The sequence below is a fragment of the Rhodococcus sp. IEGM1339 genome (genome assembly GCF_050321925.1).
GTDB lineage: Bacteria > Actinomycetota > Actinomycetes > Mycobacteriales > Mycobacteriaceae > Rhodococcus > Rhodococcus pyridinivorans.
In genome coordinates this window covers 113,689-164,335 of sequence record NZ_JBNQFT010000006.1, presented here as the reverse complement: position 1 = coordinate 164,335, position 50,647 = coordinate 113,689, and the positions used below count along the sequence as shown (strand labels likewise).

At 67.0% G+C, this 50,647-nt stretch carries 44 protein-coding genes, 3 tRNA genes, 1 rRNA gene and 2 pseudogenes (1 of these 50 cut by a window edge); 27 read left to right on the top strand and 23 right to left on the bottom strand.

The features are described 5' to 3' along the window. Positions 1–77: ribosomal RNA gene (locus tag ACQR3U_RS09680) — 16S ribosomal RNA — on the bottom strand; the annotation flags it as partial. Positions 78–711: 634 nt separating this feature from the next. Here ACQR3U_RS09680 and ACQR3U_RS09675 point away from each other — a divergent pair. Further along, positions 712–1,857, top strand: coding sequence for a DNA cytosine methyltransferase (locus ACQR3U_RS09675; protein ID WP_006553523.1), 1,146 nt, complete (start codon positions 712–714; stop codon positions 1,855–1,857). 11 nt (positions 1,858–1,868) lie between these two features. Beyond that, positions 1,869–2,318 carry a very short patch repair endonuclease gene (locus tag ACQR3U_RS09670; protein ID WP_064062009.1) on the top strand — a complete coding sequence of 150 codons (450 nt, stop codon included), beginning with the start codon at positions 1,869–1,871 and terminating at the stop codon, positions 2,316–2,318. A gap of 30 nt (positions 2,319–2,348) precedes the next feature. Here the strand turns inward: ACQR3U_RS09670 and ACQR3U_RS09665 are convergent, their stop codons facing one another. Continuing rightward, a complete protein-coding gene (locus ACQR3U_RS09665; protein ID WP_064062008.1) occupies positions 2,349–3,497 on the bottom strand; it encodes an acyl-CoA dehydrogenase family protein in 1,149 nt (382 codons plus the stop codon). Further along, on the bottom strand, positions 3,497–4,729 hold the full coding sequence (locus ACQR3U_RS09660; RefSeq protein WP_230810419.1) for an acyl-CoA dehydrogenase family protein: 1,233 nt from the start codon (positions 4,727–4,729) through the stop codon (positions 3,497–3,499). Before ACQR3U_RS09660 ends, ACQR3U_RS09665 begins: the two co-directional genes overlap by 1 nt. 379 nt (positions 4,730–5,108) lie before the next feature. On the opposite strand from ACQR3U_RS09660, the pseudogene ACQR3U_RS09655 reads away from it, so the two are divergent. After that, positions 5,109–5,746 (top strand): annotated as a pseudogene (locus ACQR3U_RS09655) (LLM class flavin-dependent oxidoreductase). A 321-nt stretch (positions 5,747–6,067) separates the two neighbouring features. On the opposite strand, the gene ACQR3U_RS09650 reads toward ACQR3U_RS09655, so the two are convergent. From ACQR3U_RS09650 to ACQR3U_RS09640, 3 genes are all read right to left on the bottom strand, one after another. Then, a complete protein-coding gene (locus tag ACQR3U_RS09650) occupies positions 6,068–6,856 on the bottom strand; it encodes a RelA/SpoT domain-containing protein (RefSeq protein ID WP_230810418.1) in 789 nt (262 codons plus the stop codon). 198 nt (positions 6,857–7,054) lie between these two features. Continuing rightward, positions 7,055–7,127, bottom strand: a tRNA-Arg gene (locus ACQR3U_RS09645). A 37-nt stretch (positions 7,128–7,164) separates the two neighbouring features. Beyond that, positions 7,165–7,256 (bottom strand) — tRNA-Ser (locus ACQR3U_RS09640). Positions 7,257–7,404: 148 nt separating this feature from the next. Between ACQR3U_RS09640 and hisC the strand changes: the two genes are divergently transcribed. Together hisC and ACQR3U_RS09630 are read left to right on the top strand one after the other, a co-directional pair. Beyond that, positions 7,405–8,484 (top strand): histidinol-phosphate transaminase, encoded by a 1,080-nt coding sequence (gene hisC / locus ACQR3U_RS09635; protein WP_230810417.1) that lies wholly within the window; start codon positions 7,405–7,407, stop codon positions 8,482–8,484. A 100-nt stretch (positions 8,485–8,584) separates the two neighbouring features. Next, positions 8,585–10,282, top strand: coding sequence for a bifunctional metallophosphatase/5'-nucleotidase (locus ACQR3U_RS09630; RefSeq protein WP_230810416.1), 1,698 nt, complete (start codon positions 8,585–8,587; stop codon positions 10,280–10,282). A gap of 21 nt (positions 10,283–10,303) precedes the next feature. On the opposite strand, the gene ACQR3U_RS09625 is transcribed toward ACQR3U_RS09630, so the two are convergent. Together ACQR3U_RS09625 and ACQR3U_RS09620 are read right to left on the bottom strand one after the other, a co-directional pair. Further along, positions 10,304–11,302 (bottom strand): alpha/beta hydrolase, encoded by a 999-nt coding sequence (locus ACQR3U_RS09625; protein ID WP_039584726.1) that lies wholly within the window; start codon positions 11,300–11,302, stop codon positions 10,304–10,306. Positions 11,303–11,477: 175 nt separating this feature from the next. Then, positions 11,478–13,319, bottom strand: a complete 1,842-nt coding sequence (locus tag ACQR3U_RS09620) for an NAD(P)/FAD-dependent oxidoreductase (RefSeq protein WP_230810415.1) — start codon at positions 13,317–13,319, stop codon at positions 11,478–11,480. A gap of 147 nt (positions 13,320–13,466) precedes the next feature. Here ACQR3U_RS09620 and ACQR3U_RS09615 point away from each other — a divergent pair, with 147 nt between their 5' ends. The 3 genes from ACQR3U_RS09615 to ACQR3U_RS09605 all read left to right on the top strand — a co-directional run bounded on the left by ACQR3U_RS09615 (position 13,467) and on the right by ACQR3U_RS09605 (position 15,984). Next, positions 13,467–14,729 (top strand): helix-turn-helix domain-containing protein, encoded by a 1,263-nt coding sequence (locus ACQR3U_RS09615; RefSeq protein ID WP_230810414.1) that lies wholly within the window; start codon positions 13,467–13,469, stop codon positions 14,727–14,729. Positions 14,730–14,810: 81 nt separating this feature from the next. Beyond that, positions 14,811–15,209 (top strand): flavodoxin domain-containing protein, encoded by a 399-nt coding sequence (locus ACQR3U_RS09610; RefSeq protein WP_006553498.1) that lies wholly within the window; start codon positions 14,811–14,813, stop codon positions 15,207–15,209. 31 nt (positions 15,210–15,240) lie between these two features. Beyond that, positions 15,241–15,984, top strand: a complete 744-nt coding sequence (locus tag ACQR3U_RS09605) for an MBL fold metallo-hydrolase (RefSeq protein ID WP_039584724.1) — start codon at positions 15,241–15,243, stop codon at positions 15,982–15,984. A 245-nt stretch (positions 15,985–16,229) separates the two neighbouring features. Here ACQR3U_RS09605 and ACQR3U_RS09600 read toward each other — a convergent pair. Both ACQR3U_RS09600 and ACQR3U_RS09595 read right to left on the bottom strand, forming a co-directional pair. Continuing rightward, positions 16,230–16,317, bottom strand: a tRNA-Ser gene (locus ACQR3U_RS09600). Between the two features lie 51 nt (positions 16,318–16,368). Further along, complete coding sequence (locus ACQR3U_RS09595; protein WP_006553483.1) at positions 16,369–16,839, bottom strand: MarR family winged helix-turn-helix transcriptional regulator; 471 nt, start codon at positions 16,837–16,839, stop codon at positions 16,369–16,371. Positions 16,840–16,958: 119 nt separating this feature from the next. On the opposite strand from ACQR3U_RS09595, the gene ACQR3U_RS09590 reads away from it, so the two are divergent. After that, a complete protein-coding gene (locus ACQR3U_RS09590) occupies positions 16,959–17,945 on the top strand; it encodes an NAD(P)H-quinone oxidoreductase (RefSeq protein WP_230810413.1) in 987 nt (328 codons plus the stop codon). On the opposite strand, the gene ACQR3U_RS09585 is transcribed toward ACQR3U_RS09590, so the two are convergent. Beyond that, positions 17,942–19,141 carry a cysteine desulfurase-like protein gene (locus tag ACQR3U_RS09585; protein ID WP_230810412.1) on the bottom strand — a complete coding sequence of 400 codons (1,200 nt, stop codon included), beginning with the start codon at positions 19,139–19,141 and terminating at the stop codon, positions 17,942–17,944. The two genes, ACQR3U_RS09590 and ACQR3U_RS09585, sit on opposite strands and share 4 nt — an antisense overlap. Positions 19,142–19,287: 146 nt before the next feature. Between ACQR3U_RS09585 and ACQR3U_RS09580 the strand changes: the two genes are divergently transcribed. The 3 genes from ACQR3U_RS09580 (at position 19,288) to glfT1 (ending at position 21,684) form a co-directional block, all read left to right on the top strand. After that, positions 19,288–19,872 carry a bacterial proteasome activator family protein gene (locus tag ACQR3U_RS09580; RefSeq protein ID WP_230810411.1) on the top strand — a complete coding sequence of 195 codons (585 nt, stop codon included), beginning with the start codon at positions 19,288–19,290 and terminating at the stop codon, positions 19,870–19,872. 77 nt (positions 19,873–19,949) lie between these two features. Next, positions 19,950–20,801, top strand: coding sequence for a galactan export ABC transporter ATP-binding subunit Wzt/RfbE (wzt, locus tag ACQR3U_RS09575; protein WP_085989319.1), 852 nt, complete (start codon positions 19,950–19,952; stop codon positions 20,799–20,801). Then, positions 20,794–21,684 carry a galactofuranosyltransferase GlfT1 gene (gene glfT1 / locus ACQR3U_RS09570; RefSeq protein ID WP_016692663.1) on the top strand — a complete coding sequence of 297 codons (891 nt, stop codon included), beginning with the start codon at positions 20,794–20,796 and terminating at the stop codon, positions 21,682–21,684. Before wzt ends, glfT1 begins: the two co-directional genes overlap by 8 nt. Before the next feature lie 12 nt (positions 21,685–21,696). Here glfT1 and ACQR3U_RS09565 read toward each other — a convergent pair whose 3' ends face one another. Both ACQR3U_RS09565 and ACQR3U_RS09560 read right to left on the bottom strand, forming a co-directional pair. Next, a complete protein-coding gene (locus ACQR3U_RS09565; RefSeq protein WP_006553477.1) occupies positions 21,697–22,185 on the bottom strand; it encodes a hypothetical protein in 489 nt (162 codons plus the stop codon). Further along, positions 22,182–24,641, bottom strand: a complete 2,460-nt coding sequence (locus tag ACQR3U_RS09560) for a molybdopterin oxidoreductase family protein (protein WP_230810410.1) — start codon at positions 24,639–24,641, stop codon at positions 22,182–22,184. Before ACQR3U_RS09560 ends, ACQR3U_RS09565 begins: the two co-directional genes overlap by 4 nt. A 143-nt stretch (positions 24,642–24,784) precedes the next feature. On the opposite strand from ACQR3U_RS09560, the pseudogene ACQR3U_RS09555 reads away from it, so the two are divergent. Beyond that, positions 24,785–26,566: pseudogene (locus ACQR3U_RS09555) on the top strand (AMP-dependent synthetase/ligase). Between the two features lie 43 nt (positions 26,567–26,609). On the opposite strand, the gene ACQR3U_RS09550 reads toward ACQR3U_RS09555, so the two are convergent. Continuing rightward, positions 26,610–29,102: a response regulator gene (locus ACQR3U_RS09550; protein ID WP_230810409.1), complete on the bottom strand. Its 2,493-nt coding sequence runs from the start codon at positions 29,100–29,102 to the stop codon at positions 26,610–26,612. A gap of 384 nt (positions 29,103–29,486) precedes the next feature. Next, a complete protein-coding gene (locus ACQR3U_RS09545) occupies positions 29,487–29,654 on the bottom strand; it encodes a hypothetical protein (RefSeq protein ID WP_157126942.1) in 168 nt (55 codons plus the stop codon). Between the two features lie 174 nt (positions 29,655–29,828). On the opposite strand from ACQR3U_RS09545, the gene ACQR3U_RS09540 reads away from it, so the two are divergent. Beyond that, on the top strand, positions 29,829–30,242 hold the full coding sequence (locus ACQR3U_RS09540; RefSeq protein ID WP_033097827.1) for a DUF2628 domain-containing protein: 414 nt from the start codon (positions 29,829–29,831) through the stop codon (positions 30,240–30,242). A gap of 129 nt (positions 30,243–30,371) precedes the next feature. Beyond that, a complete protein-coding gene (wzm, locus tag ACQR3U_RS09535) occupies positions 30,372–31,220 on the top strand; it encodes a galactan export ABC transporter permease subunit Wzm/RfbD (RefSeq protein ID WP_006553471.1) in 849 nt (282 codons plus the stop codon). On the opposite strand, the gene ACQR3U_RS09530 is transcribed toward wzm, so the two are convergent. From ACQR3U_RS09530 to rfbB, 3 genes are all read right to left on the bottom strand, one after another. Beyond that, entirely contained in the window at positions 31,208–32,713 is a 1,506-nt protein-coding gene (locus tag ACQR3U_RS09530) for a glycosyltransferase family 39 protein (RefSeq protein WP_230810408.1), read from the bottom strand. The genes wzm and ACQR3U_RS09530 overlap by 13 nt on opposite strands. A 3-nt stretch (positions 32,714–32,716) precedes the next feature. Next, positions 32,717–34,621 carry a glycosyltransferase gene (locus ACQR3U_RS09525; protein ID WP_006553469.1) on the bottom strand — a complete coding sequence of 635 codons (1,905 nt, stop codon included), beginning with the start codon at positions 34,619–34,621 and terminating at the stop codon, positions 32,717–32,719. Positions 34,622–34,764: 143 nt separating this feature from the next. Continuing rightward, entirely contained in the window at positions 34,765–35,772 is a 1,008-nt protein-coding gene (gene rfbB, locus ACQR3U_RS09520) for a dTDP-glucose 4,6-dehydratase (protein ID WP_019290333.1), read from the bottom strand. Positions 35,773–35,805: 33 nt separating this feature from the next. On the opposite strand from rfbB, the gene rfbA reads away from it, so the two are divergent. The 3 genes from rfbA (at position 35,806) to ACQR3U_RS09505 (ending at position 37,799) form a co-directional block, all read left to right on the top strand. Continuing rightward, positions 35,806–36,681, top strand: coding sequence for a glucose-1-phosphate thymidylyltransferase RfbA (rfbA, locus tag ACQR3U_RS09515; RefSeq protein WP_230810407.1), 876 nt, complete (start codon positions 35,806–35,808; stop codon positions 36,679–36,681). Next, entirely contained in the window at positions 36,682–37,284 is a 603-nt protein-coding gene (rfbC, locus tag ACQR3U_RS09510) for a dTDP-4-dehydrorhamnose 3,5-epimerase (protein WP_064853093.1), read from the top strand. A 71-nt stretch (positions 37,285–37,355) separates the two neighbouring features. Beyond that, positions 37,356–37,799, top strand: a complete 444-nt coding sequence (locus ACQR3U_RS09505) for a hypothetical protein (protein ID WP_006553465.1) — start codon at positions 37,356–37,358, stop codon at positions 37,797–37,799. Positions 37,800–37,848: 49 nt separating this feature from the next. On the opposite strand, the gene ACQR3U_RS09500 is transcribed toward ACQR3U_RS09505, so the two are convergent. After that, a complete protein-coding gene (locus ACQR3U_RS09500; RefSeq protein ID WP_230810406.1) occupies positions 37,849–38,718 on the bottom strand; it encodes a DUF559 domain-containing protein in 870 nt (289 codons plus the stop codon). A gap of 90 nt (positions 38,719–38,808) precedes the next feature. Beyond that, entirely contained in the window at positions 38,809–39,342 is a 534-nt protein-coding gene (locus ACQR3U_RS09495) for a GtrA family protein (protein ID WP_006553463.1), read from the bottom strand. A gap of 19 nt (positions 39,343–39,361) precedes the next feature. Between ACQR3U_RS09495 and ACQR3U_RS09490 the strand changes: the two genes are divergently transcribed. Both ACQR3U_RS09490 and ACQR3U_RS09485 read left to right on the top strand, forming a co-directional pair. Further along, positions 39,362–40,786: an FAD-binding oxidoreductase gene (locus tag ACQR3U_RS09490; protein WP_019290337.1), complete on the top strand. Its 1,425-nt coding sequence runs from the start codon at positions 39,362–39,364 to the stop codon at positions 40,784–40,786. Beyond that, positions 40,786–41,547 (top strand): decaprenylphospho-beta-D-erythro-pentofuranosid-2-ulose 2-reductase, encoded by a 762-nt coding sequence (locus ACQR3U_RS09485; protein WP_006553461.1) that lies wholly within the window; start codon positions 40,786–40,788, stop codon positions 41,545–41,547. The genes ACQR3U_RS09490 and ACQR3U_RS09485 overlap by 1 nt, the downstream gene beginning before the upstream one ends. 60 nt (positions 41,548–41,607) lie before the next feature. On the opposite strand, the gene ACQR3U_RS09480 is transcribed toward ACQR3U_RS09485, so the two are convergent. Continuing rightward, entirely contained in the window at positions 41,608–41,928 is a 321-nt protein-coding gene (locus tag ACQR3U_RS09480) for a hypothetical protein (protein WP_024102694.1), read from the bottom strand. Between the two features lie 155 nt (positions 41,929–42,083). Between ACQR3U_RS09480 and ACQR3U_RS09475 the strand changes: the two genes are divergently transcribed. After that, positions 42,084–44,012, top strand: coding sequence for an arabinofuranosyltransferase (locus tag ACQR3U_RS09475; protein WP_230810405.1), 1,929 nt, complete (start codon positions 42,084–42,086; stop codon positions 44,010–44,012). Here the strand turns inward: ACQR3U_RS09475 and ACQR3U_RS09470 are convergent. Then, positions 43,987–44,427: a DoxX family protein gene (locus ACQR3U_RS09470; RefSeq protein ID WP_006553458.1), complete on the bottom strand. Its 441-nt coding sequence runs from the start codon at positions 44,425–44,427 to the stop codon at positions 43,987–43,989. The genes ACQR3U_RS09475 and ACQR3U_RS09470 overlap by 26 nt on opposite strands. 128 nt (positions 44,428–44,555) lie before the next feature. On the opposite strand from ACQR3U_RS09470, the gene ACQR3U_RS09465 reads away from it, so the two are divergent. From ACQR3U_RS09465 to ACQR3U_RS09445, 5 genes are read left to right on the top strand one after another with little or no spacing between them, the layout of a single operon-like run. Beyond that, complete coding sequence (locus ACQR3U_RS09465; RefSeq protein WP_006553457.1) at positions 44,556–44,858, top strand: SAV_915 family protein; 303 nt, start codon at positions 44,556–44,558, stop codon at positions 44,856–44,858. Further along, complete coding sequence (locus ACQR3U_RS09460; protein WP_230810404.1) at positions 44,855–45,130, top strand: hypothetical protein; 276 nt, start codon at positions 44,855–44,857, stop codon at positions 45,128–45,130. Before ACQR3U_RS09465 ends, ACQR3U_RS09460 begins: the two co-directional genes overlap by 4 nt. Continuing rightward, positions 45,127–46,287 carry a hypothetical protein gene (locus tag ACQR3U_RS09455; RefSeq protein ID WP_230810403.1) on the top strand — a complete coding sequence of 387 codons (1,161 nt, stop codon included), beginning with the start codon at positions 45,127–45,129 and terminating at the stop codon, positions 46,285–46,287. Before ACQR3U_RS09460 ends, ACQR3U_RS09455 begins: the two co-directional genes overlap by 4 nt. An 8-nt stretch (positions 46,288–46,295) precedes the next feature. Then, positions 46,296–46,955 carry a hypothetical protein gene (locus ACQR3U_RS09450; protein WP_230810402.1) on the top strand — a complete coding sequence of 220 codons (660 nt, stop codon included), beginning with the start codon at positions 46,296–46,298 and terminating at the stop codon, positions 46,953–46,955. A gap of 19 nt (positions 46,956–46,974) precedes the next feature. Beyond that, a complete protein-coding gene (locus tag ACQR3U_RS09445; RefSeq protein WP_230810401.1) occupies positions 46,975–47,610 on the top strand; it encodes a hypothetical protein in 636 nt (211 codons plus the stop codon). 14 nt (positions 47,611–47,624) lie between these two features. Here ACQR3U_RS09445 and ACQR3U_RS09440 read toward each other — a convergent pair whose 3' ends face one another. Continuing rightward, on the bottom strand, positions 47,625–50,402 hold the full coding sequence (locus ACQR3U_RS09440; protein ID WP_230810400.1) for an FAD-binding and (Fe-S)-binding domain-containing protein: 2,778 nt from the start codon (positions 50,400–50,402) through the stop codon (positions 47,625–47,627). Between the two features lie 130 nt (positions 50,403–50,532). Between ACQR3U_RS09440 and ACQR3U_RS09435 the strand changes: the two genes are divergently transcribed. After that, positions 50,533–50,647, top strand: the beginning of a protein-coding gene (locus ACQR3U_RS09435; RefSeq protein WP_230810399.1) for an arabinosyltransferase domain-containing protein. The gene runs 3,182 nt beyond the window's last position; only the first 115 of its 3,297 coding nucleotides appear in the window; it begins with the start codon at positions 50,533–50,535; the stop codon falls past the right edge of the window.

Below are 50,647 nucleotides of genomic sequence, written 5' to 3'. Positions count from 1 at the left end.
GGGCTTCATCGTTCGACTTGCATGTGTTAAGCACGCCGCCAGCGTTCGTCCTGAGCCAGGATCAAACTCTCCGTTGAAGACTCACAATCACCCCCAAAAGGGGCAATCAGTCAAAGACAAAAGAGTCAAATCACTAGCAAAAAAACTCAAACTAGCTCAAACACTGGACCACCGCAGACGGAAGAATGCGATGTCCAGCAACAACCACCCACAAAAGTGAAGTGGCCGCACCAAATATTATTTGGCACTGACATTCATCGGCACACTGTTGAGTTCTCAAAGAACACGCACACACCATCACGCCCCGGACTGACGTCCGACCCGCTCTGAGGCAACTGTTCCAGTCTACTTCCTCATCCTCACGAACGCAAGTCCGTGTGGTTTTCGGAACCAGGGGCGGCTCGAAACCTTACCAGAAGGTTCGTAGCCATCACATTCGCAGGCGCCTTCGTCCAACCTCGTTGTCCCGTTCCTCTCGGCCCGGGTCGGTGTCCGTGTCGCTCTGACCTGGAATAAGCTACGCGAACATCTCCCAGAACACCAAATCGCCAGTTCAATGGCTGTTTCGATGGCCCGTAGCCCTTCACCGGAGGGGTAGGACGACCCCTCCATCGTGGTGCTCGTCGCGTCCGCTCACGGATCGTCCTACTTCTCGAGTAACGTTCACCGTTGAGCTGAGCGAGGAAGGGTGCCGTGACGTCGACGGGGAACATGGTGGGGTTGTTCGCCGGTATCGGCGGTCTGGAGCTCGGACTCGGGCGACACGGGTGGAACACCGAACTCCTCTGCGAGATCGAGCCGGGTGCTCAGGCAGTACTACGTACGCGCTTCCCCGGCGTTCCGCTTCATCCGGACGTCACGCGTCTCCGCTCTCTCCCCCGCGATACGGAACTGGTCGCCGCAGGCTTCCCGTGCCAGGACCTCTCCCAGGCCGGACGCACGGCCGGCATCACGGGATCGAAGTCCGGGCTCGTCGACGAAGTGTTCCGTCTCGTGAAGCGTAAGAACGGCCCGCGCTGGCTCGTCGTCGAGAACGTTCCCTTCATGCTGCAGCTCGGTCGCGGTGCGGCGATGCGTCACATCACCGACGCTCTCGAGGAGCTCGGCTACATGTGGGCCTACCGCGTCGTCGATGCCCGCGCCTTCGGTCTCCCCCAGCGTCGGCACCGCGTCCTGATGGTTGCCTCTCGTACGGACGATCCCCGCACGGTGTTGTTCGGCCAGGACGCCGGCATGCCCATGGAGGGCAATCCCGATCTGTTCCCCTGCGGCTTCTACTGGACCGAGGGGGTGCGCGGTCTCGGATGGGCAGTCAACGCCGTGCCCACGCTCAAGGGCGGTTCGACGCTCGGTATCGCCAGCCCTCCGGCCGTGCGACTGCCGTCCGGTGAGATCGTCACCCCCGGCCTGACCGATGCGGAGAGACTCCAGGGCTTCGACGCCGATTGGACGGCTCCTGCCGTCGAGGCGCCCGGCGTCCGTGCCGGACACCGGTGGCGTCTGGTCGGCAATGCCGTCAGCGTGCGGATGGCGTCGTGGGTGGGCCACCGTCTGAACAACCCGATCGCGTACAGCTCCGACCACGAGACCCCGCTGCTTCCGGGCGACACGTGGCCGACCGCCGCGTGGGGCGCCCGCGGACAGGCGTTCCGCGTGCACGAGTCGCAGTGGCCCGTCCAGGCTCCCTACGAGGACCTCGGCGGTTTTCTCCTCGACGCCCGTCTGCTGTCGGCGCGGGCGACGGCAGGATTCCTCCGACGCGCACGCTCCGGCAACCTGCGCTTCCTGCCCGGATTCCTCGAGGACGTCGAGAACCACCTCGAACGCATGGGTGGCTTCCCGCGAGTGGCGGCCTGAAAGACACCGTGATGGCGGCGTCGGATCGGCCCGGGACGGATCCGCGTACGAGTGCGCGGATGAGCCGGCAACGCCGACGCGACACCGTTCCCGAAGTGGCGTTGCGCAAGGAACTGCATCGCCGGGGGCGGCGGTTCTTCGTCGACCGCGCTCCTCTGCCGGGGATGCGACGCCGGGCCGACCTCGTCTTCCCTCGTCGTCGGGTCGCGGTCTACGTGGACGGCTGCTTCTGGCACAGCTGCCCGCAGCATGCGACGTTCCCGAAGAACAACGCCGAGTGGTGGGTGGCCAAGCTCGCTGCCAACGTGCAGCGCGATCGGGACACCGATGCGCGCTTGCAGGCCGCGGGCTGGGCGGTGGTGCGGGTGTGGGAGCACGAGGATCCCGTCGTCGCCGCGACGCGCGTGGAGGATGCTCTGTCGGCTCCGCCGGAAACGGATACAGGGCCGGCGCAGGGGTGATCCTCCGCACCGGCCCCTGGACCGATCCGATCAGCCCTTCGTGAGCTGTGCGTACCGGGCGACGTGCTGTTCGGCGGTGCCGAACTCGTACTCGATCGCGGTCAGTCGCTTGAAGTAGTGCCCGACGGCGAGTTCCTCCGTCATGCCCATGCCGCCGTGGAGCTGGACGGCGTTCTGGCCGACGAAGCGTGCCGCACGGCTGATCGTCGCCTTCGCGGCCGAGACCGCGCGTGCCCGCGTGGCGTCGTCGCTGTCGAGATGAAGAACGGCCAGGTAGACGGCGGACACCGCCTGCTCGACCTCCATGTACATGTCGACCATGCGGTGCTGGAGTGCCTGGAAGCTGCCGATGGGCTGACCGAACTGCTGACGCTGCTTGGCGTACTCGACGGTGTCGGTGAGCACCTTGCGCATCAGACCCACGGCTTCGGAGGACACGGCGGCGGTCGCCTCGTCGATGCCGCGCGAGACGGACGGCCATGCGCTGCCCTCCTCGCCGAGCAACGAGTCGGCGGGCAGTCGCAGACCCGAGAAGACGATGTCGGAGGCGCGTCGGTCGTCGATCGTGCGGTAGGAGTGGATCTCCACACCGGTCGGCGGGTTCGTGGGGTCGAAGTCGACGAGGAACAGCGAGATGCCGTCGGTGTCGGTGCGCTCGCCCGACGTGCGGGCGGTGACGAGCAGGTGCGTTGCGAGCGGAGCGCTGGTGATGACGGTCTTCTCACCGTCGACGACCCACTCGTCGCCCTCGCGACGCGCGGTGGTGGACACGTCGTGGAAGACGTATCCGGAGGTGGGCTCGGTCGCGGCGAACGCCGTGACGGCTTCACCGGCAGCGATCGCCTCGAGGACGGACCGGGCTCGATCGACCCCTGCACGACCGAGCAGCCCGCCCCCGAGGACGACCGTGTCGACGTACGGTTCGATGACGAGTGCGTGCCCGAGCGCCTCGGACACCACCATCAACTCGACCGGTCCGCCGCCCATCCCCCCTACCTCTTCCGGGAGCGTGGCCCCGAGGATTCCGAGATCCTCGGCGAATGCCCGCCACACCTCCGGTTGCCAACCTTCGCCGGTGGTCGCGACCTTCCGGCTTTGCGCCAGGTCGTAGCGACCGGCGAGGAACTTGGTGACCGAATCACGAAGGAGCTCCTGCTCCTTGCTCAAACCGAAATCCATCAGAGCCCCAATGCTGCTTTGGCGAGAATGTTTCGCTGGATCTCGTTGCTGCCGGCGTAGATCGACCCGGCGCGGTCGTTGAAGTAACGCAGCGGCGCGACGGCCTGCCATTCCTCACCGCTGACGTAACCGTCGGCGGGCGGCACGTAGTCGGCCACCGGACCGCCGGGCGCGGTGATGTGCGGCTGGTAGACCCGGCCGCGCGGACCGGCCGCCTCGAGGGTCAGCTGGGTGATCGTCTGACTGAGTTCGGTGCCCAGGATCTTGAGCATCGACGACGCGGGGCCGGGGTTCTTGCCCGCGGATAACGCTGCAAGAGTGCGGTATTCGAGGATCTCGAGTACGTCGGTGCGGATACGTGCCTCGGCGAGCTTGGCGGAGAACGCCGGATCGTCGATGAGCCTGCCACCCGACGGACCGGGCTGTTCGGCGGCTTCCTCGGCGATTCGTTCGGCCATGACCTGCAGGGCCGGCGCTGCCGCCGCTCCCCCGCGTTCGAAGACGAGCAGGTATTTCGCGACGGTCCAGCCGTCGTCGATTCTCCCGAGCACGTTCTTCTTCGGGACGCGCACACCGTCGAAGAAGACCTGGTTCTGCACTTCCTCACCGGACGTCATGACCAGAGGGCGGATCTCGATGCCGGGCGAGGTCATGTCGATGAGCAGGAAGGTGATGCCCTGCTGCTTGCGACCGGTCTTCGACGTGCGCACGAGCGCGAACATCCAGTTCGCCTCGGTGGCGTGCGTGGTCCAGATCTTGCTGCCGGTGACGATCAGGTCGTCGCCGTCGTCGACCGCCGCCATGCTGAGCGAGGCGAGGTCGGAGCCGGCCTCGGGCTCGGAGTAGCCCTGACAGAAGAAGACCTCACCTGTGAGGATCCGGGGCAGGAAGTAGCTCTTCTGTTCTTCGGTGCCGTAGGCGACGATCGCGTGCGCGACCATGCGGATGCCCATCGGCGACAGGTTCGGGGCGCCCGCGAGGATCGACTCGCGGCTGAAGATGTAGTGCTGCGTCTGCGTCCAGTCGCATCCGCCGTACTCGACCGGCCAGGCCGGCGCCGCCCAACCACGCTCATGGAGGATGCGCTGCCACTCCATGCTCGCTTCGTGGTCGGAGTACACGCTCGTCGCGAGTCGGCCGGCCCGCCGCAGTTCGGGCGTCAGCTTCTCCTCGAGAAACGATCGCACCTCGTCTCTGAAGGCGGCGTCGGCTTCTGACCACGCAAGTTCCATGTCTTCTCCCCGCAGAGCGCGACCGCCGTTGCCGGACCGTCGTGCGAATTGTCGTTAACTTTTCGAGAGTGGTACGAAATCTACTTCCGCCCCAGCGGGCTCGTCAATAGACGGATTTCACCCGCGGTACCGGCAAGATCTCCGACCGGGGACGCGAACGATCGAGTCCCCGACTCCGGGTGGAGCGTCCACTCGCAACGAAGACGGAACGTTCACTCGTAGCGCAGGAACCGGAGACGGTGGCGTTTCACCTCATGATTGCGGTCACACATTCTGATAGAACCTTGTTCTTGAGAATGTAAACGTCACTCTTTCACCGTCGGCGGGCATCGAGAATTCGGAGGGCATTCGAGTGAAGTTCTGGAGCGGGACCGCATTCATGAAGACCGCGGAGATGCCGACCGTCGCCCGCATGCTCGACGACGCCGGGTTCCACGGCCTGCTCGTCTCGGACCACCTGATCTACCCGAAGGAGTTGAAGACGGTCCATCCCGGGCACGAGAGCGGCAAGCCGTTCTGGTCGCCGGAGACCGAGTGGCCCGACGCCTGGGTGCTCATCGGAGCGATGGCCGCCGTGACGAAGAACCTGCACTTCGGCAATAACGTCTACATCGCGCCGTCCCGGCCGATCCTCGAGGTCGCCAAGCAGGTGGGCACCGCCGCCACGATCGCCGGGGCTCGGGTCTCCATCGGACTGTCCGCGGGATGGATGCGCGAGGAGTTCGAACTGCTCGGCCAGGACTTCGACAATCGCGAGCCCCGGCTGAACGAGATGATCCGGGCGCTGCGCGAACTGTGGAAGGGAGGATGGGTCTCGTTCGGGGCGAGTACTACGACATCCCCGAGATGACCATCGAACCCCACCCGCCGAGCCCGGTACCGATCCTGTGCGGTGGTGAATCCGGACCGGCGCTCCGACGTGCCGCGCGCTACTGCGACGGCTGGGTCGACACCGCCGAGCAGTACCGCGCGCCGATCGAGGACTTCGCCGAGCGGATCATCACACAGCTCACGTGAGCGCACCCGGAAAAGCAACCCTCGAACGAGAAAACCCTCACCGGCAGGCCCGGTGAGGGTTCGGTCTGTGTGCCCGAGGGGATCGAACCCTGGCCTGTCAGGCGTTCGCAGCCAGTTCCCGACCCTGAAAGTACCTGGAGTGCGTGCGACGAAGCGTCTCGAGGGAGTCACTCACCAGCGAAACGATCTCCACATCCTTGTCCGTTCGAGACTTCTCGAGCTCGAGACGCCGACGCATAGCAGCACGTCGTCCCTCGACGCCGGGGAATGACGTAACCGTCCGGTCGGCAGTCTTCCGGTTGTACTCGATCACGAAAGCCGTCACTGCTCCATCCCCTTCCGCTGTGCGTCTCGAAGCAGCTTCTCTACATCGTCGAGCATAGTAGAGAGTTCGGCTTCGTCTTCCAGCACCTTGTACCCGATCTCGCGAACCTCTTCGGGCAGATCGTCAAGACTGTTCCATACATAGCCGGAATCAGGAGACATCTCAGCAATCTTGTCCTTCGCCTCTTCGATCAGCCGGATCTGATTCAAGGAGATCTGCTGAAGCTTCGAGGCAATCCCACTCCAACCACCAGACCCCATGACTTGCTCGTACCTGATACTTCGGCCGGCCAAGTCGCCCAACCGTTCGTAAGTGTTCGCCCACTTGCTCTGCAGTTGTGTACGAACTTGAACCTCGGCCATCGCACGCCGAAGCTTCAGATGGACGTGAACGGCACGGTAACCGTTGTGGTGATCGACACGTAGATCTTTCACTGCCTTTACGGGGTCCATCCCGAAGGCCCGAGCGATGGCATCAGCGACTCTGTCCTGCTCATGCAGCGTCATCTCGGCGTCCACTCGGACGCCGGCAATATCAACGATATTGCTCAGAGGTCCAGAGGACAGGCGGACCAGCTTGTCACGGAGCGTGTCGATCGTCTTCGCTCGATAAGTGATGTCCACCTCGGAGTATGAATAAGGCAAGATCGTCTTCCACGGCAGAGCATGGACGATGCTGTGGACCTCTGCCGCCAGCTCGTCGTACCAAATCATGACGTCGTCGTAGTCGGGAGCGCCCTCCGGTGTCGCGACATTGTCACGAAGGCACTGGGCAAGAATCTCCATCTGCCTGTTGGACCATGGCCGATCTTGCACACACCCTCCTGTAGTCCGAGGAGTCACGCGCCGTCCCTCACGGAGTGAAGATAGCCACAAAGATGTCGATGAACTCGGTCAGCGAGCCGTGTCGATTCTGTGTCGTGGCGACTCCGTAACCAGATACGAGAAAACCCTCACCGGAGTACCGGCGAGGGTTTTCGTGTGTGCGCCCGAAGGGATTCGAACCCCTAACCTTCTGATCCGTAGTCAGATGCTCTATCCGTTGAGCTACGGGCGCATGTGTATTCAATTGTCGTTGGTGAGGCTACACCAACTGGCGGAGGCGAGAGGATTTGAACCTCCGGTCCCCGGTAAGGGGGACAACTCATTAGCAGTGAGTCCCATTCGGCCGCTCTGGCACGCCTCCTCGGGGATTCGATGCTCTCGAACCGCCGGATCGAAACATTACACATGCCCCGCGGGGAAACGCAAAACGCCTGGTCAGAGAGGCGCAGACCGGCGTTACTCGCCATCCTGCCGACACGGCGCCGAACGTCGGGGCGCATAATCACCACGTGACTCCACGGACCCGCCCCGACCTCGAATCGATCCCCGCCTACGTTCCGGGCCGCTCGTTCCCCGGTGCGGTGAAGCTCGCCAGCAACGAGACGACCATCGGTCCGCTCCCCAGCGTCCGGGAGGCGATCGCCGACGCTGCCGCCGGCCTCAACCGCTACCCCGACAACAGCGCGACGGAGCTCATCGCGGCACTGTCGGAACGACTCGGCGTCCCGACCGAGCAGATCGCCGTGGGCTGCGGATCGGTGAGCCTGTGCCAGGAGCTCGTGCAGATCACGTGCGATGCGGGCGACGAGGTGATCTTCGCGTGGCGGTCGTTCGAGGCGTACCCGATCATCGCGGCCGTCGCCGGCGCGACCGCCGTGCGCGTCCCGAACACCGCGGACCACGGTCACGACCTGAAGGCCATGCTCGCCGCGATCACCGACCGCACGCGGCTGATCTTCGTGTGCAATCCCAACAATCCCACCGGGTCGCTGCTGGGCAAGGAGGAGCTCGCGCAGTTCCTCGACGCCGTCCCCGAGCACATCGTCGTCGCCCTCGACGAGGCGTACTTCGAGTACGTCCGCCCCGAGCCCGGTGAGGATCTGGCCGACGGTCTCGAGCTCGCGGAGGGTCGCCGCAACGTCGTCGTGCTCCGCACCTTCTCCAAGGCCTACGGTCTCGCCGGTATCCGTGTCGGATACGCGGTCGCCGACCCGTCCGTCGTGACGGCGCTGAGCAAGGTCCACACCCCATTCTCCGTGAACTCGCTCGCCCAGACGGCTGCCGTGGCCTCGCTCGCCGCCGCGACCGAGTTGCTCGCGCGCACCGAGGGCGTCGTCGCCGAGCGGGAACGGGTCCACGCGGCACTCGTCGAGGCCGGCTACGCGGTGCCCACGAGTGCCGCGAACTTCCTCTGGCTGCCGCTGGGTGAACGCTCCGCCGCGTTCTTCGAAGCCGCAGCGGAGGCCGGCGTGGTGCTCCGCAACTTCACGGGCGAGGGCACCCGGGTGACGATCGGCGACCCGCATGAGAACGACCTCTTCCTCGACTTCGCAACCGGGCAGGGACGGGCACTCGCCGGCATCGGCTGATCCTGTGACGAGACCCAACCGTTATAGCTGGGTATCGGTGGCGTGATCCGGCCCTGACAGACTCGGGCGGTCGGATCGGGTCGGGTGGCGGAGGAACTGCATGGGGGCAGGCAAGGTGCGGCGCGCCCTGTCGGCCTGCGCAGTCGTCGGCTCACTGGTCGCCTTCGGTGGTGCGGCACCTGCCGGAGCCGCGCCGACGAGCACAATCCCCTCGAACGCCGTCCCGCTCCGGGTGATCGCATTCGGCGACCTGCACGGAAATCTGCTGCCCCCGCAGGGACTGCACGGCGAGGTCGTCCGGTCGGACGGCGTCTCGGTCCTCGCGGGGGGTGCGGCCTATCTCGCCGCCTACGTCCGGCAGCTCAGGGAACAGGCCGACAACTCCGTGCTCTACGCCGTGGGCGACACGTGGGGTTCGTCGCCGCTCGAGTCGGGCCTGTTCCACGACGAGCCGACCATCGCCCTGCTCGACGAACTCGATCTCACCGCCGCGACCCTCGGCAACCACGAACTCGACCGCGGCTACGCCGAACTCGAGCGACTGCGGGACGGCGGTTGCCACCCGAAGGAAGGGTGCCTCTACACCGAACCGTTCGAGGGCGCGAACTTCCCGATCCTCGGCGCCAACCTCACCACGACGGACGGCACACCGGCCGCACTCCCCTACAGCATCGACTACGTCGACGGACTGCCCGTGGGCGTCATCGGTGTCGTGCCGAGCAACACCCCCGACATCATCCGGCCCGACGCGATCGCGGGACTGCAGTTCGAGGACGAGATCGCCGCTGTCAACCGCACCGCCGACAGCCTCGGTGCGCTCGGCGTCCGTTCGATCGTGGTGCTCTACAAGGGCGACATCGGGGCCATCGACGGCGACGATCCGTGTCCGAGCGGGGACGACGGAGCGGCGGCGATCGCGACGTCCGTCTCCCCTGACGTGGACCTCATCGTCACCTCCGACGGCGACCGGCACTTCAACTGCACCTACACCGACCCGGCGGGCAGGCCGCGCACCGTCGTGCAGGGTGCTTCGCACGGGCGCATCCTGTCGGTCGCCGACCTCGTCATCGACCGGCAGAGCCGGGAGGTGCTGCGCGACCGAACCGTCGTGTTCACGCAGGTCGTCACGCACGACATCGATCCGGATCCGACCACTCTCGAGTTCGTCGACCGGGCAGTCGAGAAGTCGGCGGAGGTCGCGAACCGGTCCATCGCGCGCATCGGCGCCGACGTCACGCGCAGCGAGAGCCCGAGCGGAGAGTCGGCGCTGGGCAATCTGGTGGCCGACGCACAACTCGCGGCGACGCGGCATCTCGGCGCGCAGATCGCGCTGATGAACCCCGGCGGACTCCGCGGCGACCTCCTCGCCGGCGACGGCACCGTCTCGTACCGGGAGACCTACGCCGTGCAGCCCTTCGGGAGCATGCTGCAGGTGCTCGACCTCACCGGAGCCCAACTCGACGTGCTGCTCGAGCAGCAGTTTCAGGACAGCCCGGTCGGCTCGGAGGTCGAACGCATCCTGGCGCCCTCGCACAATCTGACCTACACGCTCGACCGCCTGGCGCCGCGCGGCGAACGGATCCGTTCGATCACGATCGACGGCGAGGCCGTCGACCCCGAGCGTGTGTACAAGGTCGTGATGAACAACTTCCTGGCCGGCGGCGGAGACGGTTTCACCGTGTGTACGGAAGCGCACGGACTGGTCGGCGCGGGCAAGGATCTCGACGCCCTCAACAACTATCTGGCGACCCGCTCACGCGTGGAGCCGCCGGCTGTCGACCGCATCCGCCTCCACTGAGACGGTGCCGTCGACGCGCGATCAGCGGAGTCGGAGTGCGTCGGCGAGGGTCGGCCACGCGGCCTTGATGTCGTCCTGCCAGTAGCCCCACGAATGCGTGCCCCACGGGCGGTAGACGACCTGCGCGGGGATACCGAGTTCGCGGAGGCGACGGTCGTAGGTGACGGTGCACACGAAGGTGCCGATCTCGAGCGGCGCGCCGACGGTGAGCACGTCCTGACCGGCGCCGAGATCGTGCGGGCCGAGCAGGCCGTTGCCGGTGCTGAGGAAGACCTCCTTGCCGCGCAGCTTCTCGGCGTGCAGGTAGGAGTCGTGCTCCTCCCATCGGGCGTCGTCGGGCGGTCCCCACATGTTGTCGGGGTTGCCGCCCTTGTACGCGACGGTTCCGCGGACGGTGTCGCGGGAGCGGTCGCTGGAGGTGTCGTAGCAACCGCTGAGCGCCGCGACTCCCTGGTAGAGGTCGGGATTGCGGGTGATCAGGGACATCGCCCCGGTGGCGCCCATCGACAGGCCCGCGACGGCGTTGGTGCCGTTGCCGTCGAACTCGGCGTCGATCAGCGGGGGTAGTTCCTCAGTCAGGAAGGTCTCCCACTTGTTGATCCCGAGCACGGGGTCGGGGTTGTTCCAGTCGGTGTAGTAGCTCGCGGTGCCACCCACGGGAAGGACGACGTTGGTGTTCTTGTCGGCGAAGAACTCCGCGATGTCGGTGCGTTGGGTCCACGTGCTCTCGCGGAATTCGGACTCCTCGCCGGCGCTGACGCCGTCGAGCAGGTAGAGGGTGGGGCGCGGCCCCGCCGAGGCCGGGTGCAGCACCTGCACCGGCACGACCCGGTTCATCGCGGCCGAGTGGACGAACAGCTTCGTCTGCCTGTCGCCGACCCGCTCGACATGGTCGATCCTGGCCGACACCGGCTGCACGTGCGCCGGTTGTGCATGGATCGGTTGGGCATGGGCGATCGTCGTGCCGGAGACCGGCACCATCAGGGCCACCGCTACAGCCGCCGCGCGTCGCTTCACCATCGAACTCCCCGTCCCCCGACGACCTGCAGTGATCTCACAGTCACTACCTGTACCTGGTCAAGCGGACCTGCACGCGACCCTAATATTCACGCTCCTATTCGTGACGAATCGGAGGATCCACGGCCGCGTCGCCCCCGCCGGGCGGCGGGAGCGACGCGTGGGAGAGCTGTGTCGGTCAGCGGAGGTGGTGCACCTCCTGCAACCCGTAGACCGGGGTCGGGAGGCCCTCGTAACGCGCCTTGAGTTGCAGCGCCAAGTAGAGCGAGTAGTGCCGCGACTGGTGCAGGTTGCCGCCGTGGAACCACAGGCCCTCCTGCTGCGTGGGCTTCCACATGTTGCGCTGCTCACCCTCCCAGGGGCCGGGGTCCTTGGTGGTGTCGGAGCCCAGGCCCCAGCACTTGCCCACCTTGTCGGCGACCTCCTGCGAGATCAGGTCGGCGACCCAGCCGTTCATCGAGCCGTAGCCGGTCGCGTAGACGACGAGATCGGCCTCGAGTTCGGTGCCGTCCTCGAGGATCACCGACGTCTCGGTGAGTTCGCGGACGTTGCCGTGGGCGAGCTTGATGTCGCCGTTCGCGACGAGTTCCGAGGCACCGACATCGATGTAGTAGCCGGATGCGCGACGCAGGTACTTCATGAACAGGCCCGAACCGTCGTCACCCCAGTCGTGCTGGAAGCCCGCCTTCTCGAGCCGGTCGTAGAACTCGGCGTCGCGTTCGCGGATCTTCTCGTAGATGGGGATCTGGAACTCGTGCATGATCCGGTACGGCAGGGACGCGAAGGTCAGGTCGGCCTTCTGGGTGGTGACGCCGGCGGCGAGGGCCCGCTCGGAGTACAGGTCGCCGAGACCGAGATCCATCAGCGAATCGGACCGGACGATGTGCGTCGACGAGCGCTGCACCATGGTGACGTCGGCGCCCACCTCCCACAGGGCACCGCAGATGTCGTGGGCACTGTTGTTGGCACCGATCACGACGGCCTTCTTGCCGACGTAGGCGTCCGGACCCGGGTGAGCGCTGGAGTGGTGCTGCTCGCCGCGGAACAGGTCCATGCCGGGGAAGTCGGGGATGTTCGGCTTACCCGACATGCCGGTCGCGATGACGAGCTGCTTCGGCCGGAGGACCACCGGTTCGCCGTCGCGCAGGACGTTGACGGTCCATTCGCCCGTTGCCTCGTCGTAGCTCGCGGAGGTGCACTCCGACTTCGACCAGTAGGGGACCTCCATCACCTTCGTGTACATCTCGAGCCAGTCCGCGATCTTGTCCTTGGGCGCGAAGACCGGCCAGTTGTCGGGGAACGGCATGTACGGCAGGTGGTCGTACCAGACGGGGTCGTGCAGACACAGCGACTTGTAGCGGCTGCGCCACTGGTCGCCGGGACGGTCGTGCTTGTCGAGCACGATTGCGGGAACACCGAGCTGACGCAGGCGCGCACCGAGCGCGATACCGCCCTGACCACCACCGATGATCACGATGTAGGGCTGACGCGTGTAACCGAGTTCGCGTTCCTCGATCTCGCGCTGCTCCGACCACGTGACCCTCTGCTTGTCGGCGCCGTGCTTCGTGCCGCGGGGACGACGCGTGCCCTTGTTCTCCTCGTATCCCTTCAGCTCCTGCATCGTGGTCAGCAGCGTGAAGGCGCGGTCCTGGCCGCTCTCCTCGTCGCGCTTGAGACGCAGGTGGCCGACGCCGCGACCGACCGCGGTCTCGAACGCGATCCAGGCGCTGAGTACGCCGTCGTCGTCGCTCGCTGGTTCGGTGGTGCGGAAGCCGCTGGGATCGGTGTCGGCGAGTCGCGCGTGCAGCATGTCCGAGACGCCCTCGCGTCCCTCGACGGTCTTGAGGTTCCAGGTGAAGGCGACCAGGTCGCGCCAGAAGGAATCGGTGCCGAACAGGCCCGCAGCGGCGTCGACATCGCGCTGTGCGAGGGCGGTTTCGAAAGCTCGCAACCAGGCGTCGACGCGTTCGTCGGGCGTCGCGGTGCCGGAGGTCGTGGGCTTGTCGAGGGTGTCGGTCATGGTGAGTCCTTTCCCGTGGTGATGTGATCCAGGACACTCCCCGTGGCCGGTTCCCCGCAAGCGTTGCGTCACGTTGCACGGCGCCCCACTTGTGGCGCAGCACACATTTGCCACCTATGCTCCGAGGACGACGACGAAGAGGAGACCGTGACCACGTTCAGCGCGATCGCGCCCGGCACCGACCTGTCGCGCTACGCGCGCGAGTTGACGCGGATGCACGACGCGGTCATCGGCGGCGCCCGGTCACCCATGCGACCCCGTCCGCTCGTGTCCCGTTCGTGGCAGCGCGTGCTCGACGCGGGCCTCGATCCCACCGGCACCAACGAACGCAGCCGGCTGCCCGTCGCGGAGATCGAGCGACGTCGCCGCGCGTCCGCCCTCTCCGCGGTGATCGGCGATCTCGAGCAGGTCATCACACCCGTCGCCGACGCCTCGCATCTGCTGCTGGTGGTGACCGACGCCGACGGCGTGATCCTCTGGCGCAGCGGTTCGGCACCGATCCGGTCACGCGCCGACGCCCTCGGTTTCCGGGAGGGAACTGTGTGGACGGAGTCGACCGTCGGCACGAACGCCATCGGCACGGCGCTCGCGGAGGCCGCGCCCGTGCAGTTGTTCTCGGGTGAACACTTCGAGACGACCCAGCATCCCTGGTACTGCACCGCTGCGCCGATCCACGATCCGATCCGCGGCGACCTGCTGGGCATCGTCGACGTCAGCGGTCCCGCGCTGACCCTGCACCCGGCCATCATCGCCCTCGTCGACACCGCCGTCCGGCTCGCCGAAGCACAACTGTGGCGACGGCACGAGGTGCGACTCGAACGGCTGCGCACCGAGGCTGCTCCGTTGCTGTCGTCGACGCGGGGACCGGTGCTGCTCGTCGACGAGGACGGCTGGGTCGCGCACGCCTCCGGTATCGCCGCCGAGCGGGTCGCGGTTCCGCGGCACGCACGCCCACTGACAGTTCCCGGTATGGGACTGTGTGTGCCCGAGCGGCTTTCGCACGGCTGGCTGATCCGCGGCGCGGCCTCGTCGTCGCGCATGCGGATGGTGCTGCACGTGTCGTCGTCGCCCACAGTGGAGGTCTTCGGGGACGACGACTCGTGGCACAGCATCGTCACCGCACGCCAGGCCGAGATCCTGCTGTTGCTGCACGAGCGCGGCCCGGACGGCATGACGGTCGCAGCGCTCAGCCGGGCCCTCTACGGGGACGACGACCATGCCGTGTCGGTCCGCGCCGAGGTGTCGCGACTGCGACGCGCGATCGGGGACGTGATCGAGAGCAAGCCCTACCGGCTCGCCACCACCGTCGACCTGTCGCTGGATCTCGGTGCGGACGAACGCCTCGCCGACTCCGAGTTCGTCCGCCGGTCGGGGGCGCCGGGGGTGCGGGCACTCGGCGTCTACCGCTGACACGGCCGGGGGCATGTTTCCGCCCCTCGGGGACCGGGAACGCACCAGTGAACCCAAGTCGCCGAACATGCTGGAGACACAATGACCGTTCTCGTCGTCACGGACAGCCCCGAAGGTCCGGCACAGAAGATCGCCCGGCTCGTCGCCGACGCGCTGGGAGAGCGGGACATCGACGTCACCGTCGGTGACACCTCCGATCTCGAGCGGTCGGAAGAGTTCGAGGGCGTCGTCTTCGGAGGCGAGGTCGACGCCGGCGAGTACTCGCCCGACACCGTCGAACTGTTGTCGTCGCGGGCCTCCGGGCTGAGTCAGCAGCTCGTGTGGTTGTTCGCGGTGGGCGACGAAAGCACCGAGGACACAACGGATCTGGTGTCCGAACTCGCCGCGCTCGACTACCGGTCGTTCAGTCCGTCCGCAGGCGAGGACGAGGTGCGGTCGTGGGCCGCCTTCATCGCCGACGAGATCGACGGACACAGCTGAACCCGCACGTTCACCCGAGCGAAGGGCCACCATGCTCCACACGGATGTCGCACCGGGCGTGCATCGCCTCGCGCACGCCGACGTCAACGTCTACCTGATCGAGGACGACGCCGGAGTGACCGTCGTCGACACGGGACTACCCGCGACCGCTGGTCGCATCGAAGAGGCGATCTCACGCATCGGTCGCCGGATCGACGACGTGCAGGGAGTCGTCCTCACGCACGCCCACTTCGATCACGTCGGGTCGGCGAAGCGGCTGCGTGAACGGTGGCGGGTTCCGGTATGGGCGCATCGCGACGAGAAGTTCCTCGCCGCCCACCCCTATCGCTACCAGCACGAACGCAACCGGCTGCTCTATCCCGTTCGATATCCCGCCTGCATCCCCGTTCTCGCCCGGATGACCGTGGCCGGTGCGCTGTGGGTGCGCGGGGTCCACGACGTGACGCTCTTCCAGGACTCCCAACCGCTCGACCTGCCGGGCCGCCCCGTCCCCCTGCACACACCCGGCCACACCTACGGGCACTGTGCGCTGCATCTCCCGGACCGCGACACCGTGATCGTCGGCGACGCCATCGTCACCCTCGATCCGTACACGGGCAGGCACGGTCCGCAGATCGTCTCGGGTGCGGCGACCGCCGACAGCAGGACGGCCCTCGCCTCGCTGGCGGCCATCGCCGGCACCGGCGCGAAGCACGTCCTCGTCGGCCACGGTGAGCCCTGGCACGACGGTGCGGCCGCGGCCGTGGAACGAGCAGTGTCCGCCGGACCGAGCTGACAGATGTGATCGGTCCACGGGAACCGGGGACATGCCCGCACGGCGCGGGCACACCGGCCGCATGAATGCTCTCGGTGCCACTCTTCTGACCGGCGTCGCCGACCCGAAGCTCGAGGCTTTCTCACGGTTCGACGGAAGCTGGGGACGAGGGGCGCACCTGGATCCTCGAGGAGAAGATGGTCGCCACCCGGCGGTAGAAACGAGAAGAGGCTCCGACTCCCTGACGGGTTCCGGAACCTCTTCCGTGGCGGAAGCGGAGGGATTTGAACCCCCGTTGGTGTTACCCAAGCTCGCTTTCAAGGCGAGTGCATTCGGCCGCTCTGCCACGCTTCCGTGGCAGATCCTAACCGCTCCGCGCAAGCAGGGCATAACCGATTCGCGACCTCAGCGGTCGGCCAGAGTGTGCTCGACGCGCGCGAAGACCCGCGCCAGCATGTCGAGCTCGTCGGCCGACAGCAGGTCGATGAGGTAGTTGCGCACGTCGTCGACGTGGGTGGGGGCGGCCTCCGCCAGACGCCGCCTGCCTTCGTCGGTGATGGTGGCGAGCACACCGCGACCGTCGTCGGGGCACGAGCTGCGCACGACCATCTTCTCCTGCTCCATCCGCCGGATCTGATGGGTGAGCCGGCTGCGTGAGGAGAGCACGCCGTCGGCGAGATCGCTCATGCGCAGGGCGCCCTCGGGGGCTTCGGAGAGCATGACCAGGATCCGATATTCCGCCAGCGACAGGTCGTGTCGGTCGTTGAGAGACCGACTGAGGGCGCTCATGAGACGGTTGTTGCCGTCCATGTAGAGACGCCAGGCCTCCTGCTCCTTTGCGGTCAGCCACTTGGGTTCGTCTCGTTCGCTGGTCACGCCGGGAGTGTAATGCCGACGGCCCGATCCGGTTACCGCACGGTAGCTTCGAGCAGGTGAGCGCGCGGCGAGCGGCGTGATCGTCTCCTCACTGCCCCGCACGCGATAGCGTCGAACACATGTATGCAATCGTCGCCACCGAACCCGGTGGTCCAGAAGTTCTCCGGTGGACCGAGCAGCCCGACCCGGACCTGCCTCCCGGGCACGTACTTCTCGATGTCGCGGCGACCGCGGTCAACCGCGCCGACCTGCTGCAACGGCGCGGCCTCTACCCGCCGCCCCCGGGGGCGAGCGACATCCTGGGCCTCGAATGCTCCGGAGTGATCTCCGAACTCGGCGAGGGTGTGACGGGCTGGAACATCGGCGACAAGGTCTGTGCCCTCCTCACCGGTGGCGGTTACGCCGAGAAGGTCGCGGTCCCTGCCTCCCAGCTGCTGCCCGTCCCGAAGGGCATGGACATCGCGGTCGCCGCGTCGCTTCCCGAGATCGCGTGCACGGTGTGGTCGAACGTCGTGATGACCGCCGGCCTGAAGCGCGGCGACGTCCTGCTCGTCCACGGTGGCGGCGGAGGCATCGGCACACATGCCATCCAGGTGGGCAAGGCGCTCGGCGCGAAGGTGGCGGTGACGGCCTCGGCCGGCAAACTCGACCGCTGCCGCGAACTCGGCGCCGACCTGGCGATCGACTACCGCGAACAGGACTTCGTCTCCGAGGTGCGCACTGCCTTCGGTGGCGCCGACGTGGTGCTCGACAACATGGGTGCGAAGTACCTGTCCCGGAACATCGACGTCCTCGCTCCGGACGGACGGCTCGTCGTCATCGGCATGCAGGGTGGCACGAAGGGTGAACTGCACCTCGGCAAGTTGCTCGCCAAGCGCGGTCACGTCATCGCGACCGGTCTGCGCGGCCGTCCGGACTCGGGGCCGTCGGGCAAGAGCGCGATCATCGACTCCGTGCGCGCCGATCTGTGGCCGCTCATCGAGCAGGCGAAGGTCCATCCCGTCGTGCACGCCGAGCTGCCGATCACCGAGGCGGCACAGGCGCACGAACTGCTCGACAGCCCCGAGACCGTCGGGAAGGTCGTGCTGCGGATCGAACGGAACTAGAGGTTGCGGAGCTCACGGACGAGCTGATCGACCTCGAAGCTCGTGGTGTAGGGGGCGAGGCCGATGCTCACCGCTCCCCCTTCGTCGCTGACGCCGAGGGAGTCGAGGAGCCGGCTCGATCCGCGGGTGCTCGCCACCGTCGCGATGCGGCGGTCGGCAAGATGCGCGGCGACCTTCTCGGCCGGGACCCCGTCGACGGTGAAGCTGAGGGTGGGGACGCGGCTCGACGCGCGGCCGAGCACGATCACGCCGGTGAGACTGTCGAGCTGTCGCATCAGACGGTCGAACAGCACGTCCTGGTAGTTCTGCATCGAGCTGATCGAGATGTCGAGACGCTCGCGGCGCGAGCCGGTGGCGTCGTCGTCCAGTGAGGCCATGAAGTCGATGGACGCGGGGATACCGGCGAGCAGACCGAACTGGTGACCGCCCACCTCGAGGCGTTCGGCGCCGCGCGCGTGCGGGTTCAGCGACATGGCCGGAACCCGTTCGAGATGCGCGGGGTCGGAGAAGACGAGCGCACCGATCTGCGGGCCGCCCCACGAGGCGATGTCGACGGTGATGACGTCGGCGCCGAGATCGTCGATGTCGACGTGGGCGTAGGGGGCAGCGCCCGCGGCGTCGACGACCATGAGCCCACCGACCTCGTGGACGAGATCCGCGACGACCCGCACGTCGGGCGCGGTGCCGACGATCGACGACGCCGCGGTGAGCGCGACGAGCCGGGTGGTGGGCGTGACGAGTTCCTCGTACTGCCAGGTGGGCAGCTCGCACGTCTCGATCTCGACCTCGGCCCAGCGCACCTGCGCGCCGTAGCGGCTCGCGACCCGCAACCAGGGAGCGATGTTCGCCTCGTCGTCGAGCCGTGAGAGCACCATGCCGGTGCCGAGCCCGAGGCGGGAACTGAGTGCTTCGGCGAGCCAGGCGAGCAACACCGCGTGGCTCGGGCCCAGGACGACCCCGTCCGGATCGGCACCCACGAGTTCCGCGACCGCGACGCGCGCCTCCTGGAGGATCGCGGCGCTGCGACGTGACGACAGGTGCCGTCCGGTCGACGACGCGGCCGTGTTGCGGAAGGCAGTGGACACGGTGCGCGACACCACATCGGGGATCTGCATACCGGCCCGTGGATCGAGATGGATCCACCCGTCCCCGAGCGAGGGGATCAACCCCCGGATCCGGGCAACGTCGTAAGCCATGGCAGACACTCTAGGTCCCGATGTCAATGGGACGCGCCGTACCTGCACTCGGCGTTGCCCTCTCGGTAGGCTCGATCGGGGTACCCGGCACTCCGGGTCCCTCGGGTAACCGGGCACCCCCGAGGTGGGAAAGGGAGAATGGAGCCATGACGCATCCGGACAACGACCAGGTTCTCGTGATCGGCCCCGACGGCCGGCCCATCCGTGTCTCCCGCGAGGAGGCGACCCGCGTGGAGGCCGACGGCCGGCCGGAGGAGGAGAAGACCGAGAACGGCGGCGAATCCCTGGCCGACATGGTCGAGCAGCCGGCGAAGGTCATGCGGATCGGCACCATGATCAAACAGCTCCTCGAAGAGGTGAAGGCCGCGCCGCTCGACGACGCCAGCCGCACCCGGCTCAAGGACATCCACCTGTCGTCCATCCGCGAACTCGGTCAGGGCCTCGCCCCCGATCTGCGGGAGGAACTCGAGCGGCTCGCGCTGCCCTTCGGTGAGGACGCGGTGCCCTCCGACGCCGAGCTGCGCATCGCGCAGGCTCAGCTCGTCGGTTGGCTCGAAGGTCTGTTCCACGGCATCCAGACAGCGCTGTTCGCTCAGCAGATGGCGGCTCGTGCCCAGCTCGAGCAGATGCGTCAGGGAGCGCTTCCTCCCGGCGTCGCGCAGGGCGGTCGCGGCCAGAACGATCAATCGTTTCCCGGTCAGACCCACCCCGGAACCGGCCAGTACCTGTAGTCCCACCGGGTACGCCCCGGGACTCGGGTATCGGCGCGACGGGTACGCTCGGGTCCCGTGTCAGCGTCTGGAGCAGCATCGTGAGTCGGGTCAGCATCGAAACGCGCGGCGCGTGCGTCGACTTTCCCATCTTCGACGCCAAGACCCGGTCCTTGAAGAAGGCCTTCCTGGGTAAGGCGGGCGGGGCGATCGGCCGCAACGACTCCGATGTCGTGGTCGTCGAGGCTCTGCGCGACATCACGATGTCGTTGAAGGAAGGCGACCGCGTCGGGCTCGTCGGCCACAACGGTGCCGGCAAGTCCACGCTGCTGCGTCTGCTCTCCGGGATCTACGAGCCCACGCGCGGCCACGCTCGGGTGAAGGGTCGCGTCGCGCCGGTGTTCGACCTCGGCGTCGGCATGGACCCGGAGATCTCCGGCTACGAGAACATCATCATCCGCGGCATGTTCCTCGGGATGAGCCGCAAGCAGATGCTGGCCAAGGTCGACGAGATCGCGGACTTCACCGAGCTCGGCGACTACCTCAACATGCCGCTGCGCACCTACTCGACCGGTATGCGGGTGCGTGTCGCGCTCGGCGTGGTAACCAGCATCGATCCCGAGATCCTGCTGCTCGACGAGGGCATCGGCGCGGTCGACGCGGAGTTCATGAAGAAGGCGCGGGTGCGTCTGCAGGATCTCGTCGCGCGCTCGGGCATCCTCGTGTTCGCCAGCCATTCGAACGAGTTCCTCGCCCAACTGTGCGACCAGGCGATGTGGATCGACCACGGCCAGATCCGCGAGCAGGGCGACATCGAGCACGTGGTGCGCGCCTACGAGGGCGACGAGGCCGGCGATCACGTGCGCACGATCCTCCACGAGCTCGAGCGTGAGCGGATCGCGAAGTCCGCCCCCGACGCCGCGGCCTCGACGGGTTCGAACGGTGGCTGACGAACGGATCATCGGCGTCGTCGTCACACACCGCCGACGCGAACTGCTGGCGGATTCGCTGAAAGTTCTTGCCTCGCAGTCCCGTCCGCTCGACCATCTCGTGGTGGTCGACAACGGCGACGAGGACGCGGTGCGTGAGCTCGTCGACGCGGTGGACCTGCCCACGAGTTATCTCGGCTCGAAGCACAATCTCGGTGGAGCAGGCGGCTTCGCCCTCGGCATCCTGTACGCGCTGTCGCTGGGAGCCGACCGGGTGTGGCTCGCCGACGACGACGGCCGCCCAGAGGGACCGGACGTGCTCGCGACGCTGCTCGACTGCGCGCAACGCAACGGCCTGGCCGAGGTGTCGCCGGTCGTGTGCGACATCGCGCAACCCGACCGCCTCGCCTTCCCGCTGCGTCGCGGTGTGGTGTGGCGGCGGTGGCGGCACGAACTCGGCGACGAGGACCTGTTGCCCGGCATCGCCTCGCTGTTCAACGGTGCGCTCTTCACCGCCGCGGCGATCGACGCGGTGGGTGTGCCCGACCTGCGCCTGTTCGTCCGTGGCGATGAGGTCGAGGTGCACCGGCGTCTCGTCCGCTCGGGACTGCCGTTCGGCACCTGCCTGCAGACGGCCTATCTGCACCCGGACGGTGCCGACGAGTTCAAGCCGATTCTCGGCGGCCGGATGCACACGCAGTATCCGGACAACGACACCAAGCGCTTCTTCACCTACCGCAACCGCGGCTACCTGCTGTCGCAGCCGGGACTGCGCCGGTTGCTGCCCCAGGAATGGGTGCGGTTCGGCTGGTACTTCCTGATCACGCGCCGCGACCCGGCCGGTCTGCGCGAGTGGATCCGGTTGCGCAGACTCGGGCGCGAGGAGAGATTCGAACGCCCCTGACGGTGCCGTCGCTCAGTCGGTGATGACCGTCTGCGCCGCGATCTCCTCGAGTTTCGCGTTCGCCCAGCGCAGTTGGCGCAGGGTCTGCGGATGGCAGCGTTCGGAGAGGGCGAGCAGTTCGCGGTCGCTCAGGGCCTGCGCCGTCTGGGCGAGGATCTCCCAGTCGAGTGAGACCCCCGCCGCCATGCGGTGCACGGTGCGCAGGTCCCGCAGCAGCAGGACGCTCGGGGTGTGTCGGCGTCCGAGCATCTCGCTTCCCTTCCGCCGCACCTCAGCGAGCACCTCGTGGACGCCCTGAGGCTCGTCGTCGAGGTCGAGGTCGTAGTCGTGGCCGGCGCGGGCGAGTTCGCGCACATGCTGCTGCGACCAGCCGGCGATGTCACGCGCAACGTGGAAGATCTCGTGGTCGACCTTGTGCCGGTCCGCCGTGCGCAGCAGTTCGGTCGCCAGGTCGTTCTCCGAGCGGTGCAGTTCGCGGATCGCCAGGGAGACCTTGTTCATCGCGGTCCTCCGTCGTCGAGCGTCTCGGTGATCTCGGCGTCCGGTCCACCCGAGGTGGCGGGCACGCTGCCGGAGACCGGTGCCGAGGCGGTGGTGGTCGGTGCCGCGGACGGCCCGCCCTCGGCGACGGCGACCCGTTCGACGCGCGCGGCGCCCGACTTGAACAGGGGTTGCTTCGACGCCGGGTCCCAGTCGGTGAAGGTCAGTTCGTTGGCCGCGCGCCCCTCGAGCGCCGGTTCGTGGCCCGCCGGGGTGTCCCAGTAGCCGTAGTGGAACGGCAGGAACAGCACCCCGTTCCGGATCCCGCTGATCCGCAACCGCGCGGTGACGTGCCCGCGCGGGGTGTCGATCCGCAGCAGGTCGCCCTCCGACCAGCCGTGCCGCTCGGCGTCGCCCGCCGACATCTCCACCCACACCTCCGGTGCCGCGCGTTGCAGTTGCGGGGCGCGGCCGGTCTTCGTGCGGGTGTGGAAGTGGTAGAGCGTGCGGCCGGTGGTGAGTAGATAGGGATACTCGTCGGAGACCGTCTCGTGCGGGGGAAGATACTCACCCGCCTTGATGATCGCCTTGCCGAAGGGGTTCAGCGCCCGGTACTCGGTGGGTTCGACCGGCGCTCCGGTGACCATGTCCCGTCCGTAGTTCTCGCAGTAGTCCGGTGCGGCCCAGAACTTTCCGCCCTCGTAGAGACGTTCGGTCCCGTCGGGTGCGTCGGCGTTGCACGGCCACTGGATTCCGCTGCCGCCACGTAGTTTTTCGTAGGTGATGCCCGTGTAGTCGCAGGGCCGCCCGGCCGTGCACTCCTTCCACGCCTCGAATGCCTCCTCGGGCGTGGACCACTTCACGAGCGGGTCTCCGTCCTTGTCACGCAGATCGATCCGGCGCGCGTAGTCGACGAAGATGTCGAGATCGGGTCTGGCCTGTCCGGGTGGTTCGACGGCCTTCTCCGACAGGTGCACGGTCCGGTCGGTGTTGGTGAACGTCCCGGTCTTCTCACCCCAGGTCGCAGCGGGCAGGACGACGTCGGCCAGCTGCGCGGTCTCCGACAGGAAGATGTCCTGCACAACGAGGAAAAGCCTGTCCTGGGAGAGGATCTCACGCACCCGGCGCAATTCCGGCAGGGACACCGCCGGGTTCGTCCCGCTCACGTAGAGGAAGCGGATCGAGCCGTCCTCGACGTACCGCATCATCTGCATGAGGTGGGTCGGCGCGGTGTAGTGCGGGATCCGCATCGGATCGATGTTCCACACCCGGGCGAGGTCCTCGACGTGCGATTCGTTGGCCCAGTTGCGGAAGGCCGGCAGGTCGCCGTCGGCGCCGCATTCGCGGGTGTTCTGCGCGGTGGGCTGCCCGTTCATCTGGAGGACTCCGCAACCGGGCCTACCGAGCATGCCGCGCACGAGATGGATGTTGTTCACCTGCACGGCAGCCGCGGTGGCCTGATGGGACTGGTAGAAGCCCTGCAGGACCGTCGAGAGCAGCCGCTCCGCCGTGCCGAGCAGTCGAGCGGTCTCCCGCAGATCCTCGATGGGGACGTCGCAAATCTCGGCGGCCTTCTCGAGGGGATAGTCGTCGAGTTGGGTGCGCAGTTCGTCGAATCCGACGGTGTGGTCCTCGATGTATTTCTCATCGATCCACCCGCGTCGCAGGATCTCGTGCAACAGCCCGTTCATGAGGACGACGTTGGTGCCCGGGCGCGGGGCGAGGTGCACCGTCGCGGCCCGCGCGACCGGCGTCCGCCGCGGATCCACACAGATCACGGCCGGCGGATTCGGTCCGGCGAGCCGATCGAGGACCCGCGTCCATGTCACCGTCTGCGTCTCGGCCATGTTGTGTCCGTAGAGCGCGATGACGTCGGCATGATCGATGTCGGTGTAGGAGCCGGGCTGGCCGTCGCACCCGAAGGACTGTTTGAGGGCGGCTGCCGCCGTCGCTGTACACAGCCTCGTGTTGCCGTCCATGTGGTTGGTGCCGATGCCACCGTGACCGATGAGCGCGAGGGTGTAGTACTCCTCCAGGAACAGCTGCCCGGTGGTGTAGAAGCCGACCGAGCTGGGGCCGCGCTCGTCGAGCAGTTGTTTCGTGCGACCGGCGACGGCATCCATCGCGGTGTCCCAGTCGGTCTCGACGAGTTTGCCGTCGCGGCGGATCAACGGCACGGTGAGCCGGTCCTCCGAGTGGTTCGCCTGCCAGCCGAACAGGTCCTTGGGGTCGAGCCGCCCGTGGTTGACCCGGTCGACGGCGCGTCCGCGCACCCCCACCATCCGCCCGTCCTTGACGGCGATGTCGAGGCCGTCGCCGTTGGAATGCAGGATGGTCGCCGACTGCACCCACCTGTCGACATCGTCCTCGGTCAGTCCGTCGGCGAGATAGGTGTCGACGCGGGTGGGCCAGCGTTGCCCGGGTCCGTAGGGTGTGCGCGAACCCCACGGATCCGCGATGCGATCCACGGTGGTCATGCTCCCGGCGGTACCCGGGGCGAGCAGGAACAAACACTTGCCTGCATCGCCTGTCGATTCCGGCGCAACAATCCGGCAAATCCGACCACGGATGTACGCACTTCGTCCTACACTTTCGCCACACTCGACCTCGGGAGCCAGTGATGACCCCTCGTGCCACCTCACCGTCGACCCTCTGCGAAGCCTTCCAGACCACCGCCGCGGCGTACCCCGACAAGGTCGCGCTGCGCACCCCCGACGACTCCGTCTCCTGCACCTGGCGTCAGTACGCGCAGCGCGTCGAACGCCTCGCCGCCGGACTCGCCGGCCTCGGCGTGAGCCGCGGGGACACCGTCGGCCTCATGCTCACCAACCGGCCCGAATTCCACCTTCTCGACACCGCCGCGATCCACCTCGGCGCGGTGCCGTTCTCGATCTACAACTCACTGACCGCCGAACAGATCTCGTACGTGCTCGGCAACGCCGGCAACCGCGTGATGATCGCCGAGGAACAGTTCGTCCCCGTTCTGCGGCAGGCGCTCGGCGACACGAAGGTCGAGCACCTGGTGTGCATCGACGGCAAACCGGAGGGCACCATGTCCCTCGACGACCTCGAGGCCGCCGCCGATCCGTCCTTCGACTTCGAGGCCTCGTGGAAGGCCGTGCAGCCGTCCGACCTGCTGACCCTCATCTACACCTCCGGCACCACCGGGCCGCCGAAGGGTGTCGAACTCACCCACGCCAACCTGCTCGCCGAACTCCAGGCGACGAGCTCGTATCTGCCCACCGGCCCGGACGACCGGATCCTGTCGTATCTGCCCGACGCGCACATCGCCAACCGCTGGGGCTCGCACTACTCGAGCCAGTACAGCGGCATGCAGATCACCACGCTCGACGACCTCAAGCAGGCCATCACCGTGCTACCGAGCCTGCGGCCGACGCTCTTCGGCGCCGTCCCCCAGGTCTGGTACAAGCTCAAGGCCGCGATCGACAAGACCCTCGCCGAGGAGTCGAGCCCGATCAAGAAGAAACTCGCACTGTGGGCGATCGACGTCGGACGCAAGCGCGCCCGGCTGCAGTCCGACGGCAAACCGGTCCCCCGCACCCTCGAGGTGCAGCACGCGGTGGCCGACAGGCTGGTGCTGTCCGCGATCCGCGGCAAGCTCGGCCTCGACCAGGTCCGGGCCGCTGTCACCGGTGCCGCCGCGATCTCGCCGGAGGTCCTCGAGTTCGTTCTCGCCCTCGGCATTCCGTGCTCCGAGGTGTGGGGCATGTCGGAGACCTCGTGTGTGGTCACGATGAATCGGCCGGGTGCCATCCGCATCGGCACCGTCGGGCAGGCCGTGCCGTGTGCGCAGCTCAGGATCGCCGAGGACGGCGAACTGCTCGTCTCGGGTCCGCTGCTGATGAAGGGCTACCGGAACGACCCCGAGAAGACCTCGGATGCAATCGATTCCGACGGTTGGTTGCACACCGGCGACATCGGTGAGATCGACGCGGACGGATACGTGCGGTTGATCGACCGGAAGAAGGAGATCATCGTCAACGCGGCGGGGAAGAACATGTCGCCCACCAACATCGAAGGCGCCCTGCGTGCCGCGTGCCCGATGCTCGGTGGCGCCGTCGCCATCGGCAACGACCGCCCCTACAACGTCGCCCTGCTCGCACTCGACCCCGACGCCCTGGCCGTCTTCGCCTAACAGCACGGTCTCAGCGGCACCCACGAGGAACTCACCCGGCATCGGGTGGTCCTCGAATCGATCGCGAAGTCGGTCGAGGAGGCGAACAGCAAGCTGTCGCGGGTCGAGCAGATCAAGAAGTACACGGTGCTGCCGACGATCTGGGAACCCTCCGGCGACGAGCTGACCCCGACGATGAAGCTCAAGCGCAAGCCCATCGATGCCAAATACGCGGAGGAGATCGACAAGTTGTACGCGGGAGCCTGATCCGTCACCGCGCCGACCGGTTCGCAGGACCGTTGATCGCGCCCTACCTCGACGAATCGCTGAGCGAGACGGTGTAGTCGCCGACGATCTGCTCAGCGATCTCACGCACCTTGACGTTGCGGTGCTGGGAGAAGGCGACGAGCTTGTCGAAGGCCGCGTCGGCATCGCACTTGAACGTGGCCATCATCAATCCGACGGCCTTGCTCAGCGTCGAACGGGTCTCCAACGCCGTCTTCAACTGGTCGGATTCACGTTCCCGCGCGACGAGCATCTGCTCACGCAGCCACGACAATTCGAGGTTCACGCGAACGCGGGCGACGAGTTCATCGGGGTGGAACGGTTTGGTGATGTAGTCGTCGGCGCCGGTGCGCAGACCACCGATCGTGGCCTCCGCGCCGGCACGTGCCGTCAGGAGGATGACCGGCAGACGGGAGGTCGCCGGGTCGCGGCGGATCTCCTCGAGCAGCTCCACCCCGTCCCGCCCGGGGAGCATGATATCGCTCAGCACGAGATGCGGCGGTCGCGATCGGATTCGCTCGAGTGCGGTATCGCTGTCCTCCACCGCATCCACGTGCCAACTCTGGCGACGCAACAATTGCGTCAGATAGTCACGCATGTCCGCGTTGTCCTCGATCACGAGGATCCGCGGTAACGAATCCACATCCTCTCCCTGCGCGAATGATTCGTCCTCGTCGAGAGTGACCCTGTCCCACTGTTGCGCTTCGCCGACGTACATGGCGCCCAGATCCCCCGGAACGGTTCCGGCCGGAGACTCCGACGTCGGGTCGAGGACGCGGGGAACGGACACGGTGAAGGTGCTGCCGCGTCCGAGTTCACTGGACACGGTTACCTCTCCCCCGAGCGCGTGGACCCAGTCCGAGACGAGGGACAGACCCAGCCCGATCCCTTCCCGGCTGCGTCCGCCGGCGCTCTCGACGCGATGGAACCGTTCGAAGACGCGGGCGAGTTCCGACTCCGGAATGCCGAGACCCGTATCGGCGACCTTCAGGACCAGTCGATCGCCCTCGACGTCCAGATCCACCTCGACCGACCCCGAAGGGGTGTACTTGATCGCGTTCGAGAGCAGGTTCAGCACGATGTGGGCCCACGTCTGGGGATCGAGCCGGGTTTGCTCGGCCGCCGCGTCGGCGATCCGGCTGCGCAGGTCCAGGCCCGCGCGGTGCGCCACGTCGGCGAACAGGTCCACACATTCGGCTGTGAGCGCCGCCGGATCGGTCGGTTCCAGGGACTTCCTCGACGGGTCGGTCTCGGCACGCGTCGCTTCGAGCAGTGCGTCGACAAGTCGCCGCAATCGGATCGCGGCGCGCTGGGAGGCCTCCAGCGATTGCCGCTGCGCCTCCGTCAACGTCGTGGCGTCGTCGAGCACACTCTGCAACGGGCCGAGGAGCAGCGTGAGCGGCGTGCGGAACTCGTGGCTGATCGATTCGAAGAACCGCGTCTTGGCGGCGTCCAGCGCCGCGAACGCATCGGCCCGGCGACGCTCGGCATCCATCGCCGACGCATCGCGCAGCAGCCCCGAAATCTTCGTGACCACGAGGTCGACGAAGGTCGAGTACGCGGCGTCGAACACCCGGTACGGACTCAGTCCGACGGCGAGGACACCGAGCGGGAAGTCGTGTCCCGGCGCCGTCAACGGCACGAGGAGGAGGGTGCCGATCGGATGGTCGCCGAGGGCCCGCTGCGGGTCGAGCAGATCCGGGGAACGCTCGGCGACGCCGGAGACGACGAAGGGTTCGGAGGCCCTGGCGGCCTTCGACAGCAGCTGGTCCTCATCCGGTCCGAGCAGGGCACCCGAGAAGCCGGGCTTCGTCCCCATTACGGCGAGCTGCTTCCAGTTCGGTTGCGGATCATCGGGATCCACCACCCGGCTGTCGAGGAACAGCGCGGCCAGGGGAATGTCCTGATGGCTCGGAGCGAGCGCGTCCAGCGCGTTCCGGCACGTGTCGATCACCGACAGGCCCGAATCGGTGATCGCCACCGTACCCAGGCGGCTCAGAGCCTCCAGACGACGCTCACCGAGTACCCGTGAGGTGACGTCGGTGGTCGCGACGAAGACCCCCGCGACCTTGCCGGACTCGTCGCGGATCGGGCTGTAGGAGAAGGTCCAGTAGGTTTCTTCCTCGTAGCCGTGGCGCTGCATGAACAGCAGTTCTTCCTCGGCGAAGGTGGCGGTGCCCGCCATCGCCCGTTCGACGCGCGCGCCCACCTCGTCCCACACCTCGTGCCAGCATTCCGGCGCCGGTTGCGCGACCGCCGCGGGGTACTTGTCGCCGAGGACGGGGATGATCGCGTCGTTGAAGATCTGCACCAGCTGCGGCCCCCACCACAGGAGCATCGGCACCTCGGACGGCAATACCGTCCGCACTGCCATGCGCAGTTCCGCCGGCCAGGACTCCACCGGCCCCAGAGGGGTGGCCGACCAGTCGGTCTTCCGAAACCGTTCCAGGCATTCTCCCGGCCCCGCGAACAGGCGTTCCGCCGACCACGCCTCTCCCGACTCGGCTGTCGCCCTCATGCCCCGTCACTCCCATCTCGGGTACTTCCCGCCGCCATTCTCCCCCGAGACCGCACCGAACGACGCCACATGGAGGACATGCGTCCTCCTTTCCCCAGGTGGGCGGCATGGGTGGAAATGGTGGTACGTCGGCGGACGCTGGGAACAGTGAAGGCGGCGGCTTCGGCGTCGGGGCCCGACCCGCCGGCGCCTACGTCATCAGCGGTGGGAACGTGTCGGGCGACCCGCCGTGGACGTCAACCGTCTGGTGCGCTCGATCGCGGGGGGTGGTGATCACCTTCCTGATCATGCGCACTGTCGTCGACCGTCCGCCGAGTCGAACCGTTGGTGTGGTACAGGACCGACCGTTGCCCGTATTGCGCTTCCGGACGGTCCCGTAGAACTTCACCGATGGCGGCCTGCCTGCACTTCCTTCGACGCGCGCTCGGCCTCCACCACAACTGAGGGCGAACCCTCGGCGCGCTCGTCGCCGGTGCATGGCTCGGCGAGACGCAGCAGGTGCAGATACAACCGATGTCGGAACTGTACGAGTGGCTGGGCGACTCCGGCCATATGGACGACGGCGCCTGACGAGGAGCCGAGCGAGTCCGACGTTGTGTGCGAGGAAACGCCGAGAACTCGACAACAACGTCGGACTCGATTGCACCCGATCGTGTTTCCCGCGTGACAGATGTGCATACTGTTGCGGGTCGTTCAGGGGGAACGACCGCGACGATCGGGGGGATCATGACCGACCTCAGCATGCCCGCAGCCGGCTCCGACAGGTTCGAGGGTCTGAGCGAGACGTGGCGGTTCCGCTTCGAATTCTTCGCCGCATACGGCGTCCCGGGATCGCTGAAGACGTCTCCCGAATACACCGCGGCCTTCCGCGCCCTGCCGCTGCGGCAGCGCATGAAGCTGAACATGAATCTGCTCGGGTTCCTGTTCGGCATCTTTTATCTGCTGTATCTACGGTTGTGGAAGAAGGCGCTGGTGGTGTTCGGCGTCGGCCTCGTGCTGGGTCTCCTCGTCGTCGCGCTGGCGCTGCCCTCGACCGTCGACACCGCTCTCACACTCGGCCTGTGGCTCTACGCCGCGAGTCGCGTCAACGTCTACCACTACGAGAACCGGGTACTCGGCCGTCAGACGTGGGGCCTGTAGCCCCGGCTCCGGCGTGCACTTCTCGTCGTGAATACCGCGCACGATCGACAGGACCTGCACACGCACGGCGGTCCCGTCGACCCCGCGCCCCGGCAGGTCACATTTACGCCGCGGGTAGGCTCGGGACCCGTGTCTGATGCCCTCACCGTCGACGACGAACCCATCGAGTCGTCCTCACGTTCGTTCCGGCGCGCGTTCCAGGATCTGCGCGAAGGCTTCAACCACCGCGAACTGTGGTTGCTGCTCGGCTGGCAGGACATCAAGCAGCGCTACCGCCGGTCGGTGCTCGGCCCGTTCTGGATCACGATCGCCACGGGTGTGTCGGCGATCGCGATGGGTGTGCTCTACGGCACGCTGTTCAACCTCGATGTCCCGGAGTTCCTGCCGTACGTCGCGCTCGGCTTCATCATCTGGAACCTGATCCAGGGGTCCATCCTCGAGGGCGCGGACGTGTTCATGTCCAACGAGGGCCTGATCAAACAGCTGCCGACGCCGCTCAGTGTGCACGTCTACCGGCTGGTGTGGCGGCAGATGATCCTGTTCGCGCACAACATCGTCATCTACATCGGCATCTTCATCTTCTTCCCACGTCAGCTGTACTGGACGGCCTTCCTCGCCATCCCGGCGCTGGCGTTGATCGCGATCAACGCGGTGTGGGTGTCGCTGGTGTTCGGCATCCTCGCCACGCGCTACCGCGACATCGCGCCGCTGCTCGGCAGCATCGTCCAGCTGCTGTTCTTCATGACACCGATCATCTGGACAGAGAAGACGCTCGAGGGCACCGGCAACGAGGGGCGGGCGCGGATCGCGGAGATCAACCCGCTCTACCACTTCCTCGACATCGTGCGGACCCCACTGCTCGGCGGCGACCAGCAGCTCTACCACTGGGTCATCGTCCTCATCATCACCGTCGTCGGCTGGGGTATCGCCCTGCTCGCGCTGCGCAACTACCGCTCGCGCGTCGCCTACTGGGTCTGAGCCGGTTCGAGCCGGACCAGCTGTGAACGGTGGATCGGCTCCCGGTCGGTGATCCGGAAACCGACGGCCTCGAGCTCCCGGTAGGTGTCGGTCTCGGTGAACCGGTGGGGTTCGAACCGCCACCACACGTTGTTCGGGTGCCACACCCGGAAGCCGGTCTCGCGCTCGCCGTCGGCGACCACCCACAGCACCTCGCATCGGGCCGCCGCGCGTCGGGCGAGTTCCGGCGGCGGAGCGTCGGTCGACCACAGGTTCACGCGGTCGACGGCGTCGTAGCCGAGCCCCACGTCGTCGAGTCCTTCCACCGCGTCGGGCCGGGCGTCAACGACCGCGCGCAGTGAGGTCGGTGCCCACGAGACGCGCGGTTCGAAAGCGACACAGTCGCCGGGTTCGGAGCGTTCGACCAGCCGGTCGGCGATCACGCTGTAGTCCATCCCGCCGGCCTTGCCGAACGGCTGTCGCTGCTGCACGTAGGCCGGCGCAACGCTGACGGCGACCGCAGTCAGCACCACGAGCATCGACCACCAGCGGGTTGCGATGCGGGCCGCCGCCCAGCCCACGAGCAGCACCATCGCGGGAACCGTGAACGACAGATAGCGCTCGAGGTACATGTTGTCCTCGAGCAGCGAGTAGCCGAGCAACAGCACCATGGGCACGGCGAAACCCGGCACAGCGAGCCACAGCAGGGTCCGCTCCCCAGGCTCCGCGCCACGACGGCACGCGGCGATCACCCCGGCGACGACGATCGCGGCGAACAAGGCGGCCGTCCACGGGGCCTGCGGGAACCACTGATCGAGAGCGATCGTGCGGACGATCGTCGAGTCGAGCGGAGGAATCCAGGCGACCTGCTTGGCCTGCGAATAGGCGAGCAGGACGAACGGCGTCGACAAGGCCGCGCCCACCCCTGCGGACAACAGGAACGCACCGCGCCCACGACCACGGACCAGCACGGTGAGGAGATGCGCGACAACGACCGTCGCGGAGTACACGAACATCACCGTCGCGACCGGCAGGACGACGGCGTACAGCGCCCACCAGCGTCTACGGCCGGTCGCGCAGCCGAGCGCGACCAGCAGCGACAACACCGCGACCAGCGCCGCAGCGAAGGCATAGGACCGCGCTTCGGTGGCCGCCCAGGTCACCCGCGGCGACAGCGCGAACAGCACCCCGGCGGCGATCCCCACGCGACGACCCGCCAGCACCTGGCCGGTCGCCGTGACGGCTGCGGCACCCACCCCGAGCGCGATCACACCGGGCAGGCGGGCGGTGAACTCGTCGACGCCCACGAGGGAGAACCAGTAGTGCAGCAGCAGATTGTGCAAGCCGTGGACGGCGTCGATCCGGGTGTGGACGCGGAGCATCCCCTCGACCGACCGGTCGGCACTCGAGATGGTGGCGGCCTCGTCCCACCACAGCGAGGGGACCCACGAGAACGCCCCTGCGACGAGCACGGTCGCAACCCCGATCAGCAGGGGAAACGACCATGCCCTCACGGTCTACCCGTCGATGCCGTACAGGCGCGCCCAGTTCTCGCGGCTCGTGAGCTTGGGGAGCGCTTCCTGCCAGACCGTCTTCATCCGGGGCGCTTCCTTGCGGAGCTGCCAGCACACCTTCGCGGCCTGCTTCGCGAGGTCGACGGCGGTGTCCTTGTCGCGGTGACGCACCCGCACGGCGTTCTGCGAGGCGTCGGTGACGACGGCCTTGTCGAACAACGACACGTGCCACCACGATGCGAAGTGAGCGGGAACGGTGACCGTCCGGCGGTCGACCTTGCCGGCGAACTGCTGCACGGCACGCTTGAGCAGCACCAGGCCCTCGCGCTTCTTGTCGGGCTCGAACTGCCAGACCGACATCTGCGTGTGCGGATCGGATTCCTTACCCACCTGCGCGGCCGGAAGCGGCTTCGTCTCGGGATAGCGGTCGCGCAGTTCGCGCAGTTCCTTCAGCACGGACTGGCCGCCGTCGTAAAGGAAGTCCGGTCCGGCGAGGAAGTCCTCCGCAGCCTTGATGAAGGTCGCGGCGAGACCGTACTGCATCGAGACGATGAGCTCACTGATCTTGCGGAACAGGTACTTCGACATGTCGTTACCGTCGAAGCGCCCGTAGATGGACGAGACGATCAGGCCGTTACGGATGCTGAAATAGCGCGCCCAGTCGTCGTAGTCCTTGAGATAGAAGTCGGCATGCCACACACCCGCATTGGGCAGGGTGACCGTCGGATGCCCCGCGTACCGGGCACGGATGCCGTATTCGATGTCGTCCCACTGGAAGAACAGCGGGATGGGCAGACCGCAGTCGGCGATGATCTCGGCGGGCAGCAGGCAGGTCCACCAGCCGTTCCAGCCAGCGTCGAAACGCATGTCCTGCTTCTTCTTCACGAGGTCGATGCCCATGCGCGCACCCGGAGTCAGTGCGCCGGCGGTGATCTCGTCGAGCACCTCACGCTCGGCCGAGACGTGCAGGACCTGGGGATTGCTCAGCGACAGCATCTGGGCACCGACGATCGTCGGCTGCACCGTCATGTTCGCGAAAGCGTTGAGACGCAACACCGATTCGGGTTCGCACAGGATGTCGTCGTCCATGACGATGACGTTGGCGTGCTCGGCCTTGGCGGAACCGGTGATCTCGTACATGCCGCGCGAGAAGCCACCCGCACCACCGAGATTCGGCTGGGTCAGGTAGATGAGCTTGTCGCCGAGCTTGTCGGCGACCTCGGCGAACGCCGAGCGCGAGCGCACCTGGTCGGTGCCCTGGTCGACGATGCACACCGCTTCGATGTCGGCCATCGCCCCGTCGTCCGAGGCGAGAGTGCCGACGGTGACGGTGCAGTCGTCGGCGCGGTTGAACGTGCAGATGACCACAGCCGCGGGACGCAGGTGCTCGGGAGCGGCGACCGTCCAGCGCGCGTCGGAGACGAGCACCGATCCGTTGCCGGCATCGATGGAGAACCACATCGCACCGCCGTCGACGAACCGCTCGATCGGCAGCTCGAGGTCGAGCTCGCCCGAACCCGACACCGTCTCGACCGTCACGATCCGCTCGCGTCCGCGTGCATCGGACGCCCACACGGTGAACTCAGCCGTACCGGAGCAGCCGTAGGTGAGCTGCAGGTTCACGGTCTTCACGTCGGTCCAGCGCTGCCAGAACGTCGCGGGAAAGCGGCCGAAATAGGTGTTGGTGTGGGCGGTCGCGCCGTCGGCGAGCTGCAGCCCGTAGCGGTCGGACGCCGCGCCACCCTTCGTGTGGACGTACATCTTCTCCGGCACGCGCGGCGACAGAGATGCGAAGACACCGCGCTGGACGATCAGCCGGTCGCGACGCACCGGTTCGGTGAGAACCTCGTCCAGTGTGTCCGCCTCATGTCCGATCGTGCTTGTGTCGCCGGCAGCTGCCTGCTCCATCGGGCTACTCCCCGCTCGTGGTCGATCCGCTGTTTTCGATGCGACAGTAGCAGCGGAAACAGGAGCTCCACGGTTGTGTGCGTCGTGTACCGGTGTTTCGACCCATTCGCGAATTGTGCCGGGACCACCCCGAACGGCGCGGGTTATCCGCCCAGAACGCGCTCGACGCGCCTGTAGGCGGCCTCGGTGGCCTGTTTCTGTGGCGTCCACCACTGCTCGTGGGCGCGGTACCAGTCGATGGTCGCGGCCAGCCCCTCACGGAAGTCGCGGTAGCGGGGCGCCCAGCCCAGTTCGGTGCGCAGGCGGGTCGCGTCGATGGCGTACCGCAGGTCGTGGCCGGGGCGGTCGGTGACGAAATCGAACTCGTCACGGCCCTTGCCGCACAGCTCGAGGACGGTTTCGACGACGGTACGGTTGTCGGTCTCCCCGTCCGCGCCGATCAGATAGGTCTCGCCGAGCCGGCCGTGTTCGATGATCGTCCACACGGCGCTGTTGTGGTCGTCGACGTGGATCCAATCCCGCACGTTGGTGCCGGTGCCGTAGAGCTTGGGGCGCACACCGGTGAGCACGTTGGTGATCTGGCGGGGGATGAACTTCTCCACGTGCTGATAGGGGCCGTAGTTGTTCGAGCAGTTGGAGATGGTCGCGCGGACGCCGAACGAACGCACCCAGGCGCGCACCAGCAGATCCGAGCCGGCCTTCGTCGACGAATAGGGGCTCGACGGATTGTAGGCGGTGGTCTCGGTGAACTTGATCGGATCGTTCAGCGGCAGGTCGCCATAGACCTCGTCGGTGGAGATGTGGTGATAACGCACGTCGTACTTGCGGACGGCCTCGAGCAGGGTGAAGGTGCCCACGAGATTGGTCTGCACGAACGGTGCGGGGTTCGCCAGGGAGTTGTCGTTGTGGGATTCGGCGGCGAAGTGCACCACCAGATCGGTGTCGGCGACGAGCCGGTCGACCAGCTCGGCGTCGGCAATGTCGCCCTGGACGAAGGTGATCGTGTCGGCGACGGGGTCGAGGGAGGCGCGGTTGCCGGCGTAGGTGAGCTTGTCGAGCACGGTGACCTGCGTGTCGGGTCGTTCCGCGACGGTCTGATGGACGAAGTTCGCGCCGATGAAACCGGCACCACCGGTGACGAGCAGCCTCATTGGCGCAAGCCTACTCATGCGAGACTGTCCGACATGCGCGGAATCATCCTCGCGGGTGGGACGGGCTCGCGTCTGCATCCGATCACCCAGGGCGTGAGCAAGCAGCTCGTGCCCGTCTACGACAAGCCGATGATCTACTACCCGCTCTCGACGCTCATGCTCGCCGGGATCCGCGACATCCTCATGATCACCACCCCGCACGACGCCGGACAGTTCCGCTGGTTGCTCGGCGACGGTTCGCAGTTCGGCGTGAACATCACCTACGCGATCCAACCCTCACCCGACGGCCTGGCACAGGCCTTCGTGCTCGGCGCCGACCACATCGGAACCGAGCCGGCCGCATTGATCCTCGGCGACAACATCTTCTACGGCCCCGGCCTCGGCACCCAGCTCAAACGCTTCGCCCACATCGACGGTGGTGCGGTGTTCGCGTACCGGGTGTCCGACCCGTCGGCCTACGGGGTGATCGAGTTCGACTCCACCGGCCGCGCCCTGTCGCTCGAGGAGAAACCCGACGACCCGAAGTCGAACTTCGCGGTGCCCGGGCTGTACTTCTACGACAACGACGTCGTCGAGATCGCCCGGTCGCTGAAGCCGTCGGCGCGCGGCGAACTGGAGATCACCGACGTCAACCGCACCTATCTCGAAGCGGGGAAACTGCAGGTCGAGGTGTTGCCGCGCGGCACCGCCTGGCTCGACACCGGCACCTTCGACTCGCTGCTCGACGCGTCGAACTACGTGCGCACCATCGAACAGCGCCAGGGATTGAAGATCGGCGCACCCGAGGAGGTCGCCTGGCGACTCGGGTTCATCGACGACGAGCAGTTGCGCGCCGCGGCCGAGCCGCTGGTGAAGTCGGGCTACGGCAGCTACCTGCTGGATCTGCTCGAACGAGGAAAGGACCGCTAGGTGCACTACCGCGAACTGAAGGTCGCCGGGGCGTGGGAGATTACGCCGAAACAGTTCGGCGACGACCGGGGCGTGTTCCTCGAATGGTTCAAGCAGGAGAGTTTCACCGACGCCGTCGGCCGTCCCCTGGAGTTGGCGCAGGCGAACTGCTCGGTCTCCGCCGCCGGAGTACTGCGCGGCATCCACTACGCGGATGTGCCTCCCGGACAGGCGAAGTACGTCACGTGCGTGTCGGGGTCGGTGCTCGACGTTGTCGTCGACCTGAGGGTGGGGTCGCCGACCTTCGGGCAGTGGGATTCGGTGCTGCTCGACACGAAGGACCGGCGCGCGATCTTCCTGTCCGAGGGCCTCGGCCACGGTTTCCTCGCCCTCGAGGACAACTCGACCGTCGTCTACCTGTGCTCGACGGGCTACGACCCCGACCGTGAGCACGAGGTGAACCCGTTCGATCCGGAGATCGGGATCGATTGGCCGACAACGGGACCTGACGGCAGGTCGCTGACCTACGAACTGTCGGCCAAGGACCGGACGGCACCCACCCTCGCCGACGCCCGCGAAGCGGGTCGTCTCCCGCACGCACAAGACTCAGCCACCGATCCGTAACATCTTGGGACTCTTGCCGATAGCCAGGGCAGTGCTTCCGCACCGACATACCGAAGAGACAGGATCCGACCGTGAACTTGAAGACCACCCTCGGACGGGTAGCGAGCGTCGGCGTCGCAGCCGCCGTTACCGCCGGCCTCGCTGTTGCCGGAACTTCCACCGCTTCCGCGGACTCGAACTGGACCACGTTCACCAATACGGTGGGTCTGCACCTCGATACGGGTTCGAGTGGGTATGCCGGCAACGCAACCCCGTTCATCGATGCACCGGTCGTGCTCCGAACCGACCCCGCCTCTCCCGAACTGCCGCTGTGGGTCGGTGGTATCGGCTCCCCGTTCTGCCCGTGCACCGTGCACTGGCACAACGAGACCACTGGTGAGCGCGGGAAGGTGCCGGCGAACAGCAACCTGCTTCCTTCGGAGACCGGAGCCGGGAAGATCTCCGCATATGTCACCATCGACGGCAACGTCAGCTTTACGCTCGTGCGTGGCGTCGCCGGCTGGACCGCTCGATAGCCCCGATCCGGTTGCTTCGACGGCGGTCGGCGCGGTCGAAGCAACCGGATCACCGAGCGAGTGCCGCACGAATCTGTCCGACCACCCCGTCCGGGTCCTGCGTCAGCATGTGCCAGGTGAATCGCAGAACGTGCCATCCTGCGTTGATCAGGACGTTCTGTCTTTCGATGTCGTGGCAGTGACGGTCTGCGTCGCGATGCCACACCCAGCCGTCGATCTCTATCGCCACCCGTTCGGCCTCGAACGCGACGTCGATCTCGTATCCACAGCTCATCACGTGTGCACGCCAGCCGGTGAACCCTGCCTGACGTAGCACCCGATGGAAGATGCGTTCGGCCTGGGAATGCCCGCCGTCCCGGGCGGTGCACAACAATTTCTCCGCAGCGCGCGACCCACGACGTCCCGGATTCCTCAGGTGGGACCGCTCCAGCAGAGCCAACGACGTGTGTCGTTGAAGTGCTCTGTCCATGAGGACGGAACCCTCTTTCAGCTCGACCGCTGCCTCCAACACCGTGAGAGGTACACCTGTGACCCGCAGCCCGCGCACGGTCACGATGTCGTCGGCGGGCAGGTCCCTGCGACGGAGGTGCACATTCCCGTTTCTCACGATGGCCCGCCCATGTGGGACGGTGACGAAGTAACGGGCGGGAGGCCTGTCGAGGATTCCGTGCCACCACGCGGCGCTCGGACCCCATGCCGTCGCCGCACGTCCCGCACCGTAGACAGCGGCGCGAAGGTGCACCGAAGGGGTCCGCTCCCGATCGGCACGGAGATACACACCGGGAACCAGTGAGACCCATTCACCCGACCGCACGTAGTGATCGATGATTGCGATGCTCAGACCGCACCGCACCGCCTGATCGCGGGTGACGACACCGTCCTGCCTGGCCATGATCGCGTGTGCTCGGGAGCGTGACATATCCGGTTCGACGCCACAGGAGCCGGACCGGTCCCACACAGCTCGGATCTGGTTGGTCCAACCGTGTATGTCGCCGTCGAACCAACCAGATCAGCGCAGGCGGAAGATCACGACGCGCTGGACGACGAAGTTGATCACCGTCGCGACGCCTTGGGCGACGACGAAGGCGAAGGGCGTGACCCACCACTCGTCGCCGAGGGCTTCGTTGAGTACACGGTTGATGCCGACCTGTGCGGCGAACGTCACTGCGTAGAGGACCACCACGGCTGCGAAACGAACGCGGCTCGGCGGGGCCTTGAAGGTCCAGCGGCGGTTGATCAGGTAGGCGGTGGTGGTGCCGGCCACGAACGACAGGGCCTTCGCGACGTCGCGCGTGACGCCCAGTGCCATGAGCAGGACGTACAGGCCGTAGTCGACGATCGCCGAGAACCCACCGGTCAGGACGAACCGTGTGAGCTGCGTCTTCAGGTCCAGCGCTTCGTCGGCCGTCGAATCGGTCAACGGCAGTTCGGGAGCCAGTGGGGCGTGATGCTCCGGCAGCGGCTGCACATGGTCGTGGGATTCCGGCACGCAGACGAGGGTAACGCCCGTGAGGAACAGCATCTTGCCGGGTGACCAGGACACACGGGTAGCCTTTATCCCGATGTCCACGACAGCTACGGAGCAGGCGAGCGAGCCGCTCCCCACCCAGACCCGCACCCTGACCGGCTGGGGGCGCACTGCGCCGACCACCGCAGAGGTGCTGTCCACCCCCGACGTCGAAGTGATCGCCAAGGCGGTCGCGCGGGTCGCGGAAGACAACGAGTCGAAGCCGTCGCACCTGCGGCGCGGCGTGATCGCACGCGGGCTCGGACGCTCCTACGGCGACCCCGCGCAGAACGCGGGCGGGCTCGTCGTCGATATGACGGCGCTGAACAAGATCCACAGCATCGATCGTGACTCCCGCAAGGTCGTGGTGGACGGTGGTGTGAGCCTCGACCAGCTCATGCGCGCCGCGCTGCCGTTCGGTCTGTGGGTGCCCGTCCTGCCGGGCACGCGCCAGGTCACCATCGGTGGTGCGATCGGTGCCGACATCCACGGCAAGAACCACCACAGCGCGGGCAGCTTCGGCAACCACGTCAAGTCCATCGACCTGCTCACCGCCGACGGCCAGGTCCGCACGTGCACCCCCACCGGGCGCAACGCCAAGCTGTTCTGGGCGACCGTGGGCGGAATGGGTCTGACAGGCATCATCCTGCGCGCGACCATCGAGATGACCCCCACGGAGACGGCGTACTTCATCGCCGACAGCCGCCGCACCGAGTCGCTCGACGAGACGATCGCCCTGCACAGCGACGGTTCGGAAGCGAACTACGACTACTCCAGCGCATGGTTCGACGCCATCTCGCCGGAGCCGAAGCTCGGCCGCGCCGCAGTCTCCCGAGGCAACCTCGCGAAGCTCGACCAGCTGCCGAAGAAGCTGCAGAAGGACCCGCTCAAGTTCGACGCGCCGACCCTGCTGACCCTGCCCGACGTATTCCCGAACGGGCTGGCCAACAAGTTCAACTTCTCGGTGATCGGTGAGCTGTACTACCGGAAGACGAAGAACGCCGACAACCAGGTCCAGAATCTGACGGCGTTCTACCACCCCCTCGACCTGTTCGGGGAGTGGAACCGCGGCTACGGACCCAACGGCTTCCTGCAGTACCAGTTCGTGGTGCCGCCGGAAGCGGTCGAGGAGTTCAAGAAGATCATCCGCGACATCCAGGCGTCGGGACATCACTCGTTCCTCAACGTGTTCAAGCTGTTCGGTGAAGGGAACAAGGCTCCGCTCAGCTTCCCCATCCCCGGCTGGAACATCTGCGTCGACTTCCGGATCAAGCCGGGCCTGAACGAGTTCGTGCGCGAACTCGACAAGCGGGTCCTCGAGTTCGGTGGTCGCCTCTACACCGCGAAGGATTCGCGGACCGACGCGGAGACCTTCCACGCCATGTACCCGCGGATCGACGAGTGGCTGAAGGTGCGCCGCTCCGTCGACCCCACGAACGTCTTCGCCTCCGATATGTCCAGAAGGTTGGAACTCCACTGATGATCAACGCCGTCGGCAATCCCCAGACCCTGCTGCTGCTCGGTGGCACCTCCGAGATCGGCCTGGCCATCGTCGAGGAGTACCTCCGCAAGGCACCGGCCCGCGTGATCCTCGCGGCCCTGCCCGGCGACCCGCGTCGTGAGGACGCCGTCGCCCAGGCGAAGTCCGCGGGTGCGACGCAGGTCGACCTGATCGACTTCGACGCGCTCGACACGGCGAGCCACCCGGCCGTCATCGACCAGGCGTGGAAGGACGGCGACGTCGACATCGCGATCGTCGCCTTCGGTCTGGACGCCGACGCCGAGGAGCTGTGGCAGAACCAGAGCAAGGCCGTGCGGGTCGCGGAGGTCAACTACACGGCCGCCGTCTCCGTGGGTGTGCTGGTGGGCGAGAAGATGAAGGCGCAGGGCTTCGGGCGCATCATCGCGATGTCGTCGGTTGCCGGCGAGCGCGTCAAGCGCGCCAACTTCGTCTACGGTTCCACCAAGGCCGGCCTCGACGGCTTCTTCCTCGGACTCGGTGAGGCGCTGCGCCCGTTCGGGCCGCGCGTGACCGTCGTGCGCCCCGGCCAGGTGCGCACGCAGTTCAGCGCGCACGTCGACGAGGCCCCGCTCACCGTGAACAAGGAAGATGTCGCGAAGCTCGCTGTCGCGGCCTCCGATCGCGGCAAGGAGATCGTCTGGGCGCCGGGCACCTTCCGGTTCGTGATGATCGTGCTGCGTCACCTGCCGCGCGCGATCTTCCGCAAGCTGCCGATCTGACAGACGTGCACCCTCTGCCCCGCCGGACCCGTTTCGGCGGGGCAGTCGTCTTTTCGGGGTCTACCGGACGTAGCCGGTTCCGCTGTGGATCATCCCGGGCGGCCCGTAGCACCAGTGGTTGATCGACCCTTCGTTCACGAAGACACCGTTCACGATGCCGTCCTGCCCCGCCTCGTTCGTCGCGTAGCCGACACCCGGCGCCCCGACGACGATGCACTGGTAGGGATCGACGCCGTGGTGGTCGTACAACCGGCCGTCGATGGGACCGCCGGGCGCACCCGGTTCGATCACCGGATACGCCGAGGCCTGCGCCGCCCCGAAGACGAGGAGAGGTGCCGTCGCGAGCGTTGCAAGGGCCGCACGAACTGCTTTACCTGTCATGATCTGAGCCTTCCGTTCGGATTCCCCGGGCGGTACCGACGGCCCGGTTTCCCGACGCAACTTCCAGGATGAAGGTCCCGACCGGTGGACGGCGGCGTTTTGCGGCGCGGATCGGGCCACCACTCGTCTCGCGGACGCATCTCTATGCTCGTGGGGTGCTCGCCGACACTCCTGTAGCAGTAGCCCCGTTACGCCGTGCCGTCTCGACGCTCGTGCAGTTCGTCTGCGCAGCGCTCGTCGCAGCACTCGTCGCCGCGGTGGGGCTGTTCGCTTTCGACCGTGTGCAGTGGCCGGCGTTCAATTCGTCGAACGTGACGCAGGCCGTCACCACCGTGATGCAGTTCGCGGCACTCGCCGTGCTCGGCCTGTCGATCTATCTGTTGCGTCGCCGCAGATGGGTGACGGGGGCGCGGGTGCTGTCGTGGGCGGCGCTGTCCGGCCTGGTCACCGCGACCCTCGGGATGCCGCTCGCCGCGACCCGCCTCTACCTGCACGGCATCTCCGTCGACCAGGAGTTCCGCACCCAGTTCCTCACGCGACTGACGGACAGCGCGGCGTTGCGCGACATGAACTACGCCGACCTGCCGTCGTTCTATCCGGCCGGGTGGTTCTGGATCGGTGGCCGTGTCGCGAATCTGCTGGGTATGGACGGCTGGGAAGCGTTCAAGCCGTATGCGATCGGTTCGCTGGCGGTCGCGGCGGTCGTCGCGCTGGTGCTGTGGTCCGAACTGGTCCGCTCCGATCTGGCGGTGCTCGCTGCTACCGCGACGACGCTGGTCGTGCTGGCCTACGGTTCGCCGGAGCCCTACGGAGCGGTGATCGCCGTACTGGTCGCGCCGGCGTTGGTGCTGGCCTGGGGTGGTTTCCTGCCCGCTACACGCGGTGGCCGGGGACGACAGGGCTGGGGTGCCGTCGTGGGGACGGGCCTGTTCCTCGGTCTCGCCGCGACTTTCTACACCCTCTATCTCGGTATCGCGGCGTTCGCGGTGACGGTGATGGCCGTCGTCGCGGCGTACCTCGCGCGTCGCGCCACCGGGTCGTGGCGGGCGGTCCTCCCGGTGCTCGTCCGTCTCGTGGTGATGGCGTCGATCGCGGTGCTCGTCGCGTTGATCGTGTGGGCGCCGTTCGTGTTCGACGTGCTGGGCGGTAATCCCCCGTCCGAGTCCGGGACCGCGACCCACTATCTCCCCGATGCCGGTGCGCGACTGCCGTTGCCGATGTTCCACATGTCCCTGATCGGACTGTTGTCGTTGCTGGGCACCGTGTGGCTCGTGGGCCGGGCGTCGTCGTCGCATCGGGCGCAGGCGCTCGGGCTCGGGGTGATCGCGGTCTACCTGTGGTACCTCGCCTCGATGGCGTTGACCGCCGTGGGCAACACCCTGCTCGCGTTCCGTCTCGAGGTCATCCTGCTCGTACTGCTCGCTGCGGCAGGCGCATTCGCCTTCGTCGACTTCTCGCGTTGGATCAGCCTGGCGACCAGCGAGAATCCGCGCGTGCGCAGGGTTCTCGTGGCGGTGGGTGCTCTCGGTGCGCTGGCGTTCACCCAGAACATCCCCCAGGTGCTCGGGAGCGAGATCACCGTCGCCTACACCGACACCGACGGGGCCGGTGAACGCGCCGACCAGCGACCCGCCGGAGCCGCGTCCTATTACGCCGAGGTGGACGACGTCCTGCTGTCGCAGTTGGGCGGCGAGCGTGACGACCACGTGGTCCTCACGGCCGACACGTCCTTCCTCGCCTACTACCCATACTTCGGTTTCCAAGCCCTGACCTCGCACTACGCCAACCCGCTGGCGGAGTTCTCCGCGCGGGCCGCAGCGATCGAGGAGTGGTCGGAACTCTCCTCCCCCGGCGAACTGCTCGCCGCCTGGGAGGAGCTGCCGTGGAGAGCCCCCGACGCCGTCGTCTTCCGGCAGGGCGCCGAGGGTTACACGCTGCGTCTGGCCGAGGACGTCTACCCGAACGATCCCAATGTGCGGCGGTACACGGTGACCTTCCCCAAGGAACTCTTCGACGATCCCCGCTTCACCGTGACCGAGGTGGGGCCGTTCGTCGTCGTCACCGCGACGGGCGAACCGGCATGATGCGACGAACTCCGATGTCGCGCAACCACAATCCACCCCATACCAGAATTCCGGTGTAGATCGGGAAGAGAGTCGTGCTGACGATCGGCTGCTCGGTGAGCAGATTCGTCGCGACAGCACCGCCAAGATAGCCGGTGAGGAGTACGGCGCCGAGGATTGCGGTAGGCGGCAGGACGTAGGCGATCAGGCAGACGAGTAGGACGACGCCGAACACCCGGTTGAGGCTCGGGTCGAACCCGAGATCGGCCATCGCTTCCTGCACCTGCGAAACGTTGGCGATGTGGATGATCGAGTCCCACAGCAGAAACAGGACGACGAGACCGCTGACGATCAGGCCTGCGATGCGGGCGGCGCGTGAGGGTGCCGCGGCGATGTCGTCGCGGGTGCCGGTGGTGGATGCGGTGAAGGTGTTCATGACGGCCTCCTGGTAGGTGGGCAGCGGTGCTGTCGCAGATACCGACCGGGCAGGAGCCGGAAACTCATCGCCGCTACGGTAAGGTCGCGGCGAGTCGTACGGGGGGTGCGACGGAATCGGGGGATTCGATGAGCGACGTTCTGTATGTGCCGATCCGACGCCGCGACAGTTCCGGGCACGTTCGGCTCGAGATGCGCACACTGCCCGACGGCCGGCTGGCGTTGCCCGCCTACACCTCACCGAAGGAACTGGCCCGCTGCTGCGGACCGCAGCAGCCGTGGATGGGCGTCGACAGCACAGGGCTGCAGGAGATCCACCGGACCACCGGGTACGACGTGGTCCTGCTCGACGGCCGACAACCACCGCCACCCCCGATCGCGGACGACGACCGTCCGTTCGAGGACCCGCTCGGCAGGAGAGCGACCCGGTGAGCATCGACATCGGTGACCTCGACACGGTCGCGAAGCTCCTGGCGACCGGAGCAATGGGAATCGACGAGCTCGGATCCGATCCCGCACCGATACCCGACGCGGGTGCCGCCACCGCACTGCTCGTCGACGCTCTCGGGTCGATTGCTTCCGCGCTGGACGCGGCGGTCCGGTCGCTGGCCGATGCAGCGGACGCCACCCAGGACAGTCTGCGCGCCTACCAGGACGCCGAGTCGCACACTGCTCAGGAGATGGCGAAGGCCGGTGAGGGATGAGCCTCGACACCCGAGTCTTCGGCGACCCCACCTCCTGCTACGCATGCGCGGATTCGCTCACTGCCCTCGCCACGGGTGTGCACGACCGACTGAAGGTGGCGCGCGACGGACGCACCGAGTCCGAGTACGAATTCAGAAGCCCTGCGGGAGATGCGTTCCGCACGACGCTCGACCGCGTCATCACGGGGACGACCGAGGCCGCAGACCAGATCGACGTGATCGCCGCTGCCCTGCGCGCATTCGCCGACGGACTCGTCACCGCCGGGTCACGCATGTCGCAGGCCGAGGCGACAGCGGCGGAAGCCGGTATTCCCGTGGAGTTCGGCGTCGGGATCGGTGAGCCACTCAGCGTCGATCCGAACTCGTACGACATTGCACCCCAGGTTTTTCGGACGAAGCAGATCGCAGCCTACGAGGCGGCTGCGGGGCTCGTTGCGGAAGGTCGCGCGGCCGAAACCGGAGCGCACAGCGCGCTCGCGGAAGCCTTGCGCGGGCCGACGACGATCCTGAAGGACGCAGAAGCCCAGTGGGAATGGCTCTTGGCGCATACCGTGGGCGGATACATAGCGACGACAGTCTCCGAGCTGTCGAAATGGGGCAACGAAGCCGCTACGCGAGGTGCGACCCTCGCCCGGCTGCGTGAGCTTGCTGCCGAAGCGGCGCGACTTGGCGATCCGTACCCTGAAGCAACAGCCGCCAGGGCTGTTCGAGCCTTCCAGGGCGGAGCGGACGATGCTGCGCGGTTCGCTGCGGAGAACTCTCGACTGCTTGCCGGGCTCGGCGACAACAAGTTCGTCCAGTTGTTCGGAAAGAACGTCGACAGCTTCCTTCCGGAAGGGTCGGCCCTCTCGAAAACCGGAGCCAAAATTCCTGTTGTCGGGTTGGCCTTGACTGGATGGCAAACCTTCCACGATGTCAGCAATGCCGATGACAGTACCGAGGCGGTCGAGGCGGTAGCCAAGAACGTGGGAGGTTTCGTCGCGGGAACAGTTGCGACCGAACTGATTCTTGCCAGCGCAGCAGGCGGACCCGTGACACTGCTGGCAGTTGGCGCCGGAGTCGGGGTAGCGTTCGGTGTAGGTGAAGTGATCGAGCACTGGGACGACATCTCCGGTGCGGCGGGTTCCGCAGCCCGCTGGGTTGGAAACCTGTTCTGAGGTCACGAATGAATGCAACCGACCTGCCTCAGATGCCTGATCCGATCACCGGGGAACCCCGCCCACCCTGCGCACCGCGCATCCATCACGGCACCGAGTACACACCGACCGACCGACTGCCCCGAAACCCACCGAAGGCACCGGATCACCTCGGACCCACACTCGAATGGCTCCAGCCCACCCTTCGCGACCAGTACGGCGATGCCGCGATGCTCGCCGGACTACTCGCGGTATTCGGGACGATCAGCGCAGGGGGTTTCAGCTGGGTCCTCGAATGGTGGGCATGGGGTCTGCTCGCGCTCTTCCCATGGATCATGTTCCGGGCCTCCGGAAACCACTGGACAGCAGCCGGTGTCAGTTGGGTGCAGTGGCGCGGCAGTTGGGTCGACACATACAAACTCACCCGCATCCAATTCTCCGCTGACGGCTACAGCCGCGTTCTTCGGCTGAAGGATGCCCACGGCAACGAGATCCATTCTTTCAAGATCAGCGAGATCCAGCGCAACCCCGACCTGTGGGATCTCGTCTACAACGGCATCCTCCACTCCGTCGCGTCGGGCCACTGCGACATCGACGCCAAGACCCGCCACATCCTGAAGATTCCCTACGAACTCGGGCCGCGCCCCACCCGTAGCGAACGCATCAGAGGACGGCGGCGTAGAGGGTGACGCTGTGAATCTACCCGCAATGCCGGATCCGAATACCGGAGAGCCGCGACCACCCCGTGCGCCACGCATCTACCAGAGAATCGAGCACACGCCGACCGACAGATCCCCACGGAAGCCTCCGGAAGCGCCGGAACATCTCGGACCCGTTCTCGAATGGCTCCAGCCCACCGCCCGTGACCAGTACACGAGCGCGCTCTTCATCGTGGGCATCTCGGTCGCGTACCTCACCCTTGTCGACGGAGGCCTTCGCTGGACCCACATGTGGGTCATGTGGGTCATCATGGCTGTGGGTGCGTGGGTGATGTTCGGCGCCACCAGAAACCATTGGACCGCAGTCGGATCCACCTGGGTGCAGTGGCGCGACGATTGGGTTGACACCTATCACCTCACCCGCATACGATTTTCAGCCGACGGGCCGAACCGCGTTCTCCGTTTGAAAGATGCACACGGCAACAAGATCCACTCGTTCAAGATCAGCGAGATCCAACGCAACCCCGACCTGTGGGACCTGGTCTACAACGGCATCCTCCACTCCGTCGCCTCCGGCAACTGCGACATCGACGCCAAAACCCGCCACATCCTGAAGATCCCCTACGAACTCGGGCCGCGCCCCACCCGAAGCGAACGCACCAGAGGACGGCGGCGTAGAGGGTAAGGACGTCTCCGGGCCTACGGCAGTCGTGAGGCCAGCAACTCCGCCAGGTGCGTGCCGCGCCGCGTCGTGAGGTCGCTCAGCTGGGTACGGCACGAGTAGCCGTCGGCGAGGATCACCGCGTCGTCGGATGCCGCGTCGACGGCCGGCAGCAGTTGGGTTCGCGCGACCGCCACCGACACGTCGTAGTGCCCGCGTTCGACTCCGAAATTCCCGGCCAGGCCGCAGCAGCCGGCGAGGCGCTGCACGTCGGCACCCGCGCGTCGCAACAGTGCGGCGTCGGCGCCCCATCCCATGACGGCGTGGTGGTGGCAGTGGGGTTGTGCGACGATCCGTGTGCCGTCCAGCGACGGCGGTTCCCAGTCGGCGAGGAGTTCGGCGAGGGTCGTGGTGCTGTCGGCCACGAGGCGAGCAGGTGCGGACCCGAGCAGTTCGACCGCGTCGGAACGCAGGACGGCGGTACACGACGGTTCGAGACCGACGATCGGCATGCCGCTGCGGAAGAGTTCGGCAACGGTGCGGCCCAGGATCTTCCGGGCCTGGTCGAGCTGGCCGGTGGTGATCCACGTCAGGCCGCAGCAGCGGGGTTCGTCGGTGAGGTGCACGCTGTGTCCGGCGGCTTCGAGCACGCGCACGGCGGCAACCCCGATCTCCGGGGTGAAGTACTCGGTGAAAGTATCGACGAACAGCAGCACCGAATCGCCTGTGCGGGATCGTCGCGAGAGGGTGTCGGCGAACCACTTCCGGAAGGTGCGGGGCGCGAACCTCGGTACACGGCGGCGGCGGTCGAGACCGGCGACGGTCAACCCGAGCGGGACGACCCCCGGAGCGCGGACAAGGGCGTTGACGGCGCGTGGCGCACGGGAGGCGATCGCCGCCCACTGCGGCAGCCTGCCGAGACCGTAGTGACTGGCGGGCCGCCTCCGTCCCCGGTAGGTCTGGTGCAGGACTTCGGATTTGAGGGTCGCCATGTCGACTCCGGTCGGACAGTCCGACAGACATCCCTTGCACGACAAGCACAGATCGAGCGCCTCGTGCACCTCCGGCGACTGCCACGACTCGGCGACGAGGTGACCGTTGAGCATCTCCTGCAGCACCCGGGCACGTCCTCGGGTGGAGTCCTTCTCCTCGCGGGTCGCGAGGAAGGACGGGCACATCACCCCGCCGGTGCCGGTATTGTCGGCGCGGCACTTGCCGATCCCGGTACACCGGTGCACTGCCTGCGTGAAGTCGCCGCCGTCCTCGAGATAGCGGAAGGCCAGGCCCTCCCGGATCTTCCCGGCCGCCGGGACGCGCAGGTCGGCGTCGACGGGCCGCGGGTCGACGAGCACGCCGGGGTTGAGGACGTTCTCCGGATCGAAGACCGACTTCACAGCCCCGAACAGTGCGAGCGCGTCGGGTGAGTACATCACGGGCAGCAGTTCGCTCCGGGCACGCCCGTCGCCGTGCTCCCCCGACATCGACCCGCCGTATTCGACGACGAGTTCAGCTGCCTCGAAAAGGAATTCGCGGAACAGACCCGGAACCTCGAGGGGGATGTCGAGGCGGATGTGGATGCAGCCGTCGGCGAAGTGCCCGTAGGGATAGCCGGTGACGTCGTATCCGGCAAGCAGTTCCTCGAAGTCGCGGAGATAGTCGCCGACGCGGTGGGCAGGGACGGCGGCGTCCTCCCATCCCGCGTGCGCGGGCAGTCCCTTCGGACTTCTCGCCGACAGGCCGGCTCCCTCCTCCCGGATACGCCACAGCGCAGCGGCACGCGCCTGGTCCTCGACGTGCAGGACGTCGGTCGCGGCGACGGCCTGCGCGAGTGCCTTCGCCCGGCCGCGCACCTCGTCGGCGTCGTCACCGGCCAGTTCGACGAACAGCCAGGCCGCACCCGACGGCAGGGGCGGTACCGCCTGCGGTCCGCGCCGGTGCCGGACGATGTCGACGATCCGCGAGTCGAGCCCTTCGCACGCCGTGGGCCGGAAACCCAGTAGTCCGTGCGCGGCGTTGCCGGCGGCGACGATGTCTGGATAGCCGAGCACGACCATCGTGCGGACGGCAGGGTCGGCGACCAGCTGCACCGTCGCCTCGGTCGTGATCCCGAGTGTGCCCTCGCTACCGACGAACAGCTTCCGGACGTCGAAACCGTTCTCCGGCAACAGATGCTCGAGTGCATAACCCGACACCTGCCGACCGAAGCGACCGAATTCGGTGCGGATGGTCGCGAGGTCGCGGGCGACGATCTCCCGCAACGGTTCCAGCACCGGATCCTCGCCGGGCAGCGTCAGCGGGTGCCCGGTGCCGGTGAGCACTTCGAGCGCGACGACGTTGTCGGACGTGCGGCCGTAGCCGAGCGCCCGCGCCCCGCACGCGTTGTTACCGATCATCCCGCCGATCGTGCACCGGTTGTGGGTGGACGGATCGGGGCCGAAGCGCAGACCGTGCGGTGCCGCGGCGCGCTGCAGTTCGGCCTGCACGACACCCGGTTGCACCCGCGCGGTCCGGGTCTCTGGGTCGACGGAGAGCACCCGGTTCAGGTGACGCGAGAAGTCGATGACCACGCCAGGCCCGACAGCGTTGCCCGCGAGCGAGGTGCCGGTGCCGCGGGAGGTGACGGGGACACCTTCCCGGCGGCACACGTCGAGGGTCGTGGCGACGTCGTCGATCGATCGGGCGCGCACCACGGCCTGTGGCGGGACGCGATAGAGAGAAGCGTCGGACGAGTACAGCGCGCGCGTGGTCGAGTCGTCGCAGACCTCCCCGATGCCCGCCGCGCGCAGAGCGCGCCCGATCGGGGTGGAAGTCCTCATAGACAGCGATGCTAGTGGCGGGAGGCATCGCTCCGGACGTGGTCGGACAGAACCGCGGAGTACCCGCGAGTGGTGCGAGCGGAGCGGCACGCGCCGGCCCCGTGACGGGACTCGCCTAGCATCGACGCTTGTGCCAGCCGATACCGCTTCGCCCGGGAAAACCGATTCGCCCGACCCGACATCGCGCGTCCGCACAGCTCGGATCGTCGCGATCGTGTCGGGACTGCTCGGGTTCGTGCTGGCTC

Bases quoted from the DNA above. Each gene is read 5' to 3' on its own strand.
- ACQR3U_RS09545 (WP_157126942.1), bottom strand. From the start codon at position 29,654: ATGGCCGGAGTCGCCCAGCCACTCGTACAGTTCCGACATCGGTTGTAT.
- ACQR3U_RS09605 (WP_039584724.1), top strand. From the start codon at position 15,241: ATGCTCCACACGGATGTCGCACCGGGCGTGCATCGCCTCGCGCACGCC.
- ACQR3U_RS09490 (WP_019290337.1), top strand. From the start codon at position 39,362: ATGTCCACGACAGCTACGGAGCAGGCGAGCGAGCCGCTCCCCACCCAG.
- ACQR3U_RS09565 (WP_006553477.1), bottom strand. From the start codon at position 22,185: ATGAACAAGGTCTCCCTGGCGATCCGCGAACTGCACCGCTCGGAGAAC.
- ACQR3U_RS09455 (WP_230810403.1), top strand. From the start codon at position 45,127: ATGAGCCTCGACACCCGAGTCTTCGGCGACCCCACCTCCTGCTACGCA.
- ACQR3U_RS09665 (WP_064062008.1), bottom strand. From the start codon at position 3,497: ATGGATTTCGGTTTGAGCAAGGAGCAGGAGCTCCTTCGTGATTCGGTC.
- ACQR3U_RS09550 (WP_230810409.1), bottom strand. From the start codon at position 29,102: ATGAGGGCGACAGCCGAGTCGGGAGAGGCGTGGTCGGCGGAACGCCTG.
- ACQR3U_RS09625 (WP_039584726.1), bottom strand. From the start codon at position 11,302: ATGGTGAAGCGACGCGCGGCGGCTGTAGCGGTGGCCCTGATGGTGCCG.
- rfbB (WP_019290333.1), bottom strand. From the start codon at position 35,772: ATGAGGCTGCTCGTCACCGGTGGTGCCGGTTTCATCGGCGCGAACTTC.
- ACQR3U_RS09670 (WP_064062009.1), top strand. From the start codon at position 1,869: ATGGCGGCGTCGGATCGGCCCGGGACGGATCCGCGTACGAGTGCGCGG.
- ACQR3U_RS09660 (WP_230810419.1), bottom strand. From the start codon at position 4,729: ATGGAACTTGCGTGGTCAGAAGCCGACGCCGCCTTCAGAGACGAGGTG.
- ACQR3U_RS09590 (WP_230810413.1), top strand. From the start codon at position 16,959: ATGTATGCAATCGTCGCCACCGAACCCGGTGGTCCAGAAGTTCTCCGG.
- ACQR3U_RS09610 (WP_006553498.1), top strand. From the start codon at position 14,811: ATGACCGTTCTCGTCGTCACGGACAGCCCCGAAGGTCCGGCACAGAAG.
- ACQR3U_RS09440 (WP_230810400.1), bottom strand. From the start codon at position 50,402: ATGAGGACTTCCACCCCGATCGGGCGCGCTCTGCGCGCGGCGGGCATC.
- ACQR3U_RS09630 (WP_230810416.1), top strand. From the start codon at position 8,585: ATGGGGGCAGGCAAGGTGCGGCGCGCCCTGTCGGCCTGCGCAGTCGTC.
- ACQR3U_RS09585 (WP_230810412.1), bottom strand. From the start codon at position 19,141: ATGGCTTACGACGTTGCCCGGATCCGGGGGTTGATCCCCTCGCTCGGG.
- ACQR3U_RS09540 (WP_033097827.1), top strand. From the start codon at position 29,829: ATGACCGACCTCAGCATGCCCGCAGCCGGCTCCGACAGGTTCGAGGGT.
- ACQR3U_RS09620 (WP_230810415.1), bottom strand. From the start codon at position 13,319: ATGACCGACACCCTCGACAAGCCCACGACCTCCGGCACCGCGACGCCC.
- ACQR3U_RS09500 (WP_230810406.1), bottom strand. From the start codon at position 38,718: ATGTCACGCTCCCGAGCACACGCGATCATGGCCAGGCAGGACGGTGTC.
- ACQR3U_RS09650 (WP_230810418.1), bottom strand. From the start codon at position 6,856: ATGGAGATTCTTGCCCAGTGCCTTCGTGACAATGTCGCGACACCGGAG.
- ACQR3U_RS09560 (WP_230810410.1), bottom strand. From the start codon at position 24,641: ATGACCACCGTGGATCGCATCGCGGATCCGTGGGGTTCGCGCACACCC.
- ACQR3U_RS09675 (WP_006553523.1), top strand. From the start codon at position 712: ATGGTGGGGTTGTTCGCCGGTATCGGCGGTCTGGAGCTCGGACTCGGG.
- ACQR3U_RS09485 (WP_006553461.1), top strand. From the start codon at position 40,786: ATGATCAACGCCGTCGGCAATCCCCAGACCCTGCTGCTGCTCGGTGGC.
- rfbA (WP_230810407.1), top strand. From the start codon at position 35,806: ATGCGCGGAATCATCCTCGCGGGTGGGACGGGCTCGCGTCTGCATCCG.
- ACQR3U_RS09445 (WP_230810401.1), top strand. From the start codon at position 46,975: ATGCCGGATCCGAATACCGGAGAGCCGCGACCACCCCGTGCGCCACGC.
- ACQR3U_RS09480 (WP_024102694.1), bottom strand. From the start codon at position 41,928: ATGACAGGTAAAGCAGTTCGTGCGGCCCTTGCAACGCTCGCGACGGCA.
- ACQR3U_RS09580 (WP_230810411.1), top strand. From the start codon at position 19,288: ATGACGCATCCGGACAACGACCAGGTTCTCGTGATCGGCCCCGACGGC.
- ACQR3U_RS09525 (WP_006553469.1), bottom strand. From the start codon at position 34,621: ATGGAGCAGGCAGCTGCCGGCGACACAAGCACGATCGGACATGAGGCG.
- ACQR3U_RS09470 (WP_006553458.1), bottom strand. From the start codon at position 44,427: ATGAACACCTTCACCGCATCCACCACCGGCACCCGCGACGACATCGCC.
- ACQR3U_RS09450 (WP_230810402.1), top strand. From the start codon at position 46,296: ATGAATGCAACCGACCTGCCTCAGATGCCTGATCCGATCACCGGGGAA.
- ACQR3U_RS09465 (WP_006553457.1), top strand. From the start codon at position 44,556: ATGAGCGACGTTCTGTATGTGCCGATCCGACGCCGCGACAGTTCCGGG.